Here is a 57,671-nt window from a genome sequence, read left to right on the forward strand (position 1 = left end):
CCGCTATCGAGACCGTTGTTCGCCGCCACGAGCTTGTGCTCGTCGTCCAGAATCTCGAGACGCGGGGTCTGCATCTTCGATTCGAGCCGCTTGGCCGCGAGATCGAAGATCACCGTCTCGCCTTTCTTTGCGTGGAAGCGATAATTGTCCTGCTGCCCTGTCCCGGCCAGCGTACCCCACACATTGATCGGCAGCTTGTCCAGCGTCACCGATTCCTGCGCGGCCGGCGCCACGATCTGCGGCAGATAATCCACGAAGAGCTTCTGCTTCGCCGATTCCCCCGTCGCGGTGATCACACTCATTTCGACCGGCGAGCGTGGCACCTTGGCCTCCGCGGTGATCGTCAATTCCGCGCCCATGCCCTTTTCATCCTGGGCCACCGTCGCGCTCAATCCCGCGACGCTGAATTTCACCTCCTTGATGCCGGCCAGGTTCTTGCCGCGCAGCTTCACCTTCGTCGTCGTGCCGCTCTGCACGCCACGCGGCTCCAGCAGCGCGATTTCCGGAACCGGCGGCATGGCCGGTTTCGCCGGTTTGGCCATCGCCGCCGTGACCATCGGCTTCGGCGCCTTGGCCGGCTTGCCCGTGGTGGAATTGTAAAACGCCAGCGAACCATCGAGACGCCCGAGCGCGAGTATTCCGCCATCGAGCAAGGTCAATCCCGGCGACCAATCCGGCTGCGTCTCGAGCAGAAGCTGCTCCGTTACGTCCGCGGCATTCCACACTTTCACCGTGCGATCCGCTGCCGTGGAGACGAGCTGTTTGCCATCCGGCGAATACGCCAGATTCAAAATCGCCCCTTCATGCGCGAAGCGCGTGTAGAGTAGCGGATTGCTCCCCTCCTCCGCCTGGTCGCTCACCTTCCACACACGAATACGGTTGTCCGCGCCGCCGGCCACCAGCGTCTTGCCATCCGGGGAAAAAGCCACGGCCGACTGCTCTTTCAGCGGCTGCGAAAGCGTGTCGAGGCGCTTGCCCTCGGCCATGTCCCACAACTTCACCGTGCGATCCACGCTCGCGCTGGCCAGCACCTTGCCATCCGGGCGGAAGCTCAGCGCATTCACCCCGCCGTTGTGCCCGGTCAGCGTGCGGATCTCCTTCCCATCGGCCACGTTCCAAAGCTTGATCTTCTGATCGTAACTCCCGGTCGCCAGCGTCTGGCCATCGGGCGAAAGCGCCAGCGCATAGAGGGCGTCTTTGTGCCCTTCGAATTTGTGGACCAGCGAACCGTCGGCGACCTTCCACTGATAGGCGATACCGCCGATGCCCGGATCGCCCGCCGCGGCGAAGAGCATCGAGCCATCCTTCGAAAAGCGCAGCGCATTCACCTTGCCCTCCACCCCTTCGATCGTCCGCACCGGTTCGCGAGTCGTAGCATCGAGCAACTGCACCGTCGCATACGTTCCCACCGCGATCACCTTGGCCTGCGGCGAAAAGGCCAGCGCCTGGATCGCTTTCTTATGCGCAGCCTTCGGCGCAATCTTCGGCAGGGTCGCCAGCACGTCCGCGAGCTTCATCGGCGCGACGGGCGGCTGCGCCCCGGCATCGATCCATTGGCGAATGAGCGCGATCTCCTCCGGCTTGAGATGCTCCTTCTTCCCCGGCGGCATGAATTTGTTCTTCCCCTCCTTGCCACTGCGCCCCTCGATGAATTTCACCAGCAGCGAATCCTGCGCTTTCCCCGGTTCGATCACCTTCCCCGCCTTGCCGCCTTTGATCAGGTCCTGATACGTCTCCAGGCTGAAGTCGCCATCCGCGTCGTCACCCCCGTGGCAATCCACGCAACGCTCCTGGAAAATAGGCGCGACCTTGGCCGCATAATCCACCGCCTCCGCCGCACGCAGCGTGGAACTTGGCCCCGCCACGGCCATAGCGAGCGAAAGGGAGACGAAAAACGGCAGCGGTTGCTTCATGGGGAACGAAATGAGGGAATCGGTGGAGTAAACTCGTTCCCGGGGTAATTTGCACTTACGAGGTTGCGTAAGGGCCAGCAGCTCAGCCGCTCTCCCGGCACGTCACGCCAGGACTCGGCTGCCTTTCGATCCGACGGTTTTCTCCTTCGCACCAGAGTATCTGGCGGTTAGCATGTGGTCCGTGGAGCGGTCCCCCGTCATTATCGTGTGCCTGCTGTTCGTGCTGCTGTCCGCCTGTAAGCCGAAGGAGTGGACTTCCCCGTCCCGAACCACGCCGAATGTCCTCGCGGCCACACCCATCTGGGTGAATGTGCTCGTCACGTCGCGAACGAACAATTTCCAGGCTCCCGAAAATTTCGTGTTTGAGCAACGTTTCGCCACGCTCTCGGGTCACATCTCTACCTACACCGAGAAGGATCTTCTCTTCACTCTCACGCCGAGGGGCAATGGGGATCACACGATCAGCATCGCCGCGACCCTCCGCGAAAATACCGCCCCGGTAACCGATATCCCTGAAATCACGGTGGTGGATGGACGGGAGACCGTGCATCAAGTCGGTCGATATCGGTTCACCTTCCTCGCCACCACGGACCCGAGGTTTTTTCCCATCATCGAACCTGAAACGCCTGATTACTCCCGAATCGATGGGAACTATTCGGAGCCCCCGCCCCGACGCGGCGTCACCAGCCTGCTTCTTCACCGAGGCCGTGTGACCGTAAAGGGCGGGTGGGCAGACCGAGGTCGTTACACCATTCACGATGAAAGCGTGCTCCTTAGCTTTGGAGGGGCGAATCTCAACCTGACCCATGTGGTGGTTGACGATGTTCACGTCCTCCTGGATAAGGAGTCAGATTTCGGAAGATACTTCGTCCGCATTCCCAAGGAATTGGAAGGAGATCAGGACTGGTGGGAGAAACTGCTCAAAGCTCACCCGCAATTCGCCAAGGCGTTGCCACATAGTAGAGCTGGTTTCCCCGATCGAAGCCCGACACCCCCGACATTCGTCCCCTAGAGGCCGTTAGGCATTTTCGATTTCCGAAGCACTCGGCAACTCGAGACTGTCGTCCGGCAAGCGGAAGGCCGTCCAGCGATGGACGCTCTCGCACGACGCATGCGCCGCAACAGCACAACGCGGAAAATCCTGGTGCTAAGCTCACCCGCAATTCGTCAACGAACTCCCACACTGACCCTGATGTGTTCACAAATCCGAGGAACCGAGATCGAGCATCCGCGGCGAACTTGTTGAAAATAATTCGTTAAATCGGCCGGCTATCGGCAGTGATGTAGTGACGGCTCATCACCTTACCATGGAACCGGCCAAAAACATGCTTGCATCGCGCGATCCGCATGAGGATTTCCTCCGGTTGTTCACGCACCATGAACCGGGACTGCGGGCATTTGTGCATGCCTGTCTGCCTCGGGCAGCGGATGTCGATGAAGTGATGCAGGAGATCAGCCTGGTGGCGTGGCGAAAGTTTTCCACGCTCACGGAGGCGGCACAGTTTCCGCGCTGGGCTTGTTTGATCGCACGGTATGAGATCCTGACGTTTCGCCGCGCCCATGCGCGCGATCGACTGGTGCTGGATGAAGATATCATGGAGAAACTCGCGGAAGAGGGCGCGGAGGAAATGCCGGTCCGACATGCGCAGCTTGCCGCGCTGGACGATTGCGTCGCGAAGCTGCCGCGCGACCGGGGCGAACTGGTGCTCGCAGCGTATGCGCCGGAACACTCGATAAAGTCCCTCGCGGGGCGGATGGGCCGCACGGAAGCATCGCTGTACCAACTGCTCGCCCGCATCCGCCAGGAGCTGTTACGGTGCGTTGAACGCACACTTGCGCAGGAGGCGCAGACGCCATGACCCGGGACGAACTCGATCTGCTCCATGGCTACCTCGATGGCACGCTTGCCGAGGACGACTTCAGGCAATTGCAGAAGCTGCTGCGGGGAAACTTCGAAGCGCGGCGAATGCTGCGCGATCTCTCCACCGTGAATGCGAAGCTGCAGGAACTCGCGGCGATTAATCCCGTAACGCTGAAGCTTCTCTCTCCGCCTCACCCTGGCGGCGTGCGGCGTTCCCATTGGCTCGAGTGGGGGGCACCGCGCCGGTGGGCGGCTGCGGCCCTGGTGCTGCTAGCCGGCATCGGAATCTGGTTCGCGACCCGTCCGACAGAGCGTTCGACGGCGGTGGAAGTCGAGATCGTGCAACCTGGCAATGCCGGCCTCGCATCGCCCAATGTGGCTTTGCAGGAGCATACGAAAGTGAAGGTCCACTCCTTGGATGTGCGCAGTGGCGAGGTGCATCTGCGTCTGCCGTCCGACGTGAACCTGGTAATGTCCGGTCCGGCGGAACTTCGCTTTGTGAATGCGATGCACGCCCGTGTTTTGCACGGCAAGGTGACGGTGGATGTGGGCGAGCATGGCAAAGGATTCGTCCTCGATACCCCGGTGACGCGGATCGTGGACCTGGGCACCCGGTTCGGAGTCGAGGCGAAGCCCGATGGACTTACGGATGTCATGGTCCTCAAAGGCCGGGTCGAGTTGTTCAACCCCCGAAAACCGCAGCACGCTGCCGCGCTGGAGGAGGGTGAAGCGGTGCGGGTGGACGCGGCCCAGTCTCTCGCGCGCATCGTCAATATCACAGGCAGCCTGAAACCTGGCGAGTGGTCCACGCACCTGCCGCCGGCAGACTGCAACATTGTCTCGGTGAGTGACGACTTCGGTGCGAGCGAGGGCTACCATTTCTATCGCACCGTGCCGCATGGATTGCGTCCCGGGGCCATGGTTTATACCAATCGCCGATACATCTGGGCCGCAGCCGGCGGGCAGGAATTTCCCGCATCGTTACTGAACGCCGACGTCGTGCAGACGTTTTTCGGTGATCTCAAGCTGCCGTCCTACGCGATCGAGATCGTGGTAGCGCGGCCGGTGGAGTTGTTTGTACTGATGCCGCGGCGAGGCATTCCCCAGCCGTGGCTAACCGAGAATTTCACTCGCACTGGCGAGGAACTTTTTCTGGACGAACTCAATCCGGCGTCGCCTCCGCATGTATCCTTTGAGGTGTGGAAGCGCACCGTGCCGCAGGCCGGCAAGATCACGCTTGGCCCGGCCAACCGCACAGCCGACGGCAGGCCGTGCGGCATGTACGGCCTCGCCGCGAAGGCGTTGTGAACCTGAATTTCATGAAATCCCTCCATCGTCTCATCCGATCGTCGGCGCTCGCGCTGCTGACATGTTGTTCGCTCGCGACCTTCGCTCAGACCACTGAACCGCCACTCGCGCGGTCCGCACAAAGCGGACGGTGGTCCGACCCCACGACTTGGGAGGAGGAAAAGGTGCCGCAAGCCGGTGCGAAGGTGCAGATTCGGGGCGGGCACCGAGTCGTCTACGATGTGGATTCCAGGCAGGCCATGCGCACGGTTTTTGTGGCCGGAACCCTGACCTTTGCGAGTGATCGCGACACTTGCCTCGAAGTTGGTTTGCTCAAAATTCAACCAGGAAACAACACGACTGAAGATGGCTTTGACTGCGACGCGCACCTTCCGGAGGTGGACCCGTCGCAGCCAAAGCCGGCCCTGGAAGTCGGCACCGCAGAACATCCAATCGATGCCAACCACACAGCGTTGATCCGCCTGGTGTATTTCGAGGGCATGGACAAGGAGTCCTGCCCCGCGATCGTGGATTGCGGGGGGCGGATGGAGTTTCATGGTGCGGAGTTGAATCACACCTGGGTGAAGCTCGGGGCGCCCGCGAAGGTGGGCGATACGGTCATCACGCTGGCGGAATCCGTCACCGGCTGGCGCGTTGGCGATCGCGTTTTTCTCACCGCGACGACGCGGCAGAGCAAGGAATACAAAACATTCCGCCCGACGGTGCGCGATAACACCCAGACCGAGGAACGCCTCGTCCGCGCAGTGAACGGGACGACGCTCACGCTCGATCAACCGCTCGCATTCGAGCACATCGCCGACGGCGCGTATCGCGGCGAGGTGGCGAATCTCAGCCGCAACGTCATCGTCGAATCCGCCGATCCGGCAAAGGCGCGCGGGCACACGATGTATCATCGCGGCTCGGCGGGCGCGATCAGCTACACGGAGTTTCGGCACCTCGGAAAGGAAGGCGTGCTCGGGCGTTACAGCATTCATTTTCACCTCTGCCGCGACACCATGCGGGGCGCGTCGGTCATCGGCGCGAGCATCTGGGACAGCGGCAATCGTTGGATCACGATTCACGGCACGGACTATCTCATTGTGCGCGATTGCGTCGGCTATCAGAGCATCGGGCACGGGTTCTTTTTGGAAGACGGCACGGAGGTTTTCAATGTGCTCGATCACAACCTGGCAGTGCAGGCCTGCGCCGGGAAACCTCTTCCGAAACAAGTCCTGCCCTTCGATCACAATGATGGCGCGGGGTTTTGGTGGGCGAACAGCGAGAACACCTTCACGCGCAACGTCGCTGCCGAGTGCGACGAATACGGCTACCGTTTCCAAGCCCCACCCACAGCGGATTTCAATCTCACGCTCAATGTCCCGCAGCCGGACGGCACGCGTCGCGCGACCGACATCCGCACGCTGCCCTTCGTGCGCTTCGAGGATAATGAAGCGCACTGCCAGCGCCGCCATTCCCTCAATCTCGGCGGTTTCAGTGCGGACTTGAAGGGTGATGTGGCTGGCGTCGGGCCTGATGGGCGGCACCCCTTTGTCATTCACAATTTCAAGGCTTGGGACGTTCACTGGCCGCTCCATTTGCGTTCGCCCTCGGTGATGCTGGACGGGCTCGACGTGCATCACGCGGAGTACGTCATGTGGAGAGCGAACTATGTTCGACATGCTTACCGTCGCGTGACGCTCGACGACATTTCGCGCAACCCAGACCTGGAACCGACTGGCAAGCAGCCCGTCGCCGCAGACTATCCCGGTGAGTTGCAGCCGGTGGACGATCTCCCGCCGCAGACCGTCATCACCAGCGTCTCGCAAACGGATCGTGGCTGGCTCGTGCGCGGCACCACCAGCGACAATGGCGTGGTCAAGCGTGTGCTGGTCAACGGGGGCGAGGCGCGGGCATTGCGGGAAAATTTCGCCGAGTGGGAAACGCTCCTGCCGGCGACGACGGCGCGCACGGAACTGAAAGCGTTCGCCGAGGACGCCGCGGGAAACATCGAACAGCGTCCCCACATCCTCAGCATTCCCTCCGCGACGGTTCATCCATGAACATGCACACACGCCTTTCCCGTCGCTCCTCCAATCGACCTATGAACACGATGACAAAGCTGCTCTCGATCGCCCTTGTTTGCGTCCACGCCATCCACGCGGAAACACCCGCGGGAAGCGGCAAGTATCCCCAGTGGGACGGCAAAGAATCCATCGCCGAATATGCCCAGCGAACCCATCTCGAACCGACGCTCACGCTGGATCTCGGCGGCGTGAAATGGGAGGGCGTGCTCATTCCTGCGGGCACTTTCGTTATGGGAAGCCCCGCAGGCGAGGCGAAGACGGAGAAGGAATCGAACCTCGAGAAGCGGCACCAGGTTACGATCACCAAGCCGTTTTACATCGGCAGATTCGAACTGACGCAGGGGCAATATCAAAAGGTGATGGGCGAAAATCCGAGCGGCAACAAAGGCGATGATCTCCCGGTGCACAACGTCGCCTGGCAAAACGCCCAGGACTTCTGCGACAAGCTCAGCAAGCAAGCCGGGCGGGATGTGCAACTCCCGACCGAAGCGCAGTGGGAGTATGCCTGCCGTGCCGGAACCAAGACGGCATATTACACCGGAGGCACCCTCGCTGATTTGGATAAAGCAGCCTGGTACGGCGCGAACTCGGGTGGCAAACCACATCCCGGTGGACAGAAGTCAGCAAATGCCTGGGGTGTATTCGATATGCTCGGCAACATTCGCGAGTTCACGCGGGACTATTTCGTCGAAGCACCCCTCGGAGATGGAACCGACCCCATCGGACCGAAGGATGGGGACCCGAAAAATCATGTCGTGCGTGGTGGCGCTTACACCGCGAATGCGGCGATCGCGCTGAACTGCCGGGCGGCCACGCGAAGGCCGACTGAGTCATTGGCGATGACTGGCTTCCGCGTGATCGTGGCCTTGCCAGAAGGCAGGTGAGGCCCGCCTTCCGCCGAGATCTTCCGGCAAGCTCTTTCAACATCACCCCCCAAAAAGTTCCCCCTATGACTCAAGCCATCACTTCCTTCCCCTCCGTCGCAACCCGGCATTTGCCACGAAACGGCATTCAGAAATGCCACTGGCTTTTCCTGCTGGTGGCATTGCTGGTCATCCACGGCACGCGGCTTTGGGCAGCGCCGCTCATTTTCAATTCGACGGAGAGCGCAACTCCCGGAGATCTGATTTACCTTCAGGGAGACAATTTCACGACCGGCGCGCAAGTCTGGGTGCACCTGGTGCTGCCGACCGACACCTCCCTCGTGCCCGATGTGCAACTCACGCCGCTCCTGACCAACACCAACCAGGAGATCACGGTGCGGCTGACCAAGGCGCTGCCTTTGGGACTTTACGCCGTGTGGGTGAAGGATCCGAGCTCCAATCTGAGCACGCCGGTCTTCATCAACCGCGCGCGGGCGATGAGCTTTGAGTTTGCCGAGGTGCCACCTGGCTACACCTTCCGGATCTTCGGGCGCAACCTGGTCTTGCCGAGGTCCTCACCGACTGTGACTTTCGTGAGTGGGACTAATTCTTATCCGGCGACGGTAGTTACGACTTATCCCAACGATCCGTACGTCCTCCAGGTCACCGCTCCCGCCACGCTGCCAACAAGCGGGACCTTCACCGTCAAGGTCAGCAACGGTTACGGACACAACGCCAGCCTGGCCAATCCTTTCGACGTGACGCCGAGCGAACAAACGATCGCGGCCCGCAGCGGAGGGACCGATGTCTTCAACCTCGGCGTGCCTTGGGGACCCGACTTCGCGAATATCGCCGCCGACGTCATCAACGTCGTGACCAGCACCAATCCCCACACCGGTCTCGCCTATGGCGCGGACCCGACAGGTGCGGCAAATTCAATCAACGCCATCCAACAGGCGATCTACGATGCCGGCAATCCCGCCCTCCACCCAAATGGAGCTACCGTCTACCTTCCCGCCGGCACATTCCTGATCAACCACAGCGGAGAAGCAATGACCTTTATCGGCAGCGCGGGCGTCACGATTAACCAACCGGCTTATGTCGAAATCCAACTCCCGGGCCATGTGGTGGTCAAGGGCGCGGGCGTGACCAGTACCACGATCAACGATGCGACCAGCGGTATGCCTTACCCGAACCGGGCAATGAACTACATACCGAATTCGAGCCTGCAGGGATTGCTCGATTTTACTTACAACCAAACGGCATCGGTGACCTCCACCACCCCACCGCCTATCTTCGTCTTAGTCGCCTCGGAGGTGTTTTGCAGCAATGTAAATTTCAATTTCGGCTTTAGCGCGCCTCCCAACGCTCAATGCGGTTCGTTCAGCATGGGACAGGGTGGCTGCCACAACCTACTTGCGCAAAACATCAACATGGATCATGGGCTCTTTGCAGTGGACGCCACGGTCGGCCTGGCCACCTATGCCGTCGTGCGCAATAACACGCTCACCCATCATGGCCCCTATTACCGCGAGCGGATTCTCATCTCCGGAATACAAAATATTCTCTTTGAGAACAATCACTGCACTCGCGACGGCTTGTGGCCCGGAACTGGGACTTCTTGCTATGAGCAAGGGGGTGTCGAGACAGGTCATCCGCCTTGCGCTACGGTGCTGAACAACACCTTCGACGCCGTCAATACCCCACTGTCATACAACAATGACGGCGAGACGGTCCTCACCCAGGACCTCCCGCCGAACGGCGCCGACCTCGGAACGGCGAGCGCCGCGACTTCCACCACGCTGACGGACGCCACCAAGGCGTGGCCGGTGAATTATTTCATCGGGCAGACCGTGCGGATCACCAGCGGCACCGGGTCCGGGGAATCCGGGACGGTGACCGCCAACACGGCGACGACGCTGACTGTCGGCACGGCCTGGACGACAATACCGAATACCACGAGCAAATACTCCCTGGCGGTTACCCCCTACGATTTCGGCACGGTCAGCAGCGCCACCTCCACTACCTTGACGGGCTCCAGTTCCAGCGGCGTCGGAACCTACTGGCCAGTCAGTGGCACCGGTCTGGCCGGCCAGGTCGTGGCTATCGTCAACGGCCCCGGTACCGGACAATGGCGCACCATCGCGAGCAATACTGCCAATACGCTTACCGTTACCACCCCTTGGGCCGAAATACCGACTAGCAGTAGCACCTACTCGGTCGGTGGTTACTGGGCGGATCGATTATTGGTGAAAGGCAACATTTTCCGCGACCAGCCGCGCGGGATTTCCATCTATACGGGAAGCCACGACTGCGCGGTGGTGGACAATATCCTCGAGAATACGGGCAACACGATTTACATCCGTTCCGACCAGCGGAATACGCTGGCCTCGGGCTGGTACGGGCGCATGAACCTGAGTTGGAGTGATGTAGTCGCCGATAACGCGGTTCTCGATACCACGGGGACCTGGGCTTCCACCGTCTCGGCGTCCCTCTATCAAACCACCGGGAGCGCGCTGGCGGGCTCACTCGTACTCGGCGTCGAATTCCGCCGGAACGTGCTCCTTTCGGACTTTGCCAATCAAACGGACTCGGCCATCGGGATGAAAGAGGGTTACAATACTTGGGGTCTCGATTCGAATCAGACTTTTACCGAAAGGAATATCCCCGGCCTCCTCGGCACAATTTTTGACGCCAACGAATCAGTGAATACCGCGACGACCAACACCAACTCTCCCGCCTATCTCAATACCGATACTTACTACACAGCCTTCCAGAACCAGCTTAACCTCGGCACCTTCACCCTCACGCCCCTCCCTTATTCCAACGCCACGCTGCCCGGAGCAAGCCATGCCTCGGTGGGCACGACGTGGAACGTGGACCCCATTGTCCTGCAGGCGGGTTTCAAGGGCTCGACCGGAAGCACCGGTGGCGCGACCGACATGTTCGATACGGGAGCGATGGGCACGCTCACGGCAGGCACCGGAACGTGTAGCATCGCCATCGTTTCCAACGCGCCGCTTACGAGCACCAGCGGCGCCTATCTGGAATGCAACCGCGGCACGAGCGGAAATCCTGGTCACGTCAACGTGACGCCCACCACCACCGGGACATCGTGGGGGCGCATCTTCGATTTCCGCACCGGACAATGGCTGGTGAACGGAGGTTACGACTTCTTTGTGCGGCCGCATGCGACGCCTAGCTCGGGGTTCATGCGTCCTCTCGACATCAGCAATAACGACTCTGCCCACGGATTGCGCCTGACCTTTGCCGCCGTCACCGCCTCGGAGTTGCGTGCGGAGATCATCACCGGAACGGGCGGCGGTGGCGTCACCCTCTACGGGAACTACCCAGGAGGATTTATCGCCGGGCAGATCTATCATATCGGCGTCACTTTCTCGACCAATCCCGCGACCGGCGTCACTACCGAGAAAATCTTCGCGGTCGCGGGCACCGGCGCGATCGATACTTCCACGACAACCAACCAACTTGGCACCACGACCTTCACCCTGAATCCGGCCGTGCTCGACGATACCGGCGGGTTTTTGAGCGGCGGCCTATGGTCATTCGGCGATGCTCCGGATCTCACCAACTCCGTGACCAACGACTACGACAGCTTCCGCCTCTGGTGGACCGACCCGGGAATCTTTCCGGCGCTGTAAACATAGGGGCCTTCCTCTCGTTGACAGCGGGCTTCTCGCCTGCGACTCGCAGCTCGTTGTTCCTGAAGCTCGCCGTTATGACAGCTCACCAGTGTCGTGCGGCGCAAATCATTAAACATACGCCGCCCTCGGGGAGGCGGGTTTTCCAACGAGACAAATGTTGTAATACCTGCGCCGAAATACACTAGTTACTTTCATGCGCTACCACTGCATCGTTATCGCCGCCGCATGTCTTCTGGCCTACCCGACGTCGGGCCACGCCGAGCCGCCCGCCCGGATCTTCTTCGACACCGATATGGAGACCCGATTGCGACGATGCCGGGGCCATGGCGGTACTCCATGCCCCTCGCCGATCGGGGGGAGTGCGAGATCCTCGCAACGGTAGTGAGTGTGCGCGATCCGAATTCCGCCGCCACCGTCGATGCGATCAATACCTACTATGGCCGTCCGAATCTGCCGCTCGGCATGGTGAAAGGCGCGGGCGTGCTGGAGAAATCGCGCTACGTCAGCCACATCGCGGCGGATTTTCCGAATCATGTGAAATCCGCGGAGGATGTTCCCGATGCCACCCATATCTATCGCGCGGTGCTCGAGAAGCAGCCCGATCATTCGGTGACGATCGTCACCGTGGGCTATCTCACGAATCTCAAGAATTTGCTCGAGTTGCCGGAAAAGCACGGTCACGTCAGCGGTCTCGATCTGGTTAAAGCCAAGGTCGCGAAATGGGTTTGCATGGGCGGCAATTTCATCGGTATGCCGCCGAAGGATGATCTGAAGCTGGGCAACGTGAACTTTCAGCGGGACGCTGCCTCGGCGTTCGATGTCATTCATCATTGGCCGGGAGCAGTCGTGTTTGTCGGTCGCGAGATTGGCTCGGTACCGAGCGGACTCACGGCCGGTGCGTGCCTGGCGCAGACGCCTGCTGACAATCCAGTGCGCATGGCTTACTTCCACTATTTTGGCGGGCAGAAAAACCGGCACGTCGCGGATATCGTCACCACGCTCTACGCCGTGCGCGGACTGCGCGACTATTGGGACATGAGCACGTCCGGCACCATGGACCTGCACGAAAATATGACCTTCGAGTGGCAGCCCAAAGCCGATGCTTCTCAATCGTATCTTCTCAAAAAGCTCCCCGACGGGCACCCCAACGACCGCTACATCGAATCGGTCCTCAACGAGTTGCTTACCCAACCACCGCAACACCGCGCGCCGTAGGCTGCATCGACCATGGCTAAATAAATAGCCGCCCCCCGCGCGTCATTCTTGAGCGGAGTGCCCGTTGGTGAGGTGGCAGGCACGGAGTCGAAAGTCTGCAATCCGCGCTCCCATGTGTCGCCTTTCCTCTTTCCTCTTCCTTCTCTTTTCCCTATTTTTCGGCCTCTCCTCTCCCCCGCTCGCCTCCCCCGTTCTCCGTCCACCCTCTGCCCCATTCCCAACCATGAACCAGTCCGATCGTCCATCCGCGTCCCAATTCGACCAGGAACTGCTCGACCTCTACGACGACTATGCCCATAGCCGTATCGGTCGACGGGACTTCTTCGAGCGCGCTTCCAAGTTCGCCGTCGGCGGCATCACCGCAGCTGCGCTGCTCGAAATGCTGAGCCCGAATTACGCGTGGGCCACGCAAATCGCGAAGGACGATTCACGGCTCAAAACCGAGATGGACGAATACGATTCGCCGAAGGGCGCCGGGAAGATGAAGGGCTATCTCGCCAAACCGGCGAAGCTCGAAGGCAAGCGCCCCGGAGTGATCGTGGTGCATGAAAACCGGGGACTGAATCCATATATCGAGGACGTCGTCCGGCGCGTGGCGGTCGAGGGGTACATCGCCTTCGGCCCCGATGCGTTGACGCCGCTCGGCGGCTATCCGGGCGATGATGAAAAGGGCAAGGAGTTACAGGCCAAACGCAAGCCCGAGGAAATCACCGAGGACTTCATCGCCGCCGCGGAATGGCTCGCCAAGAACCCGGATTGCAACGGCAAGATCGGCGTGGTCGGCTTCTGCTTCGGCGGTGGGATGGCCAATACCCTGGCCGTGCGTCTGCCCGATCTCGTCGTCGCCGCCGTCCCCTTCTACGGCCGCCAACCAGCAGCCGACGACGTGCCGAAGATCAAGGCCCAACTGTGCATTCATTACGCGGGTCTCGACACGCGCATCGACGAAGGCTGGCCCGCCTACGAAGCCGCGCTCAAGAAAGCCGGGGTGAAGTACGAAGAGTACCTGTATCCGAACGTCAACCACGGCTTCCACAACGACACCACCCCGCGCTACGACGAAGCCGCAGCCAAGCTCGCCTGGTCGCGCACGGTGGCGTTTTTCAAAAAGACGCTGGGGTAACCTTCAGAACTGCGCGAGGAAGCGCTGGTCGTTCTGCGTGAAGTAGCGGATATCGGGCGTGCCGGACATGATCATCGCCAGGCGGTCGAGGCCGAAGCCGAAGGCGAAGCCGGTGTATTTTTCCGGGTCGTAGGCGGTGTCGCCGCGCTTGCTGTTGATCGACTCGAACACGGCCGGATCGACCATGCCACAGCCGGCGATCTCCAGCCATTTGTCGGCCGCGCCGAGCGCGGTGGCTTTGATATCCACCTCGAAGCTCGGCTCGGTGAACGGGAAGAAATGCGGGCGGAAGCGGAACTGCGCATCGCTGCCGAAGAGCTCGCGGAAAAAGAACTCCAGCGTGCCCTTGAGATCGGCCACGCTTACGCCTTCGGCCACATAGAGGCCTTCCATCTGGTTGAACTGCGCGAGGTGCGTGGCGTCCACTTCGTCGCGGCGATAGGCGGCGCCGGGCGCGATGATGCGGATGGGCGGCGCGCTGCTTTCCATGGTGCGAATCTGGATGGTGCTGGTGTGCGTGCGCAGCAGGCGGCCATCCGGCATGTAGAAAGTATCCTGCTCGTTGCGCGCCGGGTGGTCCTTGGGCGTATTCAGCGCGTCGAAACAATGCCACTCGGTCTCGATGTCCGGCCCATCCGCCAGTGCGAAACCCATGCGGCGGAAAATCTGGATGGCCCGATCCTGAAGCTGCGTGATGGGGTGCAATGAACCGAGGCGCGACGCGGTCCCGGGCAGCGTCACGTCCACGCCGGCAAAAGCGGCGGCATCGGCACTGGCCAGCAGCGCGGCCTTCCGCTCGTCGAGCGCCGCGGTCACGGCCGTGCGCACGTCATTCAGGAGTTTGCCAATGCGCGGCTTGTCCTCCTTGGAAACATCCTTCATGCCCTTGCTCACGACGGTGAGGGCACCCGCCTGGCCAAGATACTTGATGCGCGCCTGCTCCACGGCGGTTTCATCCGCCGCGCCGGCGATGGCGGCGAGAGCTTCAGTGCGGAGTTGTTCGAGTTGCTGGTCCATTATCGGGGATTGGAGATGGGAGATGGGAGATGGGAAATCTAGAAAAGCGGGAAGGAGAGAATGCAGAGTGCCGGGCGAGGTGCAAGTCTGCGTCGAATCCACGGAGGAAAAGACCACCACTTACGGCGGGGCGCCCGCCAAATGCGCTGCCGGATTTGGCCCGGTAAGTCCAGCGCCATAGCATCGCCTAAGAATTCGCACGGGGCGTTGAATTTCGAATTGCGCATTTTACGTAAAATTGCTGCAGTTCCGCGATGTTTTCCCGCGGATTCTTGAGAGCGTGGCTGCCCCTCGGCGTGGCGCTATTGGTATTGGGTCTCGTCCTCAGCGGCATTTTTTGGCCCCGCCGAGACAGTGGAAACAGTAACGACCGCTCCCCGGATAGAGCCGACGCCAGCCCGCCGTCACGGCCGGAATTCACCAATGTCGCTGACGCCATACCGCCCACGCCTCGAGGGACAGACGCCCCATCCGCTTCTCCCGCCTCCATAAAGTCAGCACCTGCAGCGCAGAGCCTTCCGTCACCCACGCCAGGCCGCCTACCCTATTTTTCCCGTCAGAAAGCGACCGCCGCGGAGCCTGGACCTGCACGCACCGAGGCGTTGGCCTTCATGCGCAGCCGATTGCCGCAGGCCGACGTTCAGTTTGACCCCATCACCGGCGCCCCCAGTTCCATTGTCAGTGTGGGAGGATTCCTCACTTCCCCGGCTGCGCCCGGCGGCGATGGCTTTGCCAGCCTCCATCAATTCGTTAATGAAAATGCGGCCCTCTTTGGCCACGATGCCACGGCGCTGACGGCCAGCAAGGTGACTCGCGATGACGTGACGGCGCGCAACGGTATGCGGACAGTCGTTTGGCAGCAGCAAGTCGACGGAATCCCGCTCTACAACACGGTTTTCAAAGCCAACCTCACGCAGGATGGCGCGATTATCGCGGCCGGCAGTTCCTTCATGTCAGATGCGGCAGCCGCCACACAAATGACGGCTGAGCAGCGTGCGGCTTTGGTGGCTCAACCGCCAATCGATGCGCCCGCCGCCGTGTCGCGAGCCGCGGCGAACATCGGTGTTCCAATTGCGCCGCAGCAAACGGGTTCGGCTCCACTACCCACTGGCGCAGAGAAAAAGCAAAGCCTTGCCGCGCCCGGTTTATCGGATGTAGTGGCCAAGCTTTCCTGGCTACCGATGGATACGGCAACAGCGCGGTTGAGTTGGGACGTAACACTCATGAGCACGGCGGGGAAGGAAATGTACCAGGTGCTGGTGGACGCTCAGACGGGCGAGGTGCTGCTGCGCCGGTCGCTGACTGCCGACATCAGTAATGCCAGCTATCGAGTCTACGCTGACTCCACTTCGCTGCAGCCGTTCGATAGCCCCACGCCGATGTCGCCCGGCTTGAGCACGCCCGGCAGCGCGCAGCCCGCTGCTGCCACCCGCAACCTGATTACCACCCCGGCACTGGACAACACCGCGTCCCCCAACGGTTGGATCGACGATGGCGGCACCGCCACCTACGGCAACAACGTCGACGCACACCTGGACACCGGAAATACCAATCCGACCTACGGGACCGGGACACACGCCACCTCAGCCACGCGCAATTTCGATTTTACCCTCGATCTCACCCAGGATCCGACCACTTACCAGAACGCGATCCTTACGTCGCTCTTTTACGCCTGCAATTACTATCACGACAAACTCTACGAACTCGGCTTCACCGAAAGCGCAGGCAACTTTCAGCAAAACAATTTCGGCAAGGGTGGGCTCGGCAATGACGCGGTGCTGGCGGATGCCCAGGACGGCAGCGGCACAAACAACGCTAACTTCTCCACTCCCGCAGATGGTTCGCCCGGGCGCATGCAGATGTATATTTTCACGGGACCGAGCCCGCATCGCGACGGGGACCTGGATATGGAGGTGGTTTTCCACGAGCATACGCACGGGCTCAGCAACCGATTGGTCGGCGGCGGTGTTGGTATCAGCCAGCTGCAGACCGAAGGCATGGGCGAAGGCTGGTCGGATTTCTATGCCCTCTGCCTGCTCAGCCAGCCTGCAGACGATGTGAATGGCACCTACGCCGCCGGCGCGTATGCATCCTACCAACTCAGCGGACTGACCCAGAATTATTATTACGGCATCCGGCGGTATCCATACTGCACGGACATGACCAAGAATCCGTTGACGTTGAAGGACATCGATCCCACCAAGGCCAGCGCGCACACGGGAATTCCGTGCAGCCCGATTTTCAGCCCACCGAACGTCAACTCATCGGAAGTGCATAACCAGGGCGAGGTCTGGTGCGTGACCCTTTGGGATGTGCGTGCTGGATTGATCAACAAGCTGGGCGCCGCTGCCGGCAACCAGATGGTCCTGCAATTGGTGACCGATGGGATGAAGCTCTCGCCGGCGAATCCGACCTTCCTGCAAGCACGCGATGCCATTATTCAGGCGGATCTGGTGGACAATGGCGGAGCCAACAAAAACGTGCTCTGGACCGCATTTGCCAAGCGCGGCATGGGCGGGAGCGCAACCGTGCCTGCGAGTTCGACCACCACCGGCGTAACCGAGGCTTTTGACATTCCGGATAGCCTCAGCATATCGCCCGCAAGTTCCTTCACTTCCGTCGGTCCCAATGGCGGGCCGTTCGCTCCCGGGTCCCAGATCTATACGCTGACCAATTCTTCCAGCGGCGCCATCACTTGGAACGCCAGCAAAACACAATCATGGCTCACCCTTTCCATCGCGGGTGGCACACTCGCCAGCGGAGCCTCGGTGCAAGTGGTCGCCACGATCAACGCAACGGCAAATGGCCTGGCAGACGGCACCTACAGTGACACGATCAGTTTTACCGACGTGACCACGAGTGCGGTGCAAACACGCGGCGTCACCCTGCGAACCGGCCAGCGGGATTATTTTACCGAGCTTTTCTCCTCCGGCAATGACACCAGAAATCAGAGCTGGCTCTTCACGCCCAATGGGTCGAATAACTTTTACTCAGTGGCGCGCACGGCGGCGACCAGCTTTCCAACCGACCCGACCGGCGGGACGTCGCTGCCCATGAGCGACGACACGTTTGTGCAGGTAACTCCCGCCGGCGGTGTCAGTGTGAAACTCTACGGGACGAGTTACACCACGTTTTACGTCGGCAGTAATGGATACGTGACCTTCGGGTCGGGCGACTCCAGTTATACCGAATCACTCGCCTCGCATTTCAACCGGCCACGCATCTCCGCGCTGTTCGATGATCTCCTACCTTCCACCGGACAGGTGACTTGGAAACAGACGAGCGACCGCATTTCCGTCACATGGCAGAACGTGTCGGAAATCTCGCCCTCGGATTCCAACAGCTTCCAGATCGAAATGTTCTTCGATGGCCGCATCCAGATTACTTGCCTCGGGATAGCCGCCCAAGATGGTTTGATTGGACTTTCGCAAGGTCTGGGCACCCCCTCAGATTATTTGGCCAGCGACTTCAGCACTTACTCTACAGCGCAACTGGGGCTGACTCTTCCGGTCTCCGCCACTGAAGGCGATGGTGTCCTCGTCGGACAGGGAGCGGTGAGCTTGTCGCCAGCCCAGACTTCAGCCGTCAACGTATCGCTATCCTCAAGCAACACCGGAAAAGTGACGGTGCCCGCCACAGTCACAGTACCGGCAGGGCAGACGAGTGCGACCTTCAATGTCACTATCGTGGATAATGCCGTGCTCGATGGAACTCAAACGGCCACGATCACCGCCACAGCGCCGACCTTCGCCTCGGCGGCGAGAACGATTGCCGTCCAGGACAACGAAACTGCAACCCTCACGATCACCGCTCCCACCTCGGTCTCGGAAAGTGCGGGCAGCGTGCAAGGGGCGGTTAGCGTGGCCGTCGCCCCTGCGAATGACATCGCCGTGTCGCTGACTTCGACTGACACGACGGCAATCCAGGTTCCTACCATTGCGACAATTCCGGCTGGCCAGCTCTCCGCAAATTTCACGATCACCGTCCTGGACGACAACAAGATCAACGGCACCCATTCCGCGACCATCACGGCTCACGTGGCAAATTGGACGGATGGGAATGCAACCATCGCGGTGCAGGACAATGAGAGCACGAATCTTGCGCTGACCCTGCCGGTTTCTGTCGTGGAGGGGGGCACGGGCACGGGCACAGTCTCCATTTCTGGCACGCTGCCCACAGCGCTGTCGGTGTCACTCTCCTCCAACACCACATCGCGTCTGACGGTTCCCGCCGGCGTCACGATTCCAGCGGGTTCGACTTCCGCCACGTTCGCATTAACAGCACCGGACAACTCGTTGACGGATGGATCGGCCACTGTGACGATCACCGCCGGCGCATCCGGCTTCACCAACGGCAACAGCACGACCAATGTGCTCGACGATGACGCTCATCACTTCGTGATTAGCGCCATCGGCGCGTCGCAGGTTCGCGGCGGAGCCATCAGCGTCACCATTACAGCGAAGGATGTGAATGACGTCACCGTGCCCACCTACACCGGCACCGTCGCCCTCTCGGCCGCGGGAACCGGGGGGGCAGACGCGATCACCCCCACAACGACGACCGGATTCACGGCGGGCGTTTGGACGGGCAACGTGTCGGTGAACAGCTTCGATAGCAATGTGGTGCTGACCGCGAACGATGGCGCAGGACACACGGGGAGCAGCAACGCATTCAATGTGGGCATAGGAGCTTTGCATCACTTTGCCTGGAACACAGTCGCCAGTCCGCAACTGGTCAACACACCCTTCAGCGCAACGATCACGGCGAGGGACGCGGCGAATAACATCGTGACCAGCTTCAACGGAAACGCGGGCCTCGGTGGAGTGACGTCCGGAGGCACCAACAGCACCATTCAGGTGCTCACGTTTACCGGCTACGCCGATACGACTGCCACCGGCGAGTATAACCACACCAAACAAGCCATCTCGACCTATTTCCAAAACTACGTGGAAACAGCGACCACGACCACAGATCCCGCGACTCTGGCAACACAGCTGGCGGGGAAACAGGTGTTCCTCGTCGTGGAGCAGGAAAATGCAACCACGACCCAGCTCTCCAACCTGGCTACGAGCTGGGCGTCCACCATCTCCAATTTCGTCAACCAGGGAGGCATCGTCATCGTCTGCTCCTGGCAATTGAACGAACATGAGATCCTGACCAGTGCCGGATTGCTCAACGCGACCAAGGGCACCATGCTTTCTTCCGCGTCTCTGACGAAAGCCAGTAGCACCGTTCTCAACGCGGGCGTCTCGACCCCATTTACCGGGAGCTACATTTCTTACTACACGAGCACGAATGGCATCGTCGATCTGCAAGACGCGAGCTCGGGCGCGCCCGCAGTGCTGCACCGCGACGTGGGAGCAGGCCATGTGGTGCTCATCGGCACAGACTATTACACGATCGGCACCGGCATGGATCACATCGTCTCCAATGCCGTGGGGTGGGCACAAAGCTCACTGCCCGCTTCGGTCAATATCAATCCGACCCAGGCTTCCGCGTTTGTGTCGGGAACGTGGACCGGGAATGTGACGGTACAACAAGCGGCCAGCCAGATGAAACTGCGGGCCGACGATGGATCCGGGCATACCGGAGACAGCAATCCCTTCGATGTCGTAGGAATGCTGGCGATTTCCATCCCGCCGACAGCCACAGAAGGCGACGCCCCGGTGACGGGAAGGGTTTCGGTTTCGGCCACAGCGGCGAGCAATCTCGTGGTGAGCCTTTCCAGCAGCGATACGACTGCGGCGCAGGTGCCGGCAACCGTTACCATTCCCGCTGGCCAGACCACCGTCACTTTCCCGCTCACCATCGTCGATGATCACAAGATCAACGGCACGCATGCGGCGACCATCACCGCGCATATCGCCGGATGGAGCGATGTCAGTGGAACAATCAATATCGCGGATAACGAGAATACGAACCTGGCCATCTCGCTTCCTACTACGGTGGCAGAAGGCGCGACGGGCACAGGCACGGTTTCCATCTCCGGCACACTACCTGCCGCACTGACGGTCTCCCTGACGTCCGATACCACATCGCGCCTGACCGTCCCGGCTAATATTACGATTCCGGCGGGCTCGACCACGGCGACTTTCGCGCTGACCGCGCCGGACAACTCCCAGCCCGACGGGGACGCCAACGTGACAATCACGGCTGGAGCATCCGGATTCAGTGGGGGCAGCGCGATCACCAAGGTGCTGGATAACGAAGTGGATCATTTTTCCTTCGCCACGATCGCATCGCCGCAAACGAAGAATAGCGGCTTCAGCATCACTATCACCGCGCGCAATGCGTCCAACGCAGTCGTCACCGGATTTACCGGCACCGTGGCTCTGACGGCAAACGGCAGCTCGAGCGTCACACCCGCGGCGTCAGGCGCCTTCGTGAACGGAATTTGGACGGGGACGATCAACATGTCGAGCATCGCCTCGGGGGTGATCGTCACCGCGACGGGCCCCGGCGGCGCCACCGGACAGAGCAACGCCTTCGACGTGATCGGCAACGATTATGACTATCCGGCGAATTGGCCCACCTTTGGCAATGGTCCCGCCCACACGGGATACCAGCCAATCTCCGGCAACACTTTTCCCTATCACGCGGGCTGGACGGTGACTTACCCGACGAGCACTGGGGGATTAAACCAGGTCGCTATCAGTCGGGGAAAGGCTTTCGTTACGCCCTACACCTATTTCGGCGATTCCTATGTCAGCGCCCTGGACGCCTCGACAGGAAGTGAAATCTGGCGTTATCCGTTCGTCCCATCCTACTCGGTAAATCCACCGACGGCGAATGCCGGCAAAGTCTATGTTGAAAAGGGGAATAGCACAGTTTCTTATGGCGACTCGAAGCTATGGTGTTTCGGGGATGCAAATGGGACCCCGCTGTGGTCGAGCGCTATCACAGCCCAATGGGAGCGTTACTTTGCGCCCACTGTGGTGGGTGACGGTGTGTGGGTGGACGGTGGAACTTATGGCGGACTTTACGGATTCAACACCGCCGACGGTAGCCAGCGATTCTTTAACTCAACCATTGGGCAATATGACCAATGGACGCCTGCTTATTACAATGGTACGATTTACACATGGGTGGGTGGAAGCTTCCGGGCTCATGACCCGGTAACAGGGTCGATCCTATGGTCTTTGAGTTTGGACCTCGGTACGGCCGGCTCTCCAGTGATTGATCAAGGCCGAGCCTATGTCATCGGGAGTGCGAAATTCTACGCCGTTGACCTCGCCGCGCACACCTCCCCCTGGAGCGTGCCGGGCACGTTCAATGGATCGCCAGCCGCCGCCAACGGGATTGTGTATGCCATCAGTTCGGGCGCCGTGATCGCCTATGACGGACAGACCGGCGCTTCCGTCGGAACCTACGTTACGGGCGGAAGCAGCCTGATCGGCCAGCCAATCGTCACGAATGACTCGCTGATCGTGACCTCCTCGAGTGCCACTTACATTTTCAATCTACAAACGCATGCGTTGACCCAGACCATCGGCAACGGCGGTCTGGCCAGCCTGGCAAATGGCATCCTCTACCTCGCCGGAAGCGATGGCATTTTGCGAACGTTTTACCCCGACAATATGGTGGCGCTCGCTTTGGCGATTCCCGCCTCGGCGACAGAGGGGGCCGGCACGCTTACGGGCACCGTCGCGCTATCGCGTACCCTTGCGACCGACACCATTCTCACCGTGTTCAGCAGCGATCCGGCTCGGGTCTCGGTTCCCGCAACGGTGACCATCCCTGCCGGCCAGCTTTCAGCTACCTTCAATCTCACCATTCTGGACGACGCATTGCTGAACGGCTCCGAAAACGTCGTAATTTCGGCAAGCAGTTCGGGCGGCCAGGTCCTCGGCAAGTATGCCACGATCACGGTGAACGATAACGAAACAGCGACGCTCGCCGTGACAGCTCCTGCATCCGTCAGCGAAACGGCAGGAACCGCTACGGGGACCGTCACACTCAGTGCGGTACCGGCGGCAAACATTACGGTGGCGCTTTCCTCCAGCGATACCACGGCGCTCCAAGTTCCAGCCACGGTCACCATCCCGGCTGGTCAGACTTCGGTGAACTTCACGATGACCATCGTGAACGACACGAAAATCAATGGCACGCACCCCGCTACGATTACGGCGCACGTGAACAACTGGAATGACGGCTCGGCGACCGTTAACATTCTGGACGATGAGAATACAAATCTCGTCCTTTCCATCGGCAGCCAGGTTACCGAAGGCGGGAGTACCTATGGCTATGTTTATCTTTCCGGGACGCTGACCACCGCCCTGACGGTTTCACTGTCTTCCAGCAACCCCTCGCGCCTGACGGTTCCCGCCACGGTGACGATTTCCGCCGGTTCGACCTCGGGCTATTTTACGATGACCGCGCCGGATAACTCGGCCACCGATGGCGATGCGGTTGTCACCGTCACGGCCAGCGCGACCGGTTTTACGAACGGCACCGGCACAACCACCGTCCTGGACAACGACCTCGATCATTTCACGTTCTCCACAGTCGCGGCTTCCCAAGTACGCGGCGCGCCTTTCAGTGTGACCATTACTGCGCAAACGATCAGTGGAAGGACGGCGACCGCCTACTCCGGCACCGCGGCTTTCGCCGCCAGCGGAACTGGTGGTGCGGATTCCATTACTCCCACCACAACCGGCAACTTCGCCGCCGGGGTGTGGACGGGAAACGTGACCGTCAATACATTCGACAGCAATGTCGTGCTCACCGCCAATGATGGAGCGGGCCATAGTGGATCGAGCAACGCTTTCACCGTGGGTGTCGGCGCCGTGCACCACTTTGCCTGGAACACGCAACCCGCTTCGCGCTCGGTAAACATTCCCTTCAACGCCACGATCACGGCGCAGGATGCAGGGAACAACACGGTGACCAGTTTCGCCGGCACGACCGCCCTTTCCCTGGTAGGCACCCCAGCGGAAGTACGCACGATCGGAAGCGGCACGGGGCAGTATGTGCTTCCGCTCACTGGAAATTTCCTGCAAAGCCGCGACGAGATCATCTATCTGCAGTCGGAACTGGGCGCAGCCGGCACGATCAATTCACTCGCGCTCAGCGTATCGACGCCGCCTGGCCTCATGGCTAACTTTACGATTCGGATGAAGCATACCGGACTCTCTACACTCCCTTCAACTGGGGCGTCCTGGGATGGAACGGGCTGGACAACGGTTTATCAAGGCAGCCCGACTATTTCGTCCGCGGGTTGGTACACTTTCGTATTCACGACGCCTTTCGCCTACGACGGTGTCAGCAATCTGTTGATTGATTTCAGTCACAATGCGACAACCACCGCGGGTTTTGGGGTTTGCAATGCCACCACCAGCACACGGAATGGCTACTGGTACCAAGGTTCGGGCAATCCCGATCCGCTCACCTGGTCGGGAACGACTCCGGCGCCGAGTTCGACCACTGGAGTGCCGAACGTCCAACTCGGGATTGGAGGGTCTTCCGGTGCGACCGCAGTCTCCCCCAGTACGACCGGAAGCTTTGTAAATGGAGTTTGGACGGGCAATATCAGCATCCCACAAACCGCCGTTCATACGGTGCTTCGTGCGAATGATGGGTCGGGACACACCGGCGACAGCAATGCTTTTGACGTGCTGGGCAGTCCGCCTGGTAGCACCACTTTGGCAGCGTCTGCCATAACCGCCACGAGTGTAACGTTGAACGGAAGCGTCAACGCTAACGGCACCTTATCGACGGTCTCGTTTGACTACGGCCCGACCGCCGCGTACGGCGCCACGATCACGGGCACGCCTGCGAGCGCCAGCGGCTTGAGCGCAACTCCCGTGACCGCATCTATGACCGGATTGACGCCGGGCACCACTTACCATTTCCGGGTGAAAGGCTTGAATAGCTATGGCACGACCAATGGCAACGACCTCACGTTTACCACGTTGAGCAGCAACGCCACTCTATCCAACCTCAGCCCGAGTAGTGGGACGCTCAGCCCAGCGTTCTCCAGCAGCACTACGAGTTACACCGCGAGCGTATCCAACTCCACGCTGCAGATCAGCCTGACTCCCACAGTGGGCGACGTCGCGTCGACGGTGAAGGTCAATGGCACAACCGTAGCTTCTGGCAGCCCGAGTAATCCCATCTCGTTGACCATTGGGAACAACACCATCACCACACTCGTCACCGCGCAGGACGGACTCACGACGAAGACCTACTCCGTCGCCGTAACTCGCCGGACACCTTATCAGGATTGGGCCACCAATCTTGGCCTCAGCGGTGCCGCCCTGGATCCCATGGGTGACTTCAACAATAGCGGCTTGAAAAACCTCCAAAAATGGGCTTTTGCGACGTCCACTGGTTCCAACGCGGTCGTTGGCCCGATCCAGGTCAGCAACGGCACACTCGTCGCGCATGGGGTCCCGACACTCTACAGCCCGGATGGCGTGCATTACTTTGCGCTATTTGGCCGACGCAAGGATGCAGCGACCGTAGGACTGACCTACGTTGCCGCTTTCAGCAACGGTCTGTCCACCTGGAGCAATAGCGCTGACATTCCCACCGTTATCGCCCAGGATAGCGAGATCGAAGCGGTCACTGTCCCCTTCCCTCCAGCCGGGCAGCCACAGAGTTTTTTCCGGGTCAACGTAACCGGCCAATAAGCGGCCACTCAGTTTCCGCTCCTCCAAAAGACCGGAATATTCACGTGCGGAAACTCTCTACGTAATCAGCTCGAGTCTTTTGCTGGAACGGTTTGCGACCAGTCTGAAAAGAGCCTGTCCCGCGATTCGGAGTCGGAACCCTACGCCGCCAAAATGTCCGATCACTCGCCATCTCACGCGGAAATGTGTCACCGACTCGCCGACCGGTTGGACGCGGACCGCTATGAAATAATGACGGAGTGGATCCACGCCGTCCGCGAGGATAAACGCATCCCGGCTGCCGACAGTCTCACGCTGTCGATGTTGCAGGATCATTTCCCGGAAATGTTCGCGGAACTCGTCACCGCCCTCGTTCAAGCGCCGGCGGCGGTCAACACGCCCGAAACCCAGAAAACCGGTCGAGAACACGGCAAGACACGGTGGCGCAATGGTTACCGGCTCGATGAGGTATTGCGTGAACTGGCCCGGGTCCGGGAGATCGTTCTCAAACGCATCCGCGCCTTTTGTCAGGAAACCAACTCGCCGGAGCTGAGAGAAGCAGCCGAGGAAAAGTCCCGGCTCTTCTTCGACACGATCGTGGCCGCCTCGGCGCGGCAATTCATGCAGGAACAGCAGGCGGAAGTCCTGTTGCGATCGCGGCAGTTGCACCACGCCTACGAGCAGGTCCAGGCGGCGACGGAGCAACTACGCAGCGTGGCCCAATCCCGCCTGCGCTTGCTGCGTGGAGTTTCGCATGAGCTGCGTAACGCATTGCAAGCCGTGGGGCTCGCGACAGAAGCGCTGATCGAGGGCGACGCGGTGGAAAGTCGCCAGTCGATCACCGCGGATTTGAGCGTCAGTGCGGGCCGCTTGCAACGGCTGTTGGACCGCCTGCAGGAATTCTCCGCCATCCTCGCCGGTGAAACGCGATTGAAGCTCGAACCCATCGAGCTCTCAGTGTTTCTCGACCGCTTGCAGCAGGATCACCTGGCGGCCGCTCGCAACAAGGGACTCGAGCTGAATTGTACGGCCGCCGGCGATTTACCCGCGGTCAAAATGGATGGCGCCAAGCTTCGCCAGATTGCGGACATTCTCCTTTCCAACGCCATTCTCTACACGGATCACGGAACCGTACAGGTGCGCACCACGCGGGACGAACCCGGTCGCTGGATCTTGCGCGTCGAAGACACCGGCGTCGGCATCGATGAGATCAACTCCCGGCTTGTCTTCAGCGAGTTCCATCGCCGAGGGCCTTTCGAGAATCAAGGCCTCGGCCTCGGCCTCGTCATTGCGCGGCATCTCGCCCACCTGCTCGATGGTGAGATCACGTTCCGGTCCGCCGCCGGCGAGGGCAGCAGCTTCCAGGTGAATCTGCCCATCGACCTCTCCAGCGTAGGGCCGACGAGCGCTGCGCCCGAAGTTTGAACGGCACAGTCGTCGCAGCAAGCGGCCTGCAGTAAGTAAAAAACAAACGGCCTCGGACGCATTGCTGCATCCGAGGCCGTGGTTAAAGTGAAACTGGATTCTCGCGCTTAGGCGGCTTTCTTCGCAGACTTCGCCTTTGCTTCGAGCGCGGCCTTGGCCTTGTCGAAGATCGCCTTGAAGCCGGCTTCATCGGTCACGGCGATGTCGGCCAGGACCTTGCGGTCGAGCTCGATGCCGGCGGCCTTCAGGCCTTCGATGAAACGGCTGTAGGTGAGGCCGTGAGCGCGGGCGGCGGCGTTGATACGCTGCTGCCAGAGCATGCGGAAGTTGCGCTTGCGCGTCTTGCGGTCGCGAGTCGCCCAGTATTGGGCCTTGTACATCGCGTCTTTCGCGTAGCGATAGAGCTTGGAACGACGTCCGCGATACCCACGGGCTTTGTCGACGACTTTCTTGCGGCGCTCCCGGCTGGCGGGAGCATTAGTGGCACGTGCCATAGTTGATTAAAAACCCGGGTTCACCGGGCCTCCTGTTTTCTTTCAGCGAACTGTTCTTTTAGTGGATGATCCTGCCGACCTCATTCGCTGAGTGCCCCGCGAGGCGGAGCAGGTGGCCGGATCTGTGGTTTTGTCGGAGCCGTGCGGCTGGGTGATTCGTTCTTAATCTTGCTCTTAATCTTAATCTTAATCCCACACCGTGCGGGGAAGGATTAAGATTAAGATTAAGATTAGGATTAAGATCAGGGAATCACGCGAAAGGCAGACACTCCTTGATACGGTCGATCATGGTCTCGTGGACCTGACCGGCCTTGCCGAGCTTGCGCTTGCGCTTCGAGCTCTTGCTCGAGGCGAGGTGGCGCAGGCCGGGCTTACGGCGGAGCATCTTGCCAGACGCGGTCAGCTTGAAGCGCTTGGCGGCGGATTTCTTCGTCTTGCGACGTGCGACTGATCTTGGCATAGGGGCGGGCAAGGTAGCGGCCCGCTTCAAATCGGCAAGCTCTTTTCTTCTGAATTCCCACAAAAAAGCACAGAAGACACAAAAGGCCTTCAGCCCCAGGAGAAGGCCTCTATCTACATCGCCGCGGCACGTCTGGCAACCGCACAGAAACCGCCCCCGAATCGCCGTCTCCCTTTCTGCGTCTCTTGGTAATTACCGCCTCAATCCTTCGGCAGCGAAAGCAACCGCGATTCGATCTCGTCCAGCGCCTTGGCCCGCTCGCGGGTCCCGCCGCCCTGCGACTTGATCTGCAACAACAACTTCCGCGCCTGGATGAACGTGGCCCGCGCTTCCGCCGTCGAGGAATTCTGCATCTGCAACGTCCCCAGCTTGCGCATGAGCGCCACCACCTGGTCGCGCGCCGCCGGGTTGGCCCCTTTGCGCGCCGCGTATTCCTCGGCGCTGCTCAGGGCCGTGCGGTAGAGGTCGAGCGCATCTTCCGTGCGCCGCTCCGTCATTGTCTCGTCGCCGCGCCGCTCCAATGTCTTGACTTCGTCGAGAAGCACTGCATCCGACTCCGAACTATTCGGAGAATTCGCCGGCACACTGGCCGGAATGCCTGTGGGCGAAGGCGTCACCGCCACCACTTCCTCCGGCGCACTCTTCGACGGAGTTTGCGACTCCATCGATTGAATTCTCGAGGTAGCCCACACTCCGGTCGGAGCGGCCTCCCGCACATTCATCACCGCAACCGGCGGCGTGGGCGGCGGCGGTTTGACTTCCGGCACTGCATCCACCGTCGGCTGAGTATTCTGCGTCAAGGCCGGACCAGGCGTCGTTTCCTCCGCCGTCGGCTCTTTCGCTTCCACCGTCGGTTTCACCTCAGGCGTCGGCGCGGATTCGGACGCCACGGCCACCGTCTGGGCAGGTATCGACGTCGTCTCCACCGGCTGCACGGTCTCAGACGTCTGCGTCACCACTTGCGGGCCGGGCTTTGCCTCTTCCACCGGCGCCGGCTTCGCCGAACGCCCCGCCATCACACCCGTCACCGGAGCCACCTCCAACGTGGACGCCGGATCTTCCGCGGTGATTTCCCGAAAAACGTGTGTCCCGAACACGACCGCGACGATAATCAACCCCACCGCCATGCCGATGGTGAATTTCGAGCCTCGGCGAGAGGCCGCCGACATCGGCAAAGGAGTCGGAGCTGCAGCGGGCGCTGCGGAGATAGCGGGCACCGCGGTCGGTGCCATCACCGCCTCCTTTTTTTCCACGGAGGAAGGCACCGGCACCTTGGGCGTCACGGTATTGACGGCCGGGATCGCGGGCTGCGTCAGCGCCTCGACATTTCGCGTGCAGGCGCCGAGCCGATCCAGTTCTTCGACATCCGCATCGATGAGCGCGGCGAGCAGACAATCACGTACCTGCTTGAGGCTGCGATAGCCGCGCCGGGCATCGATGACCCGCGGCTCCCAGCGATCCGCCGCACGAAAACCGTTTTCTTCCAGCCGCCAGCGCAACCACGTCGGCAGCCATTCGCACTTCGCCGCCCGACGATGTTCGCCGAGCCGCGCATCCGGCGGACCATCCACCACCAACGCGAGCACGCGCTCTTCGCCACCGGCCTTTTTGAAAGCGCGAATCTGCTCATCCACCGCCTCGGAATTCGCCGAATCCGGCGAGCACACCACCACGAGATACGAGCTCTCCTCGAGAGCGTGCGGCAAGTGGTCCGCATAATTCGGATCACGGCGATCCGGGAAAATCGAAAGGCAATCCGGCCGCGGAAATCCGTGCGCAGTCACGCGGTCGACCAGCGCCACCGGCAGCGGATAGCCGTTGAGATTGCGATAAATCCAGTCGCACCACACCGTATCTTCCAAGGTAAACGCCACCACGGCCCACGAAACACCCTCGAGCTCCGCGGCCAGCTGCTGCTCCAGATCCGGCAGCGGTTCCTGGATAAATTCGCGCGCGACGGCGCCGGAACTCCGGCCTCCCTGCAGTTTAGGGACAATCGGGGTTCCGTGTTGGTCAGGCTGCCAGCGCGGTTGCATACCGAATGAGAGAAGCAAGGAAAGTGCCCATCGCTCAGGGGAATTACTGGGATTTACAGCAGGCGAAAGGTGGCACTATAGAGACCCGAAACGCTGGTTTCTGCCCGTTCCACAAGCGTTCCAACGAGGCGTTGAAACATATCACCTTCCAGTTTAGCAACCAGAGGGAATTTACGTAGAATATCGAGGATCGGCGAGTGATGTTCCACAATACGCACCACCCCCTGTTCATCCGTCTCACATTCCGACATATAACCATCATAATCTCGCAACCGCGCCAGCCACTTCGCCCGCTCCGCCGGCGTCTCGCCTTTCAATTTTGACAGATATTCCTCCGCTTTTTTCTGGAATACCAGCAACAGGAGCTTGTCCGGCGCGGTTGGCCCGTAGAGTTTCCGCGCCGCCTCCAGGGTATCGATCGTCAGGCTGTTGCTCTCCGTGGGAAAGAGATCCTGGGCCCGCTGAGTGAGGCGGTAGAGCAGATGCGGCCGGCCGATCTTCTGCGGCTGCCGCCAGGTATCCAGCAACCCGCGCTTCTCCAGATCGAGACAGATGCCCTTTGCCCCCATGTAGCTCATGCCGATGCGCTCCGCGAGATCGGCCACGCACAGACCCTGGGTCCGCTTGAGTTCATTCAGGACACGGAGCCGCGCACTGCGGCCGACTTGCTGGAGGAGTCGCTGCTTCATTTGGGGAATGGATCGTCTTACGCCGAAAGGTTGGTCGTCGACAAGCGGCGTTGTCATGTAGCCTAGGTCAGTGATCCCACACTGAGGGCGTGATGAGTTGAGAGTGGAGAGTGGATAGTGGATACCCGCGGTTCGGACTTCGACAGTTCTCCCGCGCTTCCGCCCCGAAGGTTCATTGGATGTTGGATGTTCTGTCTTCCCAGTCGGATGTTCCGAAAACTTCACGCGGATTTGCCGACGAATTTGGGCGTGTGCCCTGGTCGGCAAAATGATACGGCGCATCATTGACGGTCCGATACCACCCGCCACTCCCTATTCCATCCCATGACCAAGAGCAGCACCAATCCGAAGGCCGATCGCTATTTCAAAAGCGCCAAACGGTGGCAGGAGGAAATGGAAAAACTGCGCGCCATCGTGCTCAGTTGTCCGCTCACCGAGGAACTCAAGTGGGGCAAACCCTGCTACACATTCGAGGGGAAGAACATCGTCCTCATCATCGGCTTCAAGGAATACTGTTCGCTGCTCCTTGGCAAAGGCGCCTTGCTCAAGGATCCCAAAGGCATCCTCGTCAAAGCCGGCGAGAATACCCAGGCCGCGCGGCAAATTCGATTCACCGATCTCGGGCAAATCACCAAGCTGGCGCCCACCTTGAAAGCCTACCTCCAGGAGGCCATCGCCGCGGAAAAAGCGGGCCTGGAAGTCACTTACAAAAAGATCACGGAATTCGCCATCCCGGAAGAGTTACAAGCCAGGTTCGACGAACAACCCGCTTTCAAAAAAGCTTTTCAGTCCCTCACCGCCGGACGCCAGCGTGCCTACCTCATCCATTTTTCCGGCGCCAAACAATCTGCCACCCGAACTGCCCGGATCGAGAAATGTATCCCGCAAATTCTCGATGGGAAGGGAATGAACGATTAAGCTGCAATTGAATGAAACTGTGACTTGTATGAAAGTGCGGCAGGGGTCCGGGGAGCGGGCCGGCAGTTCTTCCTATCGCGGAGCGATGCACCTTGTTCCCCGGGTTTGAATGTCGATTCAAGCGGAAGCGGTCTCGCCGCTTCACTTTCCGAAGAAAAAGCGACGCACCGCCGAGGCAAACCCACTCCGGGCCGCCCGCGGCGGCGGAGTCACCGTTCGCCACGTCAGGGCGTTATCCAAGGCAGACTCCACCTCGGCCAGGAACTGGACCTCCTTCTCTCCGATCCGCGCGGTTCGATTCGCACAATCCAGGGTGGCGATGATATTCACCGGCAGGTGATTTCCCGGATATTTGCGCAGCGTAAGTTCCACGATTGAATCGCTCAGCCAGCGGGCCGCATCCAACGACCAGTTCCCATCCTTGAAGGACAGCAGCGTCTCCCCCGTCGTCTTGTCCAACACGGTCGGTGTCTCGATCCAAAGCGACATGCGCGCCTCCCAAGCGGAGATGGCGATGCGAAAGCGTCCCGAGGGTGATTCACTATCGGTCATAATGGTTCACACGTGGCACGGAGTTAAGCTTCAAGGAGTCGGCAGCCGAGCCTCGATAAAGTAAAGCGCGGGATCACCCTCGGGATACCCTCTTCCATGGAACCCGTGCGGTAGTGTAGCCTTGAGAGCCTTCTGGTTATGGTGGTGAGGTACGTGCTCGAAGTCGTCGATGCGAACGCTGCGGTATTCGCCGTCGACATAGCGATATAACTCCCGCACCCAATTGCCTCCCCCGCCACTACTCCAAACTTCGATTTGGGGCCGGCCATGCCAGGGAACCAAAAGCCTTTCGCCAACGCTTTGAGTGGTAAAGGTGGTGTGCCAGCCGCTCTGGCGATCGCGAAGGGTGAGTTCGATAATCGGTCCGCCGGAACCGCCCTCCGATTGGATGGCTGGATCGTCCGGAATGTGGTGACGGACTTCGTAGCGGTCGGAGACAAAGCTGAATTCCTCACCGTCGGGAAATTCGCACACGCGTTTGGGCCAGGGCATTTCTTTGACGCTCGACTCCGCGTAACAGACTGCGGAAAACAATAGGATGAAAAGGAGCGGCTTCATTGTCTCCTCAGGTTTGCACGTCACCGACCGGAGCAGAGGCCAGGCTGACCTGCTCGAGAGAAACATACTTATCTTCTCCAGACGAGGTGACGATCAATTCGGCAAGGATGGGGCAGCCTTCTGCGCCCATAAAAACACACTCAATCACGGCAAACAGACCAGCGTTATTCCGCTGAAAATATTTCACCTCGATGCAGGGTGAAACGACGAACTGCCGTTCTGGTAAAACCCGGAACTCGGCGATGCAGGAGCGCAGTTCTTCTTCGATGACGACAGCCGGATCATTTCCAAATGCCAGAGCGTAACCAAACCGATCAGCCAGTGTCTGAAAATCACCTCTTTCAAGCAGTGATACCGCCTCTTCGCCCAAACGCAAAAGACATGATTCATCGACTTGGTTGGGCAGCAGTTTCATGGACTTAACGGCTTATTAAAGCAGCATGGACGCGAGAAAAACTCGACATCTTTGTCCAGGCAGCGGCGCCACACATCTACTCTCAGGCATTCTTCGTCCGCGGCTCGGGCCAGACCGCGGTGAGGACCAAGCCGGCGAGAATGCCGGCGGAGACCTCGATGAAGCGGTGGAGGGCGACCACCCAGGGCGGCTTGGCGTAGGGGACGAGCAAGACAATCGTGAACGCGATCGCGGCGAAACGATTGGCCGGGCGATCGAGGCGCAGGACCGCGGATAACACGCCAACGCCCAGGACGCCGCAGCCGAAAACGAGAGCGCTCCGGCCAAGGAATTCGGCAAACAGGGCGCCAACGGAAACGCCCAGGGCGGTGCCGGCCAGGCGATGCCAGGACATGAGCAGAGAGGAACCGAAGTCCGACTGCACAACGATCACCGCGGAAATTGGCGCCCAATAGATTTCGCGAAAGCCCAAGGTGCGCGCGACGAGCAAGGCCAGCACGGCGGCGATAGTCGTGCGGATTGGATAGACGAGGCTCTTCCTCGAGAGCGAAAGGCGTGGAGTCTTCATCGGCAGCGGAACGGAGGCTATGCGCTCGTTCGAGGAAGTCGATGCGTTCGACGCAGATCAACGCTGCGGTGGGACGCAAAAAAAACTAAGAAGGGGGACGCTCAATATCCTTCTCTTCACGCGCTTCACCGGAGAAGACGTTTTCTCTTCGAGAGCTTGCCGACGCTCCGCACAAAAACCCGCGGAAGTCGGAGGTCCTTCGACTCCGCCCATGCTTCCCCGCTCCGCTCAGGATGACAAAGATGGTTGGGGCGCTTCGCGCTCACTGCCATAATTTCACCGCGGGGCAAACGCCAAGCCGTTGGCACCCATTCCAAACAGCGAAGAGCCAAAACTAAAGCAAGCTCTCTCTTTGTCCGGCTCAATCTGAACTCACCGACGTGAAAATATCCTGCGCGATAAGTTGATCGCCCGGCGCTTCCCGTAACTGGTCGCCTTGGTGGGTGAAGATGACGATGCTTCTGTGTCCGACGAGTGGTCCTCCCCAAGTGATACAGGTCTCCCCGGGAGATACGACTATTCTGAAACTGTCGTCGAGTTTTTGAATTTGTGTGGTGGCCGTGAACTTCGACCAGAGCAACTGTTCTTCAGCAGTGCCCCCCACGCCGTAGGGCGGAAAACGAATCGGGATCTGCGGCCTGAGATTTTCCTGCGCCATCCGGGATATTTCCCGCCACTCGTCAGCGGTCAGGACTGTCCTCGCGTAATCGCTAAATCCCCATCGAAACACACGGTCAGGGTGAACGGTCCAACTGGCCCGCAAAAAGAGGAGACTCAGGAAGAAAAGAAAGGCAACAGCAGCTCGGTGACGTTTGGAAAAAAGTGAGCGCGCGGTGTGTAAAAACAAAACGGCGCAAGCCACGAACAACAAAAGCCACGGTAGCGAAACGGTCGGAAACAGAGGCGGAATGATCCACGTCGTATTCAACCGCCCCTCCAGATAAGGAATCAATCCGATCGCCACGGAGTATGCCAACGCGAGGAGAGTCCAGATTAAGGAACTCCGAATCTCAGAAAACCTGGTCACGAGAGACAGATTGAGGTTCGTTTTCCCAACCTCAGCGGCATCGGCTTACTCTCCAGCCCGGAAATGGCGCAGCGCTTCGACGATGCCTCCGCTGCAGACGCCATTGGCGACGTAGCCGCCGGCCTGGCTGACGGTCTTTTTCACCGCTTCGACGGCGTTGCCGGGGCAGGTCACCCACTTGGCGTGGCGACCATCGAGCATGGGGAGATCATTGTAGTGATCGCCGGCGGCGAAGATCTCGTCGCGCGAGATGCCGGTGAGCCGGGCCAGCTCGCCGAGCGCGGTGCCTTTGCTGTAGGCTTCGTGACAGAAGCGTACGTAGATGGTGTTGCGCATGAACTGGAAGCCGGGCACGCGTTTGCATTCGCGGGCGAGGAATTCGACGATGGCGTCCATCTCGTCGTCGGATTCCGCGGCGAGGCCAATGAGACGTTCGCCTTCGTAGATGGGATGGGCGCGGGTGTGCTTGGCGAGGAAGTCCTCGATGTCGGTGAGCAACTGGCTGGCTTGGGCGAAGAGGTTGTCGTGCTCTTTGGCGCAACGCGCGTTCCAATCGCCGTAGTCCTGCCAGCGGCCATCCGGGCCGCGATGGAAGACTTCGCGCTCGGAAGTGAGGACAAAATCCGGCAGGATGGGAAATTGCAGCTCGCGCAGGCCTTCCTCGATGTGCCAGAGGACGCGGCCGGTATTGACGGCCCAAAGGACGCCGCGCTCATGCAACTGCTGGAACGTCTCGAAGAGCGCGGGTTGCACGCGGGGCGTGGCGTCGTGATCGACCAGGGTGCCATCGAAATCGGTGCTCAGCAGTTTGATCATGAGTTGAGGGTTGAGGAATGCGGTAAAATTGCCGAAGATCGCGTAAAGCGGGTCGGCAAGTTATTGCGCCCAGCCCAAGTCTCAACTCTCTTTTGGATACCCTGATATGAAATCTGCCTACGAACTCGCGATGGAACGGCTGCAAAAGCAATCCCCTGCCCGCACGCTGACGGACGCACAAAAAGCCGAGCTGGCGGAGATCGATGCCGCGGCGAAAGCCAAAGTGGCCGAGCAGGAACTCTTCCTGCGCGACAAGATCGCTGCCGCCGCGGAGGAAGGAAAATACGAGGAAGCCGCGCAGCTCGAGCAACAGCTCACGCGGGAGATTCGCCGGATCAATGAGGACGCCGAGGCGAAGAAGGAGAAGGTGCGGGGAGCGTAGTGTAGGGTCGGAGCCGCGGTCCGCTTCTTAATCGTAATCTTACTCTTAATCCCCTCCGAATCCGAACGGCAGAAAGATTAGGATTACGATTAAGATTAAGATTCCACCCTTTACGCCGCCGCGTTCGCCTGCTGGCAGGCGTCGAGCGCTTCGCGCAATTCCGTGAGGCCCACCGGCTTTTGCAGATAGCCGACGGCTCCGCAGCCTTTCACGAAGGGGTCGGATTTGTCCGCGCTGCCAGAGACGAAGATGACCTTCGCATCGGGCTTGCGGCTGAGCAGCGCGTGGCAAACGGTGAGACCGTTGTAGCGCGGCATCATGATATCGAGCAGCACGGCATCCGCCTCGCAACGCGCGAAGGCTTGAATGACCGCCAGGCCGCCACCGGTGACGGTTCCCACCACCTCGTGGCCGCAGGCGGTGACGCAATTGGCCAGCACTTCGGCCAGCTCCTTGTCATCGTCAGCAATGAGAACTTTCATGGAATTATCGGTCGGGGTTTTCGAGGGAGAACTTTTACGCCGCCAGCAACATCGTGCGGACGTTGATGAACGCGATCATCTCCAGCAGGTCGTCCACGTGGAACGGCTTGGTCAGGATGGTGCCGCTTACGCTGGCGATAAAGTCGTTCACTTTCGTGTTGCCCCGATGACCCGTCATGAAAATGAACCGGTCGCAGAGATGCGGGCGCATTCTTTCGACCGCGCGGAAAAACATGTCGCCCGGCAGCGTCGGCATCATCATGTCGCAGAGCAGCACTTCGAAATCGCTGGCCAGGACCTGATGCACGCCTTCCACGCCGTTGGTCACCCCGATCACATGGAAGCCACTTTCGGTGAGGAAATCGGTCATGATTTCCTTGAAGGCGGGATCGTCTTCCAAGAGGAGGACCTTTTTGGCAATATCCGCCGCCGGCTCGTGGAGCCGAATGCCGGAGGGCAGGATGTTCTCGGCGGGTTCGGGAGTGGAAACAACGGCGGGCAGTGACATAGGCTGTAGTATTTAGAAACTCTATAAAGCAGCTGCTATGCCGCGATAAAAGAATTCCACGACGCGAATCGGCGACAAAACACCCTGATTCCAGCTCTCAAATTTCGTTTCCGGGCTGGCGGTGATTCGATTCATGGCCGCAGCAATTCTACTTACCTGGAGCGTCCGCACCACCCCGGACGCTGTTAAAACCGTATTTTTCCCCCGTTTTGAAAACGGTTGGCGGAAGCGCAAGGGCGGCGAGCAACATCCGGGGGAACGTCATGCACCGTCATTTACACAAATCGGAGGTTTTCCACAACTCGTAATCGCCAACCTCTGCCGCCACATGCATACCGGCATTCTTCCTTGAAACTACGCCAGCTTCTTCCCCTTCCCGACCGGTCGATCGCGTGGCCGGAACGATTCGATCTCGCATTCTGGTGGCGAACACGATTGCCGTAGCGCGAATTCCCGCTCAATTTTACCGCGTCTTGGAAACTCCCACCGCCCCCCTGCTCTTCGATTCCTCGTTTCTCACGAAGCTGGAGCAGCTCTATTTGCTTTCGAAGAAACTCTTCCGCGGAGCGCACCGGGCGGAGCGGCGTTCGCGGCAAATCGGGTCGAGCCTGGAGTTCGCCGATTACCGGAACTACACGCTGGGCGATGACTTGCGGTCGATAGATTGGAACATCTACGGCCGTCTCGATCGCCTCTTCGTGAAGCTCTTCGAGCAGGAGCAGGATCTCGACATTTCCTTCCTGGTCGATGCCAGTGCCTCGATGCGCTGGAAGCCGGAGGGCAGCGATCGACTGAGCAAGTTCGACCAGGGGCGGCGGATCGCGGCCTCGCTGGCCTACATCGGCCTGGCGAATCTCGACCGCGTGAACGTGCACTACTTCGCCTCGCGGCTGGAGGAGGACCTCGGCCTCTGCCGGGGCAAGAGCCAGTTTCACAAGGTGCTGGATTTTCTGCGCGACGCGCCCGCGCTGGAGGGGCAGACGGACCTGCAGGCCTGCCTGCGGACCTTCGCCCAGCGGATGAAACGGCGCGGGCTGGTTTTCGTGTTGAGCGATCTTTTCGATCCGCGCGGTTTCGAAGAAGGGCTCGCGCTGTTGCGCTATCAGCAGTTCGAGGTGCATGTCATCCAGATTCTCGATCCGGTGGAAATCCGCCCGACCGCGACGGGCGATCTGCGCTTGATCGAGAGCGAGAGCGGCGAGGCTTACGAGGTCACGGCGAGCGAGGCGCTGCTGCGCCGCTATCATGCGGAAGTCGACGCGTTTCTGGCGAAGGCGAATGCGTTCTGCCTCGAACACGGCATCGGCTACGCGCAGGCCACGACGGCCGTGCCGTTTGAAGAGCTCGTGCTGCGGGTCTTGCGAGATGGGAGGATGATCCAGTGACTTTCCTCAACGTCTGGGCCGTGGGCTTCGCCGGCATCGCGCCGGTCATCGTCCTGCTCTACTTGCTCAAGCTCAAGCGCCGGCCCATGCCGGTCTCGACGCTGCTTTTCTGGCAACGTATCCTCCAAGAGAATCAGCGCCGCGCGTTTTTCCAAAAGCTCCGCCAGCTCTTCTCCCTGCTGCTGCATTTGCTCATCTTCGCGCTCATCCTCGGCGCGCTGATGCATCCCACGCTGGATCGGCAGATCACCGAAGGCGCCTCGACGGTCCTGATCGTCGACACCCGCGCACGCATGGCGGCGACCGAACCGGATGGCCAGACGCGCTTCGCCAAGGCGAAGGCCGAAGCGACCAATGTCGTGCGCCAGGCCAGCGCCTTGCGGCAGATGGCAATGATTTCCGTGGATGCCGGAGCGCGCGTGATCACGCCTTTCACCGACGATGAAAAGGCGTTGCGCGAAACGCTGGGAAAACTCTCCGCCACGGACGCGAGCGGCGATCTTCAGAGCGCGATCAACCTGGCCGGCGAGTTGCTCGCCTCACGCGGCGGCGATCGGCGCATCATCGTCTTCACCGACCGCCCGGCCGAGACGAAACCCGCGGACAAAAAGATCCCGCTGGAGTTCGTGACCGTCGGCACCGCGCGCGACAACCTGGCCATTACGCGCTTCGCCACGCGGCCAGTATTGAGTAGCCCCGAAACCTCCGAGGTGTTGCTCGAGGTGGCGAATTTCGGCACATCGCCGGCGAAGACCAATGTCGAACTCGCCTACGATGGGCAATTGCTCGACGTGAAGCCGCTCTCCATCGAGCCGGGCGGCCACGCGGTGCAGGTCTTCCCGACCGTCCCCCGCCCGAGCAACAACGCGCGCGGCTGGCTTACCGCCCGACTGGATACGAAGGACGCGCTTGCTTCGGACAACGTCGCCTACGCCGTTCTTCCCGTCGAACCACCCAAGCGCATCCTGCTCGTCACGAAAGGCAATTGGTTCCTCGAGAAGCTGCTCGCCGCCGACCAAAGCATCGCCTTCGAACTGGTCACACCCGACAGCTTCTCGGCCAGCGTCGCGGCAAAGTTCGATGCAGTGATTTGCGACAATTTCGTCCCCAGCGATTTCAACATCGCGAATCCGGGGGCGAATTTCTTCTTTCTCAAGCAAACGCCCTTCAACACTTCCGAGCCCGCGCTCGATCAACCGCTCATCTCCGATCTCGACAGCCGCCAACCGGTGCTGCGCCTCGTCAATTTGCAAAACATCACCTTGCTCCACGCCGCCTCGCTGCAACTGCCCAAGACGGAAGATTGGAACTGGCAGGCGCCGATCCGCTCGTTCGAGCATCCGCTCCTGATCACCGGCGAAAAGCGCGGCAGCTCATCGCGCGTCGCCGCCCTCGCACTCGACATCGGCGACTCCGACCTCCCGCTGCGCGTCGCTTTCCCGCTGCTCATTTCCAATACGCTCCATTGGCTGGCCGGCGAGGAGAACACCCCCGTGCTCAGCCGCCGCGCCGGAGAAACATTGCCGCTGACCGCGGGTGAAAGCGTGCTCACGGAGCCGCAAAATCCGTGGAAGAAGGCCACAGCCAAATCGCCGGTGGTGCAATCGCTCTTCCAACCATTGACCAATGGCTTTTACGCCTGGCAAACCCCGAACGGCACGCGCTGGCTGGCGGTGAATACATTCAGTGAAGCGGAGTCCGATCTGCGCCAGGCGGGCACGCCGACCTCGGCCGGTCTCGCCCTGCCCACGGTCTCGTTGGCCCGCGTCACAGGCTGGCCTCTGTGGCAATACCTGGCAGCAGCGGCGCTGCTCTTGTTTGCGTTGGAATGGTGGCTCTTTCACCGGAGGCGGACCGAGTGAGCAGCTTCGTGGATCTCGCCCATCCCTGGGCGCTCGCCTTTGCGCTGGTCGTGGTTTTCCTCGTCTGGGCGCAACACCGTTCGCTGGCCGACATGACCCCGCTGCAGCGCAAGGTCTGCTTCGCGCTGCGCGTCTTCATCATGCTGCTGCTCGTCCTCGCGCTGGCGGGCATTCGCTGGCTGCTGCCTTCGCAGGAACTCTCGGTGCTCTTCGTCGTCGATCATTCGGCGAGCATCTCCGCACCGGCACAGAAGGAAGCGCGGAATTTCGTCTCCACGAGCCTCGCCGCGCAACACACCAGCGACACCGCCGGCGTCATCGGCTTTGCCGCGAAGCCCGAGCTCTGGCAGGCCCCGGCTGTCCATCTGCAACCCGCGGCACAATGGCCGGAACCCACCGATCGCAAAGCCACTGACATCGGCGGCGCGCTGGATTTTGCCAGTGCGATTTTCCCCGCGGGCAAGGCACGCCGTGTCGTACTCTTGACCGATGGCAACGACACCGGTGGGCAAGCCGCCGCCGGCGCCACGCGTCTCGCAGCGCAAGGCGTGGAGCTCATGACCGTGCCGTTGCATAATGAATCCGCGCCCGAGGTCCTCGTGGAAAAAGTGGAAGTGCCGCGCCGCTTGAAAGCCGGCGAGCCTTTCGATCTGACCGCCCACATTCGCAGCAACGTGGTCACCACCGCAAAGGTGAAGCTGTATCAAAACCAATTCCTGATCGAGCAGCGCGATATGGAGATCAAGGTCGGCGACAACGCCTTCCGCGCGCCGAATCTCAAGGCTGACGGCAACTTCATCACCTACGAAGTCGAAATCCTGCCGGCCCAGGACACCGTCGCCGAAAACAATCGCGCCTCCGCTACCGCCAGCCTGCGCGGCGAGCCGAAAGTGCTGCTCGTCGATTCCGATGAAAACAACGGCCGCGCCCTGGCCGGCGTTTTGCAAAAGGAAAAGATCTCGGTGGAGACACGCGGTTTGAGCGCCCTGCCGAAGACGCTCGAGGATCTGCAGCAGTTCGATCTCTTCCTGCTCAGCGATGTCTCCGCGCTCAATCTCGGGCGTCAGCAGATGGATCTCTATCGCCGTTGGGTGCAGGATTTTGGCGGCGGCTTTGTCATGATCGGTGGCGAAAACAGCTTCGGCGTCGGCGGCTATTACCGCACGCCCATCGAGCAAATGTTGCCCGTGCGCATGGAGCACGACGACCGCCTCGACACGCCCACCGTAGCCATGCTCGTGGTGCTGGATCGTTCCGGCTCGATGACTGCGGCGGTGGCTGGGCAGACCAAGATCTCGCTCGCCGATCAAGGCGCGGTCTTCGCCATGAATGCGCTCCAGCCGAAGGATTATTTCGGCGTCGTGGCTGTGGATACCAAGCCGCACACCGTGGTGCCGCTGGCGCCGATCAGCGCCAAGGGAGCGGCCGAGCAGAAGATCCTCAGCATTACCGCCGGCGGCGGCGGCATCTATATCTACACGTCGATGGTCGAGGCGTTTCAGCAGTTGCGGGACATCCCCGCGCGCGTGAAGCATCTCCTGCTTTTCTCCGATGCCGCCGACGCCGAGGAAAAGGCCGCGGGCGAAATGAGCGACGGCATTCGGACCGGCGGCAATTCGCTCGACCTCGCCTCCGCCATGCTCGCCGCGAAGATCACCACCTCGGTCGTCGGCCTCGGCACCGAGCAGGACAAGGATACACCGTTCCTCCGCCAACTCGCCGAGCGCGGAAGCGGCCGCTTCTATCTCACCGACGACGCGACGACCTTGCCGCAAATCTTCAGCACCGAGACGATGAAGGTCGCGCAGAGCAGCCTCATCGAGGAACCATTCCTCGCCGTGGCGATGAACAAGAGCCCGATCACCACCGGCATCGATTGGCCGCAATCGCCTCTGCTCCTCGGCTACAACGCCACCAAGCCCAAGCCCACCGCGGATATCCTGCTCGCCACCGAACACGGCGAACCGCTGCTCGCCACGTGGCGCTACGGTCTCGGCCAGGCCGCGGCCTTCACCAGCGATGCCAAGAGCCGCTGGGCCGCGGAATGGCTGACGTGGCCGGGCTACGGCAAATTCTGGTCGCAACTCGTGCGCAGTCTCATGCGCAAGAGCGATCAGTCGAGCTTCCAGGTCAACACCAGCGAGACCGGCCACCAGTTGGAGCTGACGATCGACGCGATCAAGCCCGACGGCTCGTTCCGCAATCAAATGCCGGTGAGCGTCAACATGCTGCGCGCCGATGGTTCGACGGAAACGCACGCCGCCGAGCAGGAAGGTCCCGGCCAGTATCGCGCCCTCTTCGATCTGCCCGAGGAAGGCACCTCCATCTTCTCCGTCAGCTCGCCGGATTTGCCGGATGGCGGCTATGTCTTCGGCCACACGCGCAGCTATCCTGAGGAGTTTCTGCGGACCGAGGTGAATGAGTCATTATTGCACACCCTGACCTCCCTAGGGCGGGGCAAATTTGCCCCCTCGCCCGCCGAAGTCTTCGCCCGGCCGACCGTCGCGGCGCGCACGCATCGGGAGCTGACGAACTACTTTCTGGAGCTGGCGCTCCTCCTTCTCCCCTTGGATATCTGGCTCCGGCGCCGGACCTGGCGCGCCTGAATGCGTCCAAATAGATCAACGTAAGTCATAGAGGCAGAGGCGGATAGAAACCGCGAATGAACGCCAATGAGACGGGCGTTCGCCCTATTCTTTCTTCAATTCGCGTCCATTTGCGTCCATTCGCGGTTAAAATTCCTTTCCCGCCAACCCTTTCGGAAGGCTATTCCGCGTGCACCGCATTTCCCCGTAGGGGTCCCCCAGAGTTTGGCATGTGCAGTGCTTTTATAAGGAGGTGGAAATGGCGCAAAATTGTGAACAAATCGCATCGAATCATTCTTCACCTCTCCTGCATCGTCGCGAAATGCCGACAGGGGCGCGATTGCACCTGGCACTGGCAACATCTTCTACGGGAATTCGGTGTCGGCGAATACACGACACGCGCAACCCGTCTAAAAGACGATTCTAGATTGGAGGCAAGTAAATGCTCTACCTAAGTCAGCCATCGAAGGTCCAAAGCTTGGAAACCCAAAGGGCGCTCAACGCGGCGGACGGATATCTCTACTTCAACCTCTTGGACGAGGCCCTCGAGGAACTCGGGGTGATTCCCGATTCCGAACAGAAGGACTCACCCGTGATGCTCGCGCGCATCCGCCTGCTCCTGCACAAAAAGGAATGGCGCTCGGCAGAACTGCTATCCGCGCAAGGCACCGGGCTGCACCCCGACGAGGGAGAGTTCACCGTGCAACGCGCCTTTGCGCTGCACAAACTGGACAGGGACGAGAAAGCCGAGCAAGTAATCCTGGCCGCGCCGGATTGGATTCGGCGCACGGGCATCCTGCACTACAACCTCGCCTGCTATGAAGCGCGTCTTGGCGACATCAGCACCGCCCGGCAATGCATCGACACGGCCATCCAGATCAACGCCGGCATCAAGAAGAGCGCGCGGGTCGATCCGGATTTGCAGTCGCTTTGGAACTAGAGTCGTTCAGTTTGCGAATAGCCTGAATTCGTAGACATTCGAGCACCGGATTGGTATGAAGCTCGCGGAGAGCCATCTGGTAGTCTATTACGCCACACCTCAAGACTGCCTCGTTTTTCTTCCAGCTCGGCAGGTTGTGCCGTTTATGGCGTAAGCGATGCCTTCACTACCGAGCTCAACATCTTTTCCTCTTCCGGGCATCCCGGTTTCAGCAGCTTGCTTTGAAGATGTCCGATCGCATTGACGCCATGGAGGGCGCGGCGATGCCTTCGACAGTCGAGAATACCCCTGCCACCGCATTGGGCCGTCGGATGACGTGGCTGCGCGCCATCGGTATCACCGTTTTCATTTTTTGTATCCCCGCACTATTTCGCGAGCGCGATCTCGTGCAGTTACCTTTCAACGACAAGCCGGTGAAGCTCCTGCAGCGTCTGCGACCGGACGGTGTTTTGCTGGGTGATTCGATGCTGGCTTCGCGGATCAATCCTGAAGCCCTCCGCAAGGTATCGAATGTGCCTTGTGCTCTCCTGCCCTATCCCGGCAGCGGCACGGCGCTGTGGTTTTTGGTGACCAAAAACATCGTCGCCGCCCAGTCACATCCACCACACTGGATGATCATTTTCTTTCGCGACAAGCAATTGACCATGCCCGCTCATCGCACCGGGGAACGCTATCGCGACGGCCTCGAAATGTGCATGCAAGGGGACGAGCCGCTGTTCCATTCGATCCTCGCCATCACCCAACGTGACACCGAGCCATGGACGGAACATCTGGTGGATGGCTTTTACATCCTCCAGCGGAAGCGGAAGGACTGGCAGACGAAAGTGCAATACGGGGCACTCAAAGCGGTAGCCGGCCGACCGGAGCGGGCGCCGGTGCGCGAAGCCGCTGCGCGCATCTTCAAGCCGACGTATTCGCAGACGGAGAAGGAGGCGATCAGCGCCCGGGACGGCGAGGTCAGCCTGGACATCGAGTCCCACGATTTCCAAGCGAACGTGGCGCAATCCTTTCTTCCGGCCATCCTGGAAGTCGCCCAACGCAGCCACATCCAGCTGCTTTTCTACCGCGTGAAACGGCGTCCCAAGGACAGCCATACGCCCTCGGTCGACAAACCGAACCTCCAAAAATATGCGCAGGCGTTGCGCGAATACCTGTCGGCGCGGGGCGCGCTCCTGGTGGATGAAACGACCGATCCGGAGGTGACCTTCGCATATTATTCCAGCGACGATCATGTGCAGGACAGCATGATGGCTCCCTACACGAAGCTTTTCTGGAACAAAGTGCGGCCTGTGCTCGATAACGCCGGAGCAGCGTCTCTGCGACCATGATTTTCCACAGTCTCGACTACGCCGTCTTCCTGCTCGCGGTGTTCTGCATCTACTGGTGCCTGGGGCGCCGCCGCTGGCAAAATCTGCTGCTCATTCCCGCGAGCTGGCTTTTCTACGGCTATGTTCACCCTTGGTTTCTGCTGCCGTTCCTGGCCACGACGGTCATCGACTACTTTGTCGCGATCGGCCTCGAGTCGCCGCGAACCCACCGGCGGTGGTTGGTCGCAGCGAGTGTCAGCTCGAACCTGGGCCTGCTGGCAGTCTTCAAGTACTACGGGTTCTTTGTCAGCAATGTCGCCAGCCTGTTGAACGCCCTGCACCTGCACGTCTCGCTGCCGGTGCTGGAAATCATCCTGCCGGCCGGCATCTCCTTCTACACCTTTCAAAGCATCGGCTACGTCGTCGATGTCTACCGGGGCCACGTGCGCGCCTGCCGCAGCCTGGTCGACTACGCCGTCTTCGTGGCCTTTTTCCCGTTGCTCGTCGCCGGCCCAATCCAGCGTGCCGGCGATTTTCTCGTGCAGATCCAACGGCCGCGCACGCTCGAGCCGCAGCAGTTTTGCTCCGCGCTATATCTGTTGGTCTGGGGCGTCTTCAAGAAAGTGGTCATCGCCGACACGGTCGCCATCACCGCTAACAAGGTTTTCCTGGCAAAAGACCTCTCGTTCCCGCTGCTCTGGGTCGGCGTCCTGGCCTTTTGCATCCAGATCTACGCCGACTTCTCCGCCTACACCGATATCGCGCGGGGCTCGGCCCGGCTCTTAGGCTTCGAGTTGTCGCCGAACTTCAATCATCCCTACCTCGCCCAGTCGCCGAGCGATTTCTGGCGGCGCTGGCACATTTCGCTGTCGTCATGGATTCGTGACTACATCTACATCCCACTGGGCGGTTCCCGTGGCACTGCCGGCCGGGTGATTTTGAATCTCTTCATCGTCTTTTTCCTCACCGGCCTCTGGCATGGCGCGTCGTGGAATTTCGTCCTCTGGGGGCTTTACTACGCAGTGCTCACCCTCCTCTATCGCCTGGCCGAACGGCTGGTCGCCGGCCGCGTCCCGGATCGCTGGCCCGTCATCCTCGCCCGCGTGCTCCTCATGTTTGCTCTCACCAACCTCGGCTGGCTCATCTTCCGGGAGCGCGACCTGGGTCAACTGGGCCATGACCTCACCCTCTCGCCCTTCGCCGCTCCGGCGATGGATTGGATGGTGGCGAAGTACCTCGGCATGCTCACCCTCATCTACTCCCTGCCGTTGTGGCTCCACGCCGCCTGGGACTTGAAGCTGCGCCAGGTCTTCGCCGACCGTGAACAAACTCTCTTCCTCTGGCTAAACCCGCTCGTCACCTCGCTGCTTTTCACCGGCATTCTTCTCCTGCGTAGCGACGTCTCCGGCGATTTCATCTATTTCCAATTTTAGCTCTGCCGATTGCTCATCAGGCGGAGGCCCCGCCCACCGGAATCGTCCGCACGTATTCCTCCACCGCTTCCGTCCACGGGCGCGGGGTGATACCCGTGATCCCGGTGAACTTCTTCGTCGCCAGCGGGGTGTATCTGGGCCGCGCCGCGACGAAGTTCTTCATCTCCGCCAGCTTCAGCGGCTCGACGTGCTGGGTGCACAAAGGCATCCCCAGCGCCGCGGCGCAGTTCAGCGCGTGCTGACCATACTGCTGCCACGAGCACTCGCCGGCGTTGCATAAATGCATCACGCCCCCCACTTCCGGTTGCTCGACCAACGGCCAGAGCAAGCGCGCCGCGTCGAGCGTGTACGTCGGCACGGAAATCTTGTCGGCGATCGCCTCGACGCGATCCTGGGTGAGCGCGCGCTGGATGATCTGGTCGACAAAACTCGCGCGATCCGGCCCGAAGACCCACGACACCCGCACGATCAGATGCCTGTCGGAAACCGCCTGGAGACAGCGCTCTCCGCTGAGCTTCGATTCCCCGTATTTGCTGATCGGCCGCGGCTCGTCGTCCTCCGTGTACGGCTTTTCCTTGGTCCCATCGAAAACGTAATCCGTGCTGATATGAATGCAGCGCGCCTTCTTCCGCGTGCACACATCCGCAAGCGCGGCCACGCCGCCGGAGTTCACGCGGAAGGCCTCCTCCGGTTCGCATTCGCAGCGGTCCACATTGGTCTGCGCCGCACAATTGACCAGCACGTCGAACTCCAGCGCATCGAGCCGTTCGCGGATGGCGGAAAAATCCCCGAGATCGAGCAACTCGCGATTGAAACCGACCACCTCTTCTCCGCGCTCACGCCACTCGCGCAACAGCGCGGCGCCGAGACGCCCGCCACTGCCGACGATCACGATCTTGCGCGGCATGGCTCAAAGAGCGATTTGGTCCGGTTCTTCGTTGCGGTCCCACCATTCGCGATTATGCACGTACCAATCGATCGTCTCCCGGAGGGCCGGGCCAAAATGCCGACGCGGTTTCCAGTCGAGTTGTTTCAAGGCCAGATGCTCGTCATCATTGACTGTCATCCTCGGATCGCGAGTGATCGCATTCGCCTGAATGAGATCACGCGATTTGCCCAAGTGCTCCAGAATCGCCTGCGCGACCTCGAGGTCGCTGGCCTTTTCTTCATTCACCAGCGGATAAATCGTCCCAGGCTCACCGCCCAGGAGCGCGGCAAAAATCGCCGAGCAATGGTCGTCCACATGCAGCCAGCCGCGCATCTTCGAGCCGTCGCCAAAGAGCGGCAGCGGCTCATCGCGGAGAGCGTGGATGATCGATGATGGAATGAACTCCGCCGGCGCCTGGAATGGCCCGTAATTGCAGGCCGCGCGGGTGATGATCACTTCCTGTTCGTGCGCGTGGAAGGCCTCGAGGGCGAGGGCGTCGGTCGCCGCTTGATTCCCCTGCCCGGTCGAGACCAGAGGCAGCGCGCCATCGTTCGATACCTGCAAAAACCGCCGCACCCCGTGTGTCCGGGCGCGCTCCAGCAAGGTCGCCGTTCCCGCGGCGCCATGCGCGGCTCCTCCGGTGAAATTGACCACGGCAAAGTATTGGTGCGTGGTGAGCACCGTATCGATCCGGTCGGCATCGCTCACATCGGCGCGGAGAAACTCGTAGCGATCGCCAAACTCCTCGGCCACGCCCTCGATGCTGGCCAGACCACCGGTCGTCAATGAGTCCACATTGGTCACCATCTCCGGCCCGTAATGCTGGAGAACGTAACGCACGAAATTACTGCCTACAAAACCGCAACCGCCGGTAACTAAAAGTCGCATCGTGAAATGTTTGGATTGTCGCTATAAGTAAAGGTATCACGTTTCATGCCCAGCGCCTGCCGCGCCGTGCGATTCGACCCGGATTCGCGCATCCGGTGCCCGATGGACGTGCCGCAGCCGCCGGCGGATCTGCCATGTATCCCGCAGCATGCGCAGGCTATCCGCGACAATTTCCACCTTGCTTTCCGGCGAGTTGATCCACTCGACCGGCAGGTCCTCGGCCACGTAGCCGAGTTTTTCGGCGAGCAGCAGCACCTCCACGTCGAAGGCAAAGCCCTCCACTGTCTGGCGGGAGAAGATCTCCCGGCAAGCCGCCTGGCGAAAGGCCTTGAAGCCGCATTGGGTATCCCGCAGGCCCACCCCTACCAGGGCCTGGAGCACGCGGTTGAAAATCTTGCCCATGCCCTCGCGCAGCGGGGACTGCCGGCGGGTGATGCGGCTCCCCGCGTGCTGCCGGTTGCCGATGAGCACATCGACCTTCGGAGTCTCCTCGAAATGCCGCAAAAACGGCAGCACTTCGGCCAGGGGCACGCTCAGGTCCGCATCCATATAAAAGACGATGCCCCCCCGGGCGCGCAGCATCCCGGAACGCACCGCGTGGCCTTTGCCGCGCTTCGGTCCGTTGTCGATGACTTGAAAATGAGCTTGTTGCGCCACCTGTTTCGCCGCTATTTCCAGCGTTCCGTCGGTGCTTTGCTCGACGACGATCAACACCTCATACGTCCGCGTGAAACCCCGGAAAAACTCCACCAGTGCCGTCAACGTCGGCGGCAACCGCCGTGCCTCGTTGTAAGCCGGGACGACGATGGAGAGATATGGCGCTTCTGACATTGGGGAACCTCACACTTAGCAACAACCGCGCCCGGTGGTCAAAGCGATGATCGCACGCCGTCACTGGATTTCCGCCCTCATCCTCCTGCTCGCCTTCTTCCTGCGGGTCGCCTGGCTGGGGATCAAGCCCGCCCATTTCGACGAGGGAGTGAACGGCTGGTTCGTGGACCAGATCACCAATCAAGGGTACTACCACTACGACCCCACGAACTTCCACGGGCCTCTGCATTTCTACGTGCTGTTCCTCGCGCAGACGCTCTTTGGCCGGAGCATTTGGGTCCTGCGCATGCCGATCGTGCTCCTCAGCACGGGCTGCGTCGGGCTCACGCTGGCCTTTCGGCGCTACTTCGACGACCGCGTCTGCCAGATCGCCGCGCTGGCCATGGCGGTCTCGCCTGGCATGGTTTTCTATGGTCGCTACGCCATCCACGAAACGTGGATGCTCTTTTTCCTGATGCTCATCGCCTGGGGATTGGCGGGGCTGTGGCGCTTCGGCGAACGCCGCTACCTGTGGGTCACGGCGCTTGGCATCACCGGCACGATCCTCACCAAAGAGACCTACGTCATTCATCTGGTGACCTTCTTCCTCGCGTGGGCCTGCTTGTCTGCTTACGAAAGGATATCCCCTTCCGCACCTTGGGAATCCGGCACGCGAAAATTCACGTGGCGCGATGTGGTCCCCGTCGTCGCGGTGTGCATGGGGCTCATTCTTTTCTTCTACACCGGCGGCTTCCTCGATTGGACCGCGCTGCCCGGCTTATGGGAAACCTTCGGCACGTGGATTCATACCGGCGTCGATAAGAAATCCGGACACGAGAAGGAATGGTACTACTGGATGCAACTGCTGGGCCGATACGAATGGCCCGGCGGCCTCGGTCTCTTCGCCGGCGCGTGGATGCTCTGGCCGCGCACGCCGAGGTTCGCCCGTTATCTCGCGATCTACGGACTCGGTGCGCTGATCGCTTATAGCATCGTGCCCTACAAGACGCCGTGGTGCATCATCTCGCTCGTCTGGCCCTTCTATTTCATCTTTGCCCTCGCGGTGTTGCGCCTCGGGGAATTGATCGATCGCTGGACGATCGGCGTGGGCGCGGGCGTCATCCTGCTGGCGTCGTTTGGCCTCACGTGGAAACTCAATTATCGCGATTACACCGACGATTCGGAGCCCTACGTCTACGTGCAGACGATGACGGACGTGAACGAGTTGCTCACCCCGCTGGACCGACTGGTCAAACGCAATCCGCTGAACTACCAGATTCGCGGCAATATCATCCTCCCGGAGCGCTATCCTTTCGCCTGGCTGCTCGCCGACTATCCGCAGATCAACTATTGGGACGCCGACCAGCTACCCGAAACGCTCGACGCCGATTTCCTGCTCGTGGACAGCGCGGAGGTGGAAAAGGTCGAGCCGCTGCTGCGGCTGGAATACTACAAGCTCCCCATGCGCATCCGCGGCAATTCGGATAACGCCGCGACGCTCTATCTCTATCCGCCCACGTTCGGCGACTTCGTTCCTCCGGGCACGCCGAAATTCGTGCCCGGCTCAAAGGAAGGCCCTGAGGAAAAAGATACGCCCGCCGAGAAGAAAGAGGAGCCGGCGGAAAAGGAAACCAAATGAATTTCGTCGCCGCCATTCTCTACGCCGTCAGCACCTCCTCCCTCGTGGCGTTGTTGCTGGCCTTTGCCCGCGGCGGATTGAACTCCTCGAGTGCCGGCGTGGCTCTCGGCTGCGGACTGCTCGTGATGTCGCTCACGCTTTGGCAGACGCGCGAGCAATCGACCGAGCGGCGTCCGCCCAGCCTGGCGGAATGGCTGGCCATCATCGCCTTCGCGCTGGTTTCGCTACGCATCTTCCTCTGGGTAGTGTTCATCAATGGCGATGACATCAAGGTGCTTTCGCCGAACAACCTCGGCGACCTCTCCCTGCATCTCACCTACGTGCGCTATCTCGCCAGCGGGGTGCACTTCTGGCCGGACAACCCAATCTTCACCGGCGGCAAACTGACCTACCCCATCGGGATCGATCTCTTCCACAGCCTGCTCCTGCTCGTGGGCGTGGATGTGTTACGCGGGTTCGTATGGATGGGCGTGATCGGCGCGGCGCTGACCGGTGTGGCCCTGTGGCGCTGGGGGCGCGGCTTCACCCTCTTCGGATTTCTCGCCAATGGCGGGCTCGCCGGCTTCGCCCTTTTCACCACGCTGAAGCTCACCGACTTCCAAGGCGACCTCGCGTGGAAAAGTTTCGCGCTCGCGCTCTTTGCCACACAGCGTGGGTTGCTCTTCGCGCTGCCCGCGGGGTTGTTGCTGCTCAGCAGTTGGCGCGCGCGCTTTTTCGGCAAACCGGAGGATTGGCGCCTGCCTTTTGAGGGCGAGTTGCTGCTCTACGCGACGCTGCCGCTCTTTCATTTTCACACGTTCCTCTTTCTCTCGGTCCTGTTGGGAGTGTGGTTTGTCTTTTACGGCCCGGCCCGGCGATCGCTCGCCCTGCTGGTGGGGCTCGCTTTTGTTCCGGCGACGGTGCTTGTGCTGCTCATCACCGGTGGCCTGCATGGCGGCAATTTGATCGGCTGGAAGGCTGGCTGGATGTGGGATGATCCGGGATTTCTCGATTGGTGCCAGGCGCGTTTCGGCGCGAGCCCACCTGAGACGCTCGGCGTGGATGCCGGCCCAATTTCCACCGGCCTCATACCGGTGGATCGTCTTCGCCTGATCGCCGGTGCGCTCTTTTGGCCACTGAATTTCGGCATCCTGCCGGTGCTCGTCATCATGCTGATCATCGTGCTCTGGCAAGACCGGGAAAACCGCTGGGGACGACTCGTGGTGTTTCCGTCGCTGGCCATTTTCCTGGTCTGCTGCTTCGTGAAATTCGCCCCGTGGGAATGGGACAACACGAAGCTCATGATCTGGTCGTATCTCGCGATCCTGCCTTTCCTGTGGAGCGAATTGCTCGCCCGCTGGCCCGAGTGGTCGCGCCAATTCGTGGTTTTCGTGCTCTTTTTCTCCGGCTTCGTTTCTACGCTCGGGGGCATCAATGCCAGCTTCACCGGCTTCCCCATCGCCCAGCGCTCGGACCTCGATGGCGTGGCGCAAGCGGTGCGCCGAATTCCGGTCACCGAGCGTTTCGCCGGCGCGCCGACTTACAATCACCCCTTGCTGCTCGATGGCCGCAAGATGGTGCTGGGCTATATCGGCCACGTGCACAGTCATGGCCTCGCCTGGGAGGTACCGGCCGAGAAGCTCGACTCACTCCTCAACGGCGAAAACGACTGGCGCAAAACCGCCGATGAACTCGGCGCGCGTTATCTCTTCTGGGGCCGCAACGAAGAGGAAAAATACAAGGACTCCCCGCAGCCCTGGCGAGACACCACGCGACTCGTCGCCTCCGGCGACTGGGGAGCGATTTACGATCTACATTCCCCGCCGGATAAGGCGGCAGAGGTGCCGAAGCTGGAGGAGTAGAGGAAACCAGTGATCAGTATTTAGTATTCAGTATTCAGTATTCAGTATTCAGTATTCAGTAACCAACCGACACGCCGCACTGATTACTGATTACTGATTACTTCAGCCTGCCTCGCTCAACACCACTACCCCATCCGCCACCACGTCCTCGCCCACCCGCGCGGTGACTTCAAACTGCCATAGCGTTCCAACCGCGCCGATCTTGCGGGCGTGCAGGGCGAGCACTTCACTCGGCTTCACGGGACGCAGGAACTTCATGCCCTTGATCGCGGTGAGGTGAAAGCTGCGGCCCGGTTGCCCGGCAGCGATTCCCGCGGTCTGGGCCAGCGCCTCGGCGATGATCACGCCCGGCACCAAGGGATTGCCCGGAAAATGGCCGCGAAAGAACGGTTCCTCCGGCGGAAAGCTCTTTTCGCAAACGGCCGACTCCCCCGGCTGTACCTGCACCACGGAGTCGATGAAGATGAACGGTTCGCGATGCGGCAGGCCGCAGGCGATGGGATCGCGACTGCTCACTGCGGCTGTGTTCCGGCGGGCGGTGCCGGCACAAAGTAAGCCAGCTTCCAACTGCCGCGCACGGCCCGCGCACCCGCGCGATAGCCGTTGTAGTTCGCATCGGAGATCGCCTCCAACGGCGCGACCATATAAAGATCATGCGGACCGAATTTCTTCTTCAAGATTTCCGAGAGTTGCCCCCAAAGGTGGTGCTGATCCCAATAGAGGAACGCATCTTCTCCGGGAGGGCCGTCGTCCCAACGGTAGCCGAAGTCGTTGGTCATCAACGTCGAAAGCATGGCCGTGTCATGCTTCGCCACGGCGATCCGCAGGCGCCCGAGAAAGGACTGGAAGCTTTGGTCGTTGCTCTGATCCTTCAACGGTTTCTTTTCTTCGTCGTCTTTCTTTTTGTACGGAGCTTCGCAACCGACCAGTCCGACAAAGATTAAGGCACAAGCGAGGAGGCGCAGAGTCATGGGCTTCCAAATAGAGACGCGATGGAAACAACACCAGAGGTTTTTTCAATTGCAGTAGTCGCGGCAGCCTACTTCGCCTTCGCTTTCTTCGCTGCCATCACATTGTGAGAAAACGCGCCCGGCGGAATGTCCTGCGGTGCCTGTCCCGGACGATTCCACTGGAAGGTCAGCCGCGGTTCACCGGCTTCGCGCCGCACATAGTAAAGCCGGAACGGATGCCGCCCGGCTTGTAACCGCACGGTGCCGCTCTTGTCCTGGCCGCTCTCGTAACCGAAGTCGGCATCGATCACCGTCGCTCCCCCGATGCGCAACAGCGCACCCGTATCCGCCGCGACGTGGAACTGATATTCGCCATCCTCCGGCACTTCCACATAGCCGGAGAAAAGCACCGCGACATCATCCTTGCGCGGCGCGACTTTGAGATCGGGATTCGCCGCGGTGCCTTGGGCCGTCGGCTTCAAGTCATCCAACCGGGGAACCCACGGAGCGGCCATTTCGACTGCGCTCCAGGCTATTCCCGGCACGGTCACCGGCTTGACGGCCGGCTGCAGTTCATCGTCGTACGGCCGCGGGGCCCCGGAGTCGGGACGCCGCACGGAACGTACGGTGTCCTGCATCCGCTGCTGCAGCGCCGTGAATTCGCCTCCGGTATCAGCGAGGTTTTTTCCCTCCTGCGGATCGGTCGCCACGTTGTAAATCTCGAACGGCGCCGTGGGACTGGTGATCGCGTAGCGCACACCCATGTAATCCCCGATGCGGATCGCCTGCATCTGATCCCGAACCCGTCCCCGATGTTGCGGCAGAAATTCCGCGTAATTCGGTGTTTTGCCGCGCATGAAATATTCCATGTAAACGGGGGTCGTCCGTTTCTGCTCGTGACCGCGCAACGTCGGCACCAGCGAGACGCCATCCGCTCGTGCCGGCACGGGCACGCCAGCCAGTTCGGCAAAGGTCGTGAGCCAATCGTAATGCGACGACGCCTCGTGGCTCACCGTACCCGCCGGAATAAAGCTCGGCCAGCGAGCCACCGCGCCCACATGCACCCCGCCCTCCCAGCAATCGCGTTTGATCCCATCGAAGGGCCCGAAGCTGCGGAAGAACTGCGGCGTAAATGGCTCCTTCAAATAGGACTCGTTGCTCACCCCATTGTCCGACGTGAAAATGACCAGCGTGTGATCGTCGACCCCGAGATCCTTGAGCAGTTGCTCGACATCGCCCACACAATCATCGATGCGCTGCACCGCCGTGGCGTAACGGCGGTCCACATCCGGCCACGCCTTCTCCGGCGTAGCGGGATTGTGATCGTCGTCCCAGGTGGCATTCGCGTATTCCGGGTAGCAGTAGGAATCCGGCGTGCCCTCGGCGGCATTGATCATGTGTCCCGGCGTGCCGAGCCACTGCAGGCCGCCCTTTGTACCGCCACCCGAGGGAAAGGCGCATGGCGGATACTGGATCTTCGCATGCGGCGTATCGAGCGCGAGATAGCAGAAGAACGGCTGGTCCGGATGCGCGGTGTGCTGGTCGGTGATCCATTTCTTCGCCCGCGCGGTGAAGAGATCCGCCGTGTAGCATCCGGCGAGGTCGGCGGAAATTTCGCGGTCATTCTCCCAGACCTGCCGCCCATCCTCCTTCGGATAGTGGAAATGCCCATCCACATGCCGCACGTAGCCGAGATAGAAATCAAAGCCGCGCTTGGTCGGATAGCCCGGCCACTGCGCGGGCGTCGCCGTTTTCGAGGCTGGGTCCTTCTCTGCTGGCCCGCCTTGCAGCCCCCATTTGCCAAAGGCGGCCGTCGCATAACCCGCGCCCTTGAGCACCGAGGCCAGCGTGTGATTATTCTCCAGCGCCTTGTCGAATTGATTGTCGCGCACATTCGCATGCCCCTGCGTCACACCGAGCAACAGCGAAGAGCGCGAGGAAGCGCACACCGGCGTGGAGGCGTATTGATTGGGAAGCTGAATACCCTGCATGGCCAGCGTATCGAGATGCGGTGTGGAATGCCACGGCTGCGACCGGTCATTCGCGGCTTTCCGCGCATTCTGGTAGAAGACGCCGTAGTCGCCCCACCCCATATCGTCCACCAGGATGAAGACGATATTGGGCCGCAGCGCTTTTTCCACCGCGAGCAAAACCGGCGGCGTAGCACAACAAAGAGCGAGCGCGAGAGCGAAGGCGGATTTCATGAGATGGATCGGGGGATTTGGAATTCGACGGGGATTCTCCGGCCCTTCGGGTGCTGCGGTAAAGAACCGGATTCTTCGTTCATGCCAGAGCAGCCGATTTCTTAGGAATCGGGGATTCTGCCACAGCGAAAGACCACGTATTTGTGGCTTGCGGTTCGCGAGCGTCGTTGCATTTTGTCCGCCGACTGGAAGTAATCGAGAGAGCGTCCGCGTTTGCCGTGGCACCTCGCCCCGACATTTTCATGAAATCCCTTTCCGCTTTCTATACCGCGCTCTCCCTCAGCTGGCTGCTGGCCGCTTCCGCGACAGCTTCGACGCTCTCCGGCATCGTCGCCGGCACCTCGAGTTCCGGCGCTTTGAATGCAAACCTGACCGGGACCGGCGGAATCGATTGGGCGCTGTGGAATGACATGAGTAGCACGGCCGTCAGCTCGTTCGCGCCCACGAATTGGAAAGCGAGCGACCCGCTCGGGCTGCACAGCGTGAATATCACGCCCGTGTCGGTCGTCGGTCAGTCGACCAGCAACTTCGTCCGCGGATCATCACTCACCACGGCAACGACCTTCAGCTACAGCGATGGATCGAGCCCGGCTTCAGCCAGCGGCACCTCCGGCCTCGTCTTTAATAACGACCTCAACTTTTCCAACGTAGGCGTCCAACTCCAGGTGAAAGGCGATCCCACCCAGCTCCTGCAGCTCGATATTTGGGCGGGCGGCTTTGCGGCCACCGGCAACCTCACGCTCACGCTGCCGAACGCCACTCCGGTGACACTCACCAGTCAGGCCTACTCCAGCATTACGCCCAAGGACGCGACTCTTTTCACCGTCTTTTACCAGCCCGACAGTGCCTCCGATCTGCTGACCATCGCTTACACGAGCACCAACACCACCACCAGCGGCCATGTCGGCATCCAGGCCGTCTCGATTTCCGCCGTGCCAGAACCGGCCACCGGCACCCTGCTCATCGGCGCTCTCGCGCTCGGTGGTTTCAGCCGCCGGCGGAAGGCAATCGGCGCCTGAGGAATTGTGGAATCAACGCGCTCTCTCCGCGTTGTCATTTAGAGCGGAGCCGAGGAATACCCCACGAGGAGGAGACGCCATCTGGTGCGTGAGAAAACTTCGGCGATACCACGCCGATCACATAGCGCCCTAAACCCAAGCGTCGTTAGCACGACCGAGCTCCGCGAGGTCACTCTTTCGTTAGCAATTTCACTTTTCCGAGAAAGAAAAAGTGCTCGGGGGGGGACTTGAACCCCCACGCCTTTCGGCATACGCACCTCAAACGTACGTGTCTGCCATTTCACCACCCGAGCTTTTGCGAGAGGGCGAAATGTCTAGCATCCGATTCTGGGAGCGCAAGCGTTTCTTCACAGAAATTGCACAAAAATTTGAAATCGGTTTTGGCGTGCATGTTTCCGCCCTAAAGAGGCATTGGGACACCTAACGAATCATGCGCTTCACCTCCCTTCTCGCCTTCTGCATGGCTGCGGCTTCAGCATGCGGCGTGGATTTCACCAACGCGATCCCTGCCAATTGCCGCCAGGTCGTCCTCGTGGAGAGCCGCGACTGGTCCGCTCCCGCGGGCACGCTCCGCCGATTTGAGCGAACCGATGCGCACAAACCATGGCAGGCCGTCGGCGCACCGGCAGAAGTAGTGCTCGGCCGGCACGGGATGGCTTGGGGCGCTGGACTGCACTCCTCCGCCCCAGTGGATGCTCCGCGCAAACAGGAAGGCGATCTGCGCGGACCCGCCGGCGTATTTGCCATCGGCCCAGTTTTCGGACGCGCGCGGCGTGAGGAAATGCCGTGGCTGCACATGCCGTATCAGCAACTCACACCGACGACCGAGGCAATCGATGATCCGGCCTCGCACTATTACAATTGCATCGTCGATCGCGCCCGGATCGCCAAGCCCGACTGGAAATCCTCGGA

General features: G+C 60.6%; 42 protein-coding genes and 1 tRNA gene (2 of these 43 cut by a window edge). 22 read left to right on the forward strand and 21 right to left on the reverse strand.

Features of this window, described 5'->3' with window-relative positions; all coding sequences use genetic code 11:
- A protein-coding gene (locus CFE428DRAFT_RS21420; RefSeq protein WP_006981744.1) for a c-type cytochrome domain-containing protein crosses the window boundary here: on the reverse strand, positions 1-1,913 show its 5' portion. 1,774 nt of this gene lie to the left of the window's left edge; only the first 1,913 of its 3,687 coding nucleotides appear in the window; it begins with the start codon at positions 1,911-1,913; its stop codon lies beyond the left edge, outside the window.
- Positions 1,914-2,118: 205 nt separating this feature from the next.
- Between CFE428DRAFT_RS21420 and CFE428DRAFT_RS21425 the strand changes: the two genes are divergently transcribed.
- The 8 genes from CFE428DRAFT_RS21425 (at position 2,119) to CFE428DRAFT_RS21465 (ending at position 14,011) form a co-directional block, all read left to right on the forward strand.
- Positions 2,119-2,925 (forward strand): hypothetical protein, encoded by an 807-nt coding sequence (locus tag CFE428DRAFT_RS21425; protein WP_162145299.1) that lies wholly within the window; start codon positions 2,119-2,121, stop codon positions 2,923-2,925.
- A gap of 295 nt (positions 2,926-3,220) precedes the next feature.
- Positions 3,221-3,772 (forward strand): sigma-70 family RNA polymerase sigma factor, encoded by a 552-nt coding sequence (locus CFE428DRAFT_RS21430; RefSeq protein WP_006981746.1) that lies wholly within the window; start codon positions 3,221-3,223, stop codon positions 3,770-3,772.
- A complete protein-coding gene (locus CFE428DRAFT_RS21435; protein ID WP_006981747.1) occupies positions 3,769-5,082 on the forward strand; it encodes a FecR family protein in 1,314 nt (437 codons plus the stop codon). Before CFE428DRAFT_RS21430 ends, CFE428DRAFT_RS21435 begins: the two co-directional genes overlap by 4 nt.
- Before the next feature lie 11 nt (positions 5,083-5,093).
- Positions 5,094-7,121, forward strand: a complete 2,028-nt coding sequence (locus CFE428DRAFT_RS21440; RefSeq protein ID WP_006981748.1) for a G8 domain-containing protein — start codon at positions 5,094-5,096, stop codon at positions 7,119-7,121.
- Between the two features lie 41 nt (positions 7,122-7,162).
- A complete protein-coding gene (locus CFE428DRAFT_RS21445; protein WP_006981749.1) occupies positions 7,163-8,029 on the forward strand; it encodes a formylglycine-generating enzyme family protein in 867 nt (288 codons plus the stop codon).
- Between the two features lie 65 nt (positions 8,030-8,094).
- Positions 8,095-11,670 (forward strand): glycosyl hydrolase family 28-related protein, encoded by a 3,576-nt coding sequence (locus CFE428DRAFT_RS21450; RefSeq protein WP_006981750.1) that lies wholly within the window; start codon positions 8,095-8,097, stop codon positions 11,668-11,670.
- 339 nt (positions 11,671-12,009) lie between these two features.
- Positions 12,010-12,888: a nucleoside hydrolase gene (locus tag CFE428DRAFT_RS34155; RefSeq protein ID WP_006981751.1), complete on the forward strand. Its 879-nt coding sequence runs from the start codon at positions 12,010-12,012 to the stop codon at positions 12,886-12,888.
- Between the two features lie 223 nt (positions 12,889-13,111).
- Positions 13,112-14,011 carry a dienelactone hydrolase family protein gene (locus tag CFE428DRAFT_RS21465; protein WP_006981752.1) on the forward strand — a complete coding sequence of 300 codons (900 nt, stop codon included), beginning with the start codon at positions 13,112-13,114 and terminating at the stop codon, positions 14,009-14,011.
- Between the two features lie 3 nt (positions 14,012-14,014).
- Here the strand turns inward: CFE428DRAFT_RS21465 and pheS are convergent, their stop codons facing one another.
- Positions 14,015-15,028, reverse strand: coding sequence for a phenylalanine--tRNA ligase subunit alpha (gene pheS, locus CFE428DRAFT_RS21470; protein ID WP_006981753.1), 1,014 nt, complete (start codon positions 15,026-15,028; stop codon positions 14,015-14,017).
- A 611-nt stretch (positions 15,029-15,639) separates the two neighbouring features.
- Between pheS and CFE428DRAFT_RS21475 the strand changes: the two genes are divergently transcribed.
- Together CFE428DRAFT_RS21475 and CFE428DRAFT_RS21480 are read left to right on the forward strand one after the other, a co-directional pair.
- Positions 15,640-25,659, forward strand: coding sequence for a M36 family metallopeptidase (locus CFE428DRAFT_RS21475; protein ID WP_006981754.1), 10,020 nt, complete (start codon positions 15,640-15,642; stop codon positions 25,657-25,659).
- A gap of 183 nt (positions 25,660-25,842) precedes the next feature.
- On the forward strand, positions 25,843-27,063 hold the full coding sequence (locus tag CFE428DRAFT_RS21480; protein ID WP_006981755.1) for a sensor histidine kinase: 1,221 nt from the start codon (positions 25,843-25,845) through the stop codon (positions 27,061-27,063).
- A gap of 107 nt (positions 27,064-27,170) precedes the next feature.
- Here CFE428DRAFT_RS21480 and rplT read toward each other — a convergent pair whose 3' ends face one another.
- The 4 genes from rplT to CFE428DRAFT_RS21500 all read right to left on the reverse strand — a co-directional run bounded on the left by rplT (position 27,171) and on the right by CFE428DRAFT_RS21500 (position 30,742).
- A complete protein-coding gene (gene rplT, locus CFE428DRAFT_RS21485; RefSeq protein ID WP_006981756.1) occupies positions 27,171-27,557 on the reverse strand; it encodes a 50S ribosomal protein L20 in 387 nt (128 codons plus the stop codon).
- Between the two features lie 250 nt (positions 27,558-27,807).
- The gene (gene rpmI / locus CFE428DRAFT_RS21490) at positions 27,808-28,017 is read right to left on the reverse strand and encodes a 50S ribosomal protein L35 (protein ID WP_006981757.1); all 210 of its coding nucleotides are present in this window, start codon (positions 28,015-28,017) and stop codon (positions 27,808-27,810) included.
- A gap of 200 nt (positions 28,018-28,217) precedes the next feature.
- Entirely contained in the window at positions 28,218-30,053 is a 1,836-nt protein-coding gene (locus tag CFE428DRAFT_RS21495) for a toll/interleukin-1 receptor domain-containing protein (RefSeq protein WP_006981758.1), read from the reverse strand.
- A 53-nt stretch (positions 30,054-30,106) separates the two neighbouring features.
- Positions 30,107-30,742: a helix-turn-helix transcriptional regulator gene (locus CFE428DRAFT_RS21500; RefSeq protein WP_006981759.1), complete on the reverse strand. Its 636-nt coding sequence runs from the start codon at positions 30,740-30,742 to the stop codon at positions 30,107-30,109.
- A gap of 324 nt (positions 30,743-31,066) precedes the next feature.
- Here CFE428DRAFT_RS21500 and CFE428DRAFT_RS21505 point away from each other — a divergent pair, with 324 nt between their 5' ends.
- The gene (locus tag CFE428DRAFT_RS21505) at positions 31,067-31,660 is read left to right on the forward strand and encodes a YdeI/OmpD-associated family protein (protein WP_006981760.1); all 594 of its coding nucleotides are present in this window, start codon (positions 31,067-31,069) and stop codon (positions 31,658-31,660) included.
- Positions 31,661-31,801: 141 nt separating this feature from the next.
- On the opposite strand, the gene CFE428DRAFT_RS21510 is transcribed toward CFE428DRAFT_RS21505, so the two are convergent.
- The 6 genes from CFE428DRAFT_RS21510 to CFE428DRAFT_RS21535 form a co-directional block, all read right to left on the reverse strand.
- On the reverse strand, positions 31,802-32,212 hold the full coding sequence (locus tag CFE428DRAFT_RS21510; protein WP_006981761.1) for a hypothetical protein: 411 nt from the start codon (positions 32,210-32,212) through the stop codon (positions 31,802-31,804).
- Between the two features lie 30 nt (positions 32,213-32,242).
- Positions 32,243-32,704 carry a hypothetical protein gene (locus CFE428DRAFT_RS21515; RefSeq protein WP_237705541.1) on the reverse strand — a complete coding sequence of 154 codons (462 nt, stop codon included), beginning with the start codon at positions 32,702-32,704 and terminating at the stop codon, positions 32,243-32,245.
- 73 nt (positions 32,705-32,777) lie between these two features.
- Positions 32,778-33,185: a hypothetical protein gene (locus CFE428DRAFT_RS21520; protein WP_006981763.1), complete on the reverse strand. Its 408-nt coding sequence runs from the start codon at positions 33,183-33,185 to the stop codon at positions 32,778-32,780.
- Between the two features lie 82 nt (positions 33,186-33,267).
- Positions 33,268-33,753 (reverse strand): FUSC family protein, encoded by a 486-nt coding sequence (locus tag CFE428DRAFT_RS21525; protein ID WP_006981764.1) that lies wholly within the window; start codon positions 33,751-33,753, stop codon positions 33,268-33,270.
- Positions 33,754-34,114: 361 nt separating this feature from the next.
- Positions 34,115-34,729, reverse strand: a complete 615-nt coding sequence (locus tag CFE428DRAFT_RS21530; protein WP_131989817.1) for a hypothetical protein — start codon at positions 34,727-34,729, stop codon at positions 34,115-34,117.
- Positions 34,730-34,825: 96 nt separating this feature from the next.
- On the reverse strand, positions 34,826-35,596 hold the full coding sequence (locus CFE428DRAFT_RS21535) for an HAD family hydrolase (protein ID WP_006981766.1): 771 nt from the start codon (positions 35,594-35,596) through the stop codon (positions 34,826-34,828).
- A 106-nt stretch (positions 35,597-35,702) separates the two neighbouring features.
- On the opposite strand from CFE428DRAFT_RS21535, the gene CFE428DRAFT_RS21540 reads away from it, so the two are divergent.
- On the forward strand, positions 35,703-35,978 hold the full coding sequence (locus CFE428DRAFT_RS21540; protein ID WP_006981767.1) for a hypothetical protein: 276 nt from the start codon (positions 35,703-35,705) through the stop codon (positions 35,976-35,978).
- 110 nt (positions 35,979-36,088) lie between these two features.
- On the opposite strand, the gene CFE428DRAFT_RS21545 is transcribed toward CFE428DRAFT_RS21540, so the two are convergent.
- Positions 36,089-36,460 (reverse strand): response regulator transcription factor, encoded by a 372-nt coding sequence (locus CFE428DRAFT_RS21545; protein ID WP_006981768.1) that lies wholly within the window; start codon positions 36,458-36,460, stop codon positions 36,089-36,091.
- Between the two features lie 34 nt (positions 36,461-36,494).
- Positions 36,495-36,968 (reverse strand): response regulator, encoded by a 474-nt coding sequence (locus tag CFE428DRAFT_RS21550; RefSeq protein ID WP_006981769.1) that lies wholly within the window; start codon positions 36,966-36,968, stop codon positions 36,495-36,497.
- Positions 36,969-37,441: 473 nt separating this feature from the next.
- Here CFE428DRAFT_RS21550 and CFE428DRAFT_RS21555 point away from each other — a divergent pair, with 473 nt between their 5' ends.
- The 6 genes from CFE428DRAFT_RS21555 to CFE428DRAFT_RS21580 all read left to right on the forward strand — a co-directional run bounded on the left by CFE428DRAFT_RS21555 (position 37,442) and on the right by CFE428DRAFT_RS21580 (position 46,480).
- Positions 37,442-38,353, forward strand: coding sequence for a DUF58 domain-containing protein (locus tag CFE428DRAFT_RS21555; RefSeq protein WP_157447592.1), 912 nt, complete (start codon positions 37,442-37,444; stop codon positions 38,351-38,353).
- Positions 38,350-40,215 carry a vWA domain-containing protein gene (locus tag CFE428DRAFT_RS21560; RefSeq protein WP_006981771.1) on the forward strand — a complete coding sequence of 622 codons (1,866 nt, stop codon included), beginning with the start codon at positions 38,350-38,352 and terminating at the stop codon, positions 40,213-40,215. Before CFE428DRAFT_RS21555 ends, CFE428DRAFT_RS21560 begins: the two co-directional genes overlap by 4 nt.
- Positions 40,212-42,821, forward strand: coding sequence for a VWA domain-containing protein (locus CFE428DRAFT_RS21565; RefSeq protein ID WP_042725499.1), 2,610 nt, complete (start codon positions 40,212-40,214; stop codon positions 42,819-42,821). The genes CFE428DRAFT_RS21560 and CFE428DRAFT_RS21565 overlap by 4 nt, the downstream gene beginning before the upstream one ends.
- 457 nt (positions 42,822-43,278) lie before the next feature.
- Positions 43,279-43,740 (forward strand): TPR end-of-group domain-containing protein, encoded by a 462-nt coding sequence (locus CFE428DRAFT_RS21570; protein ID WP_131989818.1) that lies wholly within the window; start codon positions 43,279-43,281, stop codon positions 43,738-43,740.
- Between the two features lie 227 nt (positions 43,741-43,967).
- Positions 43,968-45,068 carry a hypothetical protein gene (locus tag CFE428DRAFT_RS21575; protein ID WP_006981774.1) on the forward strand — a complete coding sequence of 367 codons (1,101 nt, stop codon included), beginning with the start codon at positions 43,968-43,970 and terminating at the stop codon, positions 45,066-45,068.
- Positions 45,065-46,480, forward strand: a complete 1,416-nt coding sequence (locus CFE428DRAFT_RS21580) for an MBOAT family O-acyltransferase (protein ID WP_006981775.1) — start codon at positions 45,065-45,067, stop codon at positions 46,478-46,480. Before CFE428DRAFT_RS21575 ends, CFE428DRAFT_RS21580 begins: the two co-directional genes overlap by 4 nt.
- Before the next feature lie 16 nt (positions 46,481-46,496).
- On the opposite strand, the gene rfbD is transcribed toward CFE428DRAFT_RS21580, so the two are convergent.
- The 3 genes from rfbD to CFE428DRAFT_RS21595 are packed head-to-tail and all read right to left on the reverse strand — an operon-like array spanning position 46,497 to position 49,127.
- Entirely contained in the window at positions 46,497-47,387 is an 891-nt protein-coding gene (rfbD, locus tag CFE428DRAFT_RS21585; protein WP_006981776.1) for a dTDP-4-dehydrorhamnose reductase, read from the reverse strand.
- Positions 47,388-47,390: 3 nt separating this feature from the next.
- Positions 47,391-48,296, reverse strand: a complete 906-nt coding sequence (locus CFE428DRAFT_RS21590; protein WP_006981777.1) for an NAD-dependent epimerase/dehydratase family protein — start codon at positions 48,294-48,296, stop codon at positions 47,391-47,393.
- Between the two features lie 36 nt (positions 48,297-48,332).
- Complete coding sequence (locus CFE428DRAFT_RS21595; RefSeq protein WP_006981778.1) at positions 48,333-49,127, reverse strand: dolichyl-phosphate beta-glucosyltransferase; 795 nt, start codon at positions 49,125-49,127, stop codon at positions 48,333-48,335.
- A gap of 46 nt (positions 49,128-49,173) precedes the next feature.
- Here CFE428DRAFT_RS21595 and CFE428DRAFT_RS21600 point away from each other — a divergent pair, with 46 nt between their 5' ends.
- Both CFE428DRAFT_RS21600 and CFE428DRAFT_RS21605 read left to right on the forward strand, forming a co-directional pair.
- Positions 49,174-50,745 (forward strand): flippase activity-associated protein Agl23, encoded by a 1,572-nt coding sequence (locus CFE428DRAFT_RS21600; protein WP_006981779.1) that lies wholly within the window; start codon positions 49,174-49,176, stop codon positions 50,743-50,745.
- Complete coding sequence (locus CFE428DRAFT_RS21605) at positions 50,742-52,586, forward strand: hypothetical protein (RefSeq protein ID WP_006981780.1); 1,845 nt, start codon at positions 50,742-50,744, stop codon at positions 52,584-52,586. The genes CFE428DRAFT_RS21600 and CFE428DRAFT_RS21605 overlap by 4 nt, the downstream gene beginning before the upstream one ends.
- Positions 52,587-52,688: 102 nt before the next feature.
- On the opposite strand, the gene CFE428DRAFT_RS21610 is transcribed toward CFE428DRAFT_RS21605, so the two are convergent.
- The 3 genes from CFE428DRAFT_RS21610 to CFE428DRAFT_RS21620 form a co-directional block, all read right to left on the reverse strand.
- Positions 52,689-53,102, reverse strand: a complete 414-nt coding sequence (locus CFE428DRAFT_RS21610; RefSeq protein ID WP_006981781.1) for a 3-hydroxyacyl-ACP dehydratase FabZ family protein — start codon at positions 53,100-53,102, stop codon at positions 52,689-52,691.
- A complete protein-coding gene (locus CFE428DRAFT_RS21615; RefSeq protein WP_006981782.1) occupies positions 53,099-53,557 on the reverse strand; it encodes a hypothetical protein in 459 nt (152 codons plus the stop codon). The genes CFE428DRAFT_RS21610 and CFE428DRAFT_RS21615 overlap by 4 nt, the downstream gene beginning before the upstream one ends.
- A gap of 68 nt (positions 53,558-53,625) precedes the next feature.
- The gene (locus tag CFE428DRAFT_RS21620; protein ID WP_006981783.1) at positions 53,626-55,740 is read right to left on the reverse strand and encodes a sulfatase-like hydrolase/transferase; all 2,115 of its coding nucleotides are present in this window, start codon (positions 55,738-55,740) and stop codon (positions 53,626-53,628) included.
- Positions 55,741-55,982: 242 nt separating this feature from the next.
- Between CFE428DRAFT_RS21620 and CFE428DRAFT_RS21625 the strand changes: the two genes are divergently transcribed.
- Positions 55,983-56,759, forward strand: coding sequence for a PEP-CTERM sorting domain-containing protein (locus CFE428DRAFT_RS21625; protein WP_006981784.1), 777 nt, complete (start codon positions 55,983-55,985; stop codon positions 56,757-56,759).
- Between the two features lie 212 nt (positions 56,760-56,971).
- Here CFE428DRAFT_RS21625 and CFE428DRAFT_RS21630 read toward each other — a convergent pair.
- Positions 56,972-57,052 (reverse strand) — tRNA-Leu (locus CFE428DRAFT_RS21630).
- Positions 57,053-57,189: 137 nt separating this feature from the next.
- On the opposite strand from CFE428DRAFT_RS21630, the gene CFE428DRAFT_RS21635 reads away from it, so the two are divergent.
- Positions 57,190-57,671, forward strand: partial view of a L,D-transpeptidase family protein gene (locus CFE428DRAFT_RS21635; protein ID WP_006981785.1) — the 5' portion only. It continues 250 nt past the right edge of the window; 482 of the gene's 732 nt are visible here — the first part of the coding sequence; the start codon lies at positions 57,190-57,192; its stop codon lies beyond the right edge, outside the window.

Source organism: Chthoniobacter flavus Ellin428 (assembly GCF_000173075.1).
GTDB lineage: Bacteria > Verrucomicrobiota > Verrucomicrobiia > Chthoniobacterales > Chthoniobacteraceae > Chthoniobacter > Chthoniobacter flavus.

Excerpts from the sequence above, each read along its gene's own strand:
- CFE428DRAFT_RS21430 (WP_006981746.1), top strand. The coding sequence starts at position 3,221 with ATGGAACCGGCCAAAAACATGCTTGCATCGCGCGATCCGCATGAGGAT.
- CFE428DRAFT_RS21435 (WP_006981747.1), top strand. The coding sequence starts at position 3,769 with ATGACCCGGGACGAACTCGATCTGCTCCATGGCTACCTCGATGGCACG.
- CFE428DRAFT_RS21440 (WP_006981748.1), top strand. The coding sequence starts at position 5,094 with ATGAAATCCCTCCATCGTCTCATCCGATCGTCGGCGCTCGCGCTGCTG.
- CFE428DRAFT_RS21445 (WP_006981749.1), top strand. The coding sequence starts at position 7,163 with ATGAACACGATGACAAAGCTGCTCTCGATCGCCCTTGTTTGCGTCCAC.
- CFE428DRAFT_RS21450 (WP_006981750.1), top strand. The coding sequence starts at position 8,095 with ATGACTCAAGCCATCACTTCCTTCCCCTCCGTCGCAACCCGGCATTTG.
- CFE428DRAFT_RS34155 (WP_006981751.1), top strand. The coding sequence starts at position 12,010 with ATGCCCCTCGCCGATCGGGGGGAGTGCGAGATCCTCGCAACGGTAGTG.
- CFE428DRAFT_RS21465 (WP_006981752.1), top strand. The coding sequence starts at position 13,112 with ATGAACCAGTCCGATCGTCCATCCGCGTCCCAATTCGACCAGGAACTG.
- pheS (WP_006981753.1), bottom strand. The coding sequence starts at position 15,028 with ATGGACCAGCAACTCGAACAACTCCGCACTGAAGCTCTCGCCGCCATC.
- CFE428DRAFT_RS21475 (WP_006981754.1), top strand. The coding sequence starts at position 15,640 with ATGCGCAGCCGATTGCCGCAGGCCGACGTTCAGTTTGACCCCATCACC.
- CFE428DRAFT_RS21480 (WP_006981755.1), top strand. The coding sequence starts at position 25,843 with ATGTGTCACCGACTCGCCGACCGGTTGGACGCGGACCGCTATGAAATA.
- rplT (WP_006981756.1), bottom strand. The coding sequence starts at position 27,557 with ATGGCACGTGCCACTAATGCTCCCGCCAGCCGGGAGCGCCGCAAGAAA.
- rpmI (WP_006981757.1), bottom strand. The coding sequence starts at position 28,017 with ATGCCAAGATCAGTCGCACGTCGCAAGACGAAGAAATCCGCCGCCAAG.
- CFE428DRAFT_RS21495 (WP_006981758.1), bottom strand. The coding sequence starts at position 30,053 with ATGCAACCGCGCTGGCAGCCTGACCAACACGGAACCCCGATTGTCCCT.
- CFE428DRAFT_RS21500 (WP_006981759.1), bottom strand. The coding sequence starts at position 30,742 with ATGAAGCAGCGACTCCTCCAGCAAGTCGGCCGCAGTGCGCGGCTCCGT.
- CFE428DRAFT_RS21505 (WP_006981760.1), top strand. The coding sequence starts at position 31,067 with ATGACCAAGAGCAGCACCAATCCGAAGGCCGATCGCTATTTCAAAAGC.
- CFE428DRAFT_RS21510 (WP_006981761.1), bottom strand. The coding sequence starts at position 32,212 with ATGACCGATAGTGAATCACCCTCGGGACGCTTTCGCATCGCCATCTCC.
- CFE428DRAFT_RS21515 (WP_237705541.1), bottom strand. The coding sequence starts at position 32,704 with ATGCCCTGGCCCAAACGCGTGTGCGAATTTCCCGACGGTGAGGAATTC.
- CFE428DRAFT_RS21520 (WP_006981763.1), bottom strand. The coding sequence starts at position 33,185 with ATGAAACTGCTGCCCAACCAAGTCGATGAATCATGTCTTTTGCGTTTG.
- CFE428DRAFT_RS21525 (WP_006981764.1), bottom strand. The coding sequence starts at position 33,753 with ATGAAGACTCCACGCCTTTCGCTCTCGAGGAAGAGCCTCGTCTATCCA.
- CFE428DRAFT_RS21535 (WP_006981766.1), bottom strand. The coding sequence starts at position 35,596 with ATGATCAAACTGCTGAGCACCGATTTCGATGGCACCCTGGTCGATCAC.
- CFE428DRAFT_RS21540 (WP_006981767.1), top strand. The coding sequence starts at position 35,703 with ATGAAATCTGCCTACGAACTCGCGATGGAACGGCTGCAAAAGCAATCC.
- CFE428DRAFT_RS21545 (WP_006981768.1), bottom strand. The coding sequence starts at position 36,460 with ATGAAAGTTCTCATTGCTGACGATGACAAGGAGCTGGCCGAAGTGCTG.
- CFE428DRAFT_RS21550 (WP_006981769.1), bottom strand. The coding sequence starts at position 36,968 with ATGTCACTGCCCGCCGTTGTTTCCACTCCCGAACCCGCCGAGAACATC.
- CFE428DRAFT_RS21575 (WP_006981774.1), top strand. The coding sequence starts at position 43,968 with ATGTCCGATCGCATTGACGCCATGGAGGGCGCGGCGATGCCTTCGACA.
- CFE428DRAFT_RS21580 (WP_006981775.1), top strand. The coding sequence starts at position 45,065 with ATGATTTTCCACAGTCTCGACTACGCCGTCTTCCTGCTCGCGGTGTTC.
- rfbD (WP_006981776.1), bottom strand. The coding sequence starts at position 47,387 with ATGCCGCGCAAGATCGTGATCGTCGGCAGTGGCGGGCGTCTCGGCGCC.
- CFE428DRAFT_RS21590 (WP_006981777.1), bottom strand. The coding sequence starts at position 48,296 with ATGCGACTTTTAGTTACCGGCGGTTGCGGTTTTGTAGGCAGTAATTTC.
- CFE428DRAFT_RS21595 (WP_006981778.1), bottom strand. The coding sequence starts at position 49,127 with ATGTCAGAAGCGCCATATCTCTCCATCGTCGTCCCGGCTTACAACGAG.
- CFE428DRAFT_RS21600 (WP_006981779.1), top strand. The coding sequence starts at position 49,174 with ATGATCGCACGCCGTCACTGGATTTCCGCCCTCATCCTCCTGCTCGCC.
- CFE428DRAFT_RS21605 (WP_006981780.1), top strand. The coding sequence starts at position 50,742 with ATGAATTTCGTCGCCGCCATTCTCTACGCCGTCAGCACCTCCTCCCTC.
- CFE428DRAFT_RS21615 (WP_006981782.1), bottom strand. The coding sequence starts at position 53,557 with ATGACTCTGCGCCTCCTCGCTTGTGCCTTAATCTTTGTCGGACTGGTC.
- CFE428DRAFT_RS21620 (WP_006981783.1), bottom strand. The coding sequence starts at position 55,740 with ATGAAATCCGCCTTCGCTCTCGCGCTCGCTCTTTGTTGTGCTACGCCG.
- CFE428DRAFT_RS21625 (WP_006981784.1), top strand. The coding sequence starts at position 55,983 with ATGAAATCCCTTTCCGCTTTCTATACCGCGCTCTCCCTCAGCTGGCTG.